The organism is Microcoleus sp. w1-18aA5 (assembly GCF_036701705.1).
Lineage (GTDB): Bacteria > Cyanobacteriota > Cyanobacteriia > Cyanobacteriales > Microcoleaceae > Microcoleus.
The window spans coordinates 1-57,671 of the sequence record NZ_JAUPTE010000030.1; the positions used below are offsets into that span (position 1 = coordinate 1).

Consider the following 57,671-nt stretch of genomic DNA (forward strand, 5'->3'; position numbering starts at 1 on the left):
ATAAGTTTCCCACGATCCCAGACCCATGCAAATACTACCCTTGACAATTTCCCTTTTTCCTTAACTTGTCACCAATGGACTTTAGATGTCACTTTTAATGAAGACCAATGCCGCATTCGGTCGTTAAACAGCCCTCAAAACTTGGCTCTTCTAAGACGAATGGCACTTAATGCCATCAATCAAGAAACGACTCTCCGACGTAGTTTGCGACAAAAAAAGAAACGAGCGGCGATGAATGATGACTATATGATGCAGATTCTCAAGTGCTTGTGTCAAGCCTGATTGAGATGCTCTTACCCTGAGGATAGAATGAGGGCATGGGGCATGGGGCATGGGGCATGGGGCATGGGGCATGGGGCATGGGGATTGGAAGTCCAAAATTAGTATTTATTCCTTCTGCGATACAACTCACAAAATTTATTTGCTATGTACGAACTACCGGACATCCGCTGGATTGTTCACTGCGCTGGGGTTGTAGATATTATCATCGCTTTTGCAAATGCGATCGATGCCCCAGACTGGCAAAAATTGCGATCGCACCTAGCCGGCGAAAGAGATATCTACTCTTCGGAAGTTTGAGGAATCAAACAAACTGTGGTAATTGTCAGTAACAATCCTGAAGTGCATGGCTATTTGCGGGGCAAATCGCAATAAAATCTCATTCACAACTGAAATGCGAACAGATTTTTCATAACTAAAAATTCACTCCTACCTGGGAGTAAAAACTGCACTGGGGTAAGCAATCCGCTTGTGATTGAACTGTTCCCAAACTCGCACAAAAATCTCCGCAATTAGAGACATATCCTCCCGCGTCAAATCCGAATCAATCAACTGATTATCCTGCCAGCGAGCCCTCAAAATCCGATTAACCATATTCAAAGCCTCTTCATGAGTAGCATCCTTGAGCGATCGCAAAGCAGCCTCGCAAGAATCCGCCAGCATCAAAATCCCGGTTTCCCGCGACTGCGGAATCGGCCCATCGTAGCGAAAATCCTCCTCCCTCACTTGGCGACTTGCGATTGTTAACTTTGAATTATCCGCATCTGGCAAAGTAATCTTTAAATCTTCTATTTCTTTGGCAGCAATTTGCTGCGCTTGGTGGTAGAAGTAAGCAATTAACATTGTACCTTGGTGTTCGGGAATAAACGCCTGAATTGCCTTCGGCAATCGATGCTTTCGCGCCATTACCAAACCTTCGGTAACGTGCTTTTTAATAATCTCCGCGCTCCCCCAAGGGTCATTAATTTCATCGTGTTTGTTGCCCCCACCCATTTGATTTTCACAAAATCCGAGCGGATCGTGCATTTTTCCAATATCATGGTATAATGTTCCAGCTCTGACCAGCTCAACATTGCAGCCGAGTTCCCGGGCCGCAGCCTCCGCCAAACTCGCCACAAACAGCGTGTGCTGAAAAGTCCCCGGAGCCTCGGCAGCCAACTTCTTCAACAGCGGGCGGTTGGGATTGGCAAGTTCCGCCAGCCGGATCGGCGTAATCAAGTCAAAAACGTGTTCCAAATAAGGGCTGATGCCGATCGCCACAACGCTCCAAGCCAAACCGGCCAAACTTTGCGCGCCCACAGTACCGAGCACAACGTACCAAATCGCACCGACAGCGGCGCTGGCAATCAAAGTCCCCACCAGATAAACCGTGCCCTGAGTCAACCCAAGAGCCAAGCCCAAAAGAGCCAATTCCTCGCGCGATCGCAGCCGCCCGGCCATAAAAGCGCCCAGCAATCCCCCCGCCCCGCTAGCCACCAAATGAATCAAGTCCACATTTAAGCCAACGGGTAGCAGCGCCGACAGCAGCCCCACCACAGTCACTCCCACTGCCGAACCGTAGAAGCCGCCCGCTAAAATCCCGATCGCCGGCAAACTCGTCCAAGGCAGCCCCAAACTCACTAGCACCGGCGCGCTCAAAGTCAGCAGCAGCAATAGCAAATGATCTCTGCGGCGCAAGCGGTAGTGCCTTTCCACCAGCAGTACGATCGCAATTGCCCCCCCGACTAAACAAACAAAACCCGTCAGCCCCAGCCAATTTACCCCCCGCCGACTTAAACCAAAATAGTCCAGCAACACGAAATCTTGCTGCGAGATCTCTTGTCCTTGGGCAACAATTATCTCGCCCTGATCTACTGCGATCATCACCGGTTTCACCTTTTGCGCCGCTAATTCAGCTAGCTGTTTGGTTTCCTCGCGATCTCTCACCAGATTTGGCTGCAAAATCGCTGTTAAACCCTCCACCGCCAAAGCTTGGGACTCTAACGGCACTTCATCAGCCACTTGCAGCTTCACGGCTTCTTGCAAAATCTCTTTGGGCAACCCCTGCGGGATACCTTGAGCCACCATCCTTTTTGCCGCCCGACTCATACCGGTTTGGGTTTTCTGCCAAGCTACATCCGACCAATCAAACAGCGAAGTATCGTAAATCTGTGGCAGCCCCAAAACCGAAGGTTTTTCCAGCGCCTCCACAGCATTGAGATAGCGCTGGCGAGCAGAGGAAATACTGTCTGTCAGGCTTTGAAAGTCTGCCGCCCGGACCGATCGGCTGTAAGCTTGCAGTTGAGCTATAGCATCTTGCTGAGACTTGTTATCTGTTGCCCCAGCAATTGCCGGGGAATCCAAACTCAATCGCTCGGAAGTTGCCCTTTTGTCACCCGCTTGCGCCAAAATCGAGCGCCACTCCCACTCGGGACAGCCCCGCAAGTAAACCTGAACCGCAAGTGAGAGCGCCGAGGTACTCGCAAACGGAAACGGGCCTACCGCCTCCCGTAGCTCGCTTCCCTGCTGCAAAAATTGTTGCAATTCTTGATGAATTTGTCGATCGACCGCCGAATCCAGCATTAATATCGCTACAGCCCCGGTCCGCGCTGCTTTCCGCTGTTCTTCAGTAGTTTTGTAATCGGGGACGCTAGCAGTAGCAGGAGCCTTAATCGTCTGAGGAGCTTTCGTGCCCACATCCAGTTTCGGCTGGTTGTAGAAGCGGTGGCCCAGAGCGCTGCTTAGGGAAACTACCGCTACCAGCGCCAACATAGGGGAACGAGCTTGATTTTTGAGGCTTGATTTGGAGGTTTTACTTGTAAATTTAGTAGTAAAAGTCTCGGGAAGAAGCCATTTCTGGCGCGACAAACGGCTCAGGAGAGGCCCGCTAGCGCGCTCGGTATCTGCTTTGCTGTAGCCATTTTGCACTTTAGCAATGTGTTGGCGCAGTGAGCGCGCAGCCCCTAGCTGCTCAATCTGCCGCATCAATGAGGAGAGCGTATTCATTTGTGTCGAAGATATATCACTGTTATCCAGCAGCTTTGTCAGAATTTCTGACTATGCATCTTGATTGATTTTATCCGAACTACCCTGGCTGAATATTCAACCCCCCAGACTACTTTGCCTGACTATCGCCATCAGTTGACTTTCCTAACGGTGGCCAACAACGCAAGCAGCTTATTTGCTTCCCTTGTCCATATTGAACGGAACTCGCGCGCGAGGGCTAAAAACCTTGTTTCTCCGTAGATTGTTCGTTTTCCAACCCCATATTCTCGTTTAAACCTGGCTTGTTGGGGCAAGCGCGTCCCATTTAATTTTTCACATTTAATTTTTCACTTTTTAATCTTTAATTGTGGCTCTCCTTCAACTTTCGCTTTTGACTTGTTAATGGCTAATTGCTAATTTCTGGTTTCCCCTTACCGTTAAAAGCTCCAAACTTTATATTTTACGAGGTCTAATGACATAAGGTGCAGCCACCGAGCGGGCTAGCGCTGCGGAATCGAGTCCGGCATCGGGCTTGTAAACTCCGGTCCAAACAGCAAACAGGTTATTTGCTAACTCTACAATTTTTGCATCGCTTCCAGTTCCCCAGAGCGAGGGTTCTCGGCCCTCGGCTAGCTGCAGCGAATTAACTTCAGCCGAAGATACCTGTCGCCATTCTACAGGAATCGCACCAACGCCGTTATAGGCTCCAGACAAAGCTCCTGTCAAAGCGCAGGTTATTTGTCCAGCTATGCCACAGCGGGCAGCGCGCACCACTGACAAGCGAAAGTCTTCTGGGGTGTTCAAAAAGCAGTAGAAAGCTAAGGCAATGGGAATGAAATTTCCAGGGTTGACAATTGACTCGGTTTGTATTTTTTTTTCACCTTCGCCCTGTCTGTCTCGCAAAGCTGTGGCGCTTTTGCACAGATGAGTGGCGGCTGTTTCTAAATCGGCTCCTTTTTCTAGTAGTATTTGCACTTGCAGCAGCAGCTCTGTTAAGGCATTATCTGTTTTCAGGTAGGCAAGTGTTTGCTGGATCGCTGTCGCGGGGTCAAGTCTTTCTTTGAGAGATCGGGCGATCGTATATGCTACTGCTAAAATTGCTGTTTCCCATTCTGGCTGGTTTTCGTTGTGCCAAACCTCTATCGCCAGCATGATTTTTTCTCGCAGCTTGGCTTTATTTTCGTGAAAAAACATCGCGGATGGCAGCGCAGCAACAGCAGCTTCACCAGGGTTAAGCAGGGTTTGAAACTCACTGTTGCCGGGATGGTAGATTTCCGACTTGGCAAATGCTTCCCAAGTATCGCGCCAATCCTTTAAATCTAAACCCCTACACTGAATTAAACTTTGAACACACGCTACCGCAAGTCTCCCGGATGCGGATGAGTCTCTGCGAGTTGGGATTTTACTGTTGACAGAATTCAACGCTAATGTTGCGCCACTTACGGTCAATTGTTGGTGTTTCGTCAGTTGTAAAATCGGCTGCAAGTCTTCTGTTTGGGGGGGAATACCCACGAGTTGCCTCTGGTATTGCAGGCCTATAGAGTCTCCTAAAACTGCCCCTAGGATGGTTCCTTGAAACTTGCTCAACAGGGAATGCCGCATTTGAATTTAACTCAAGTTGTTAGTAATTGGTAATTGGTAATTGGTAATTTAGAATTATTCGTGGTTTCCTTCTTTGCGTAACTTTTGTGATTAATTTGAATTCAACCCAAACATATAAGGGCTGGTTTTCCATCTAAAACCTGCCCTTATCCGATCGCTACAATCGGTAAATTTCTAATTTTTAATCAGGTAACTAACTAGAGCTTGCAGCCCCAGCCGATAACTTTCTGAGCCAAAACCGCTGATTTGCCCGATCGCCACCGCTGCGATAAACGAGTGATGCCGAAAAGCTTCCCGTCGATAAATATTGCTCAGATGAACTTCTACCGCAGGGATATTCACTGCGGCGATCGCGTCTCTAATTGCCACACTCGTATGAGTATAAGCTCCAGCATTAATCAATAAGCCTTGGTGCTGCCCTAACATCGAGTGAATTGCATCCACCAATACCCCTTCATGATTTGACTGCTGAATTGAGACTTGCACCTGGAGGGCTTGCGCTTCTCGTTCTAGCAACTTGTTGATATCATTTAAAGTCGCAGAACCATAAACTCCAGGTTCTCGCTGACCCAATAGATTCAGATTCGGGCCGTGAAGTACCAGGATATTTAACAATTTTAAAATTTCCAGCGCAACAAAAATTATGAGAGTTTTGACATGGGATTTAGAACCAGCCTGCCACCTCAAACGTCAAACCTTAAACCTCAATCTTCTAATTCAGTCCCGACTACCTGCGATTCCTTGGTTGGTTGACAGGAATACGAATCGGTTCAAGTTCCGGTTCAGGATCGGGACTCAGCAGTCCTTCTATCAGCTTGCGAACCCATTCTTTAATTTCTTCCAGCACCTTTTCAATGTCTTCCATTGAACGGATAGCTCCTTTTTTTATAGTCTAGATTGCTAAACCGACGGCTAAATATCTAAAAATAAGCAAGCACGACTTTGAAACCAAAGGTCAAACTTGCTTTCTCGCTTGCTGGTTATTTTGAGCAATGGAGAGATTCAGTATATTGGCCAATCAGTCCTATCTTATTATCATAACGAATCTTTACAGATAATCAAGAGGCAAAAGGAAAATTGCCGAATTATATCAGAGTATAGAGTCTTAAATAAAGCTTAAGCTTACGGTTGACTGTTGACAATTGACCAATCGTAGGATTTTTTCTACGCTTTTGCCAACAATAATTTACGCCGGAGCCGATCGAGCGCCGTACAGCTACTCAGATTCCGAATCCAATCGCGGCCTCTGGCATCGCCAAAACGGTATTCAAAACTTTCTGTGTCGCCGTCGGGGCCCGCTAAACCGACATAAACCAGTCCGACAGGTTTAGCATCTGTGCCGCCTCCAGGCCCGGCGATGCCTGTAATGCTCAATCCCCAATCGGTATTGAGGCTGGCGCGAACTCCCGCAGCCATTTGTTTTGCTACTTGGTGGCTGACAGCCCCAAACTCGGCTAAATCTTGCGGATCAACACCTAATAATCCTTCCTTAACCCGATTGTCGTAAGAAATAATCCCGCCTAAAAAGTAGCTCGAACTGCCGGGAACACCAGTCAGCATCGCCCCCAATCCACCTCCCGTGCAGGATTCAGCCACGCTAAGAGTTTGCCCCGCATCAAGCAACAATTGGCCGACAGTGGAAGCGAGGGTATCGCTATCAGCACCGTAACAGTCTAAGTCGGCAATTTGTCGCAATTGTTGTTCGATCGGCTCAATCAAGTTTTTCGCAGCCACGGACGAATCCGCGCGGGCCGAAATCCGCAGTTTGACTTCGCCGTGATTGGCGTAGGGAGCCACAGTAGGATTAGTTAAATTGAGAAAACTATCTACTTTTTCCGCCAATGCCGACTCAGCAATCCCCCAAAATTTTAATGTGCGGCTGTAAATAGTGGCGCTACACCAGCCGCCATTTTTCAGGTAAGGAACGGCGGTTTCTCGCCACATTAAGTGCATTTCCGCCGGTACGCCGGGAAATGTCATTACTGTCACGTCAGAAACCGGCTGCCAAATAATGCCCGGTGCAGAACCGCTGCGGTTCGGCAGAATATCCGCAGTTTCTGGAATTAAAGCTTGTTTGCGATTGCTGGGACTCATGGTGCGTCCCCGCTGAGCATATTTGTATTCGATATCTGCGATAATTTCCGGCTTTTCGATGAGGGGAACCCCAAAAAAATCGGCGATGGTTTCGACTGTGAGGTCGTCTGGTGTGGGGCCCAGACCTCCGGTGAACAGCAAAAGCTGCGATCGACTGACAGCAATTTCTAACACTTGTTTGATGCGTTCTGGATTGTCCCCCACCACTGTTTGATAGTAGTGAGGGATTCCCAGACTCGCTAATTCTTTGGCTAAAAACTGGGCATTGCTATTAAGAATATCGCCTAACAGCAATTCAGTGCCAACACAAATAATTTCAGCAACCATTATTCGATTTTAGATTTTAGATTTTGGATTTTAGATTGGGGATTGGGGAATTGGGGATTGGGCATTGGGCATTGGGCATTGGGCATTGGTCATTAGTGATTAGTTATTGGTGATTGGTGATTGGTGATTGGTGATTCTTACTAACAACTGTCAACTGTCAACTGACAACTGACAACTGTCAACTGTCAACTGTCAACTGTCAACTGTCAACTGTCAACTGTCAACTGACTATCGAGCGTGTCTCCAAACTTTCCAGCTAGCATATCCCAGTAAACTGGTTGCACCCATAGCGTAAATTACGCCACTGGGAACCGAAAAAGCTAGGGCTAAACTTCCAACCCACAGTGTCAGCGAGTAAATAAATAAAACCGCAAATCGATGGGATAGTCCGGCTTGTAGAAGTCGGTGGTGAAGGTGGCGCTTATCAGCAATAAACGGTGACTTGCCGTTGCGAAGTCGATCGAGAATCACCGCCGACATATCTAAAATCGGTACAGCTAAAATTAAATATGGCAGCAACACAGAAGTAACAGCCGTAGTTTTAACTAACCCAATTACTCCCACTCCAGCGAGAGTAAACCCGATAAAATAAGCCCCGCCATCTCCCATAAAGATTTGAGCCGGATTGAAGTTGTAGCGCAGAAATCCCAAGGCCCCGCCAGCTAAAGCCGCTGCAATCAGGGCCGCCGCCGGTTGGTGCATCGCCAGACTGACAATCAGCATTACAACTGCTGCAATCCCTGAAACTCCGGCAGCTAAACCGTCCAAACCGTCAATCCAGTTGATGGCATTCGCCATGCCGACGAGCCAAATCACGGTAATTGGCAAGCTCAGCCAGCCAATATTAGTCAGTCCCAAGGAGGGAACTGTGAGAAACTCAATTTGTACGCCCGCGTACCAAACGATGCTGGATACGCCAATTTGCATGAGCAAGCGTTTTAAGGCCGAGAGCGAAAATAGGTCGTCTGCTAAACCGATGAGGAAGAATCCGATGCCGCCGAGGGTGACTCCCCAAATTTCGTATTCGTCTTTGGGATTGAGAACTTGTCCGTTAGCATCGATGAAGCCTCCTGAGAGCCAGACAAATAAGAGGGCAATGATAGTGCCGAGAAAGATGGAAACTCCTCCCAAACGGACCATCGGGCGCTTGTGGACTTTTCGCTCGCCTGGCCGATCGACTCGCCCGCTTTTGAGACCAATTTTTTTGACTATTGGCGTACTCCAGAGGACGATGATCGCAGAAACCAGAAAAGCGAGTATGTGGTACAGATACTGGTACGGCATCTGAAATCAATTTTAAATAGTGCGGGGCAATTAGTCTGTCAGGCAGAGTCTACTACATTTCAGATGGCTTATCACAAGGAAACATCTTGAAGAGCGACTGGGGGTTTGGGAGTCGGAGATTTGCCGCAATGGCAGTTGCCCTGGGGCGAATTGTCAGGTTGTTCATTCATAACTCTCGAATTAACGATTTGAAATATAGACTTTTTCGCGAGCCAAAAAGTCTATATTTGGCGAGCGGGCCCAGTTGACCGGTATCTTTCGCAACCGACAAATACCGTTAGTCAAACCAGCCCCGCCCGACAAATATCTGTACTAAAAACCGTATTGGCGATCGATATTTTTGGTGAAAACCGCTTGTCAATATCGCTACCGGCAACTCTCAATCTTTTCCTGCTCTTTTACCCTTTTACCCGTACACTTCCAACTACCAATTTCCCATTGCCGATCAGGAAAATTAAGCTAATGCCGGCACTTTCAAGTACAAGTGGGGATATAAGGGGAAGCGATCGCACAGTGCTGCTACTCGACGCAGGCAGTCGGCTGCGACGCTTTCATCATCTGGATTTAGCAGGCGATCGGCAATAATGTTGCCAATCTCGGTAAATTCTGCTGTTCCCATTCCCCTGGTGGTCATCGCCGGCGAACCGAGTCTCAAACCGCTGGTGACAAAGGGCGATGCCGGATCGAAAGGCACGGTATTTTTATTAGCAGTAATATTCACACCGCTGACTAATTGGTCCGCTCGCTTGCCTGTCATATTTGCCGATCGCAAATCAACTAGCATTAAGTGATTGTCCGTGCCACCGGAAACGAGTTTTAAACCCCGCTGCTGCAACTGTGCAGCTAAAGCGCGCGCATTTTCAATTACTTGACCGGAATAAGTTTTAAATTCAGGCTTTAATGCTTCGCCGAAAGCTACTGCTTTGCCCGCAATGACGTGTTCTAAGGGCCCACCTTGAGTACCCGGGAAAACTGCTTTGTCAAACTTTTTACCTAATTCCGGGTCATTGGTCATAATCAAGCCACCACGGGGGCCACGCAGGGTTTTGTGAGTGGTGGTGGTGACTGCGTGACAGTGGGGGAGGGGGTTGGGGTGATGCCCTGTGGCGACTAACCCGGCGATGTGCGCGATGTCGGCGAGCAGGTAGGCTCCGATTTCGTCGGCGATCGCTCTAAACTTCTCAAAGTCGATAATTCGTGAATATGCTGAATAGCCACAAATGAGCAATTTCGGGCGGTTTTCTTTGGCAAGTGCCAAAATTTCGTCGTAGTCGAGCTGTTCTGTTTCTTGGCTGACGCCGTAGTGAAAAGCTTTGAACCATTTGCCGGATACGTTGACTGGTGAACCGTGGGTCAAGTGGCCGCCGTGGGACAAATCCATGCCCATAATTCCGTCTCCGGGTTCCAGCAAGCTCAAAAATACTGCAAAGTTGGCTTGAGCGCCGGAGTGGGGCTGGACGTTGGCGTGAGCAGCTCCAAATAGCTGTTTGGCGCGGTCGATCGCGATTTGCTCGATGCCGTCAATAAATTCGCAGCCGCCGTAGTACCGTTTCGCTGGCAGTCCTTCGGCGTATTTATTGGTCAGCACTGAGCCTTGAGCTGCCATTACCGCTGCGGAGGTAAAGTTTTCGCTGGCGATGAGTTCTAGGTGGTCTCGCTGCCGCTGGAGCTCTTGCCCGATTAAATCGGCAATTAGCGGATCGGTTTTGGAAAGGAATTCTAAGTTAGTGTCCGTCACAATAATCAACCTCTTGACAGTTTTGGGATTGGGAATTGGGGATCTTATACCGTACTACGGATTTCGCACCATTGACATAAATATTACGTTGTGTTCAGGTTAAGCGGTTTGTCCCCAACTCCTGACATACAATGAAATTACTGGTGTGAAACCTGCCGGAGGTATCAAATGTTAGTCATTTTAATGGAAAATCAGATGCTTGCCCCTCAGTGTGTTTGCCAAAGTTGTTTGCTGGCAGATCGCACTGGGCAACCGCGCTGGAGTGGTGGAGAGCTTCGCTGTGGACATCCAGTTGCTAAACCTACGGAAAATTTGCCCGATCGGTACGAGTGTCAAATGGGCTTCGTCATTGCCAATATTAAATAAGAAAGCCTGCCATTGGTAGTTGAGGCTGCTCCCCGCTGAGTAAAAAGCCAATTCCGGGCGAGTCGGAACACAAACCCTGCTGCTGCGTTATCCTGAGTTTAATGGAATTCATAGTTAATTGATCGACTCAGGAGAGTTCATTATGACTTGGCGCGGATCTACAACTGTTCCAGACCGGATTTTTGCTTCTTTGCCTTATTTGCTTCCGTTGGTTGACGGGCTTGCCTTTGGCAGGTTTCTGTTTACACAGTTTCCTGTCCTGCAACTGTTGTTGATACCGCTAGCTCCATTGATGCAAATTTATAGTTTGCCCTTTGCTAGCTTGATTATCTTCTTTGCTCTGTATTTAGGAGTAGTTAGAAACGAAAACATCAGTCACTTCATTCGTTTTAATGCGATGCAGGCGATTCTTTTAGACATTGTTTTGATGCTGTGTGGTCTGGTTTTGCCGATTTTTTCTAACGGCGTTCAAGTCGCATTTATTGCGGAAACTCTGTATAACATGGTGTTTTTGGGCGCTTTTGCTGCATTTGTCTATGCAGTCGTGCAGTCGCTTTTGGGACGCTATGCAGAGATTCCTCCGCTTTCGGATGCTGTTTATATGCAGGTTCGTTAGTCAGTTGGCAGTTGGCAGTTGTTAGTTGTTAGTTGTTGGCGGTAATTACCAATTAGCCATTACTAATAACTACTGTATTTTCAAGACTGCCGATGCCTTCAATTTCGATGCGGACTCGATCGCCTATTTGTAGCGGCCCTACTCCTTGCGGCGTTCCCGTCAGTATCACATCACCGGGAATTAGGGTCATTACTTGACTGATGTAGGAGACGAGAAAGTCTGGCGAAAATACCATGCGATCGATCTGGGATGACTGTACCGGTCGCTCGCTCTCATTGACAAAAGTCTGCAATTGTGCAGCAGGACTCAGTTCGCGGACAATCCAAGGCCCCAAGGGACAAAAAGTATCGAACCCTTTGGCCCTGGCCCACTGGTTGTCCCGCTTTTGCAAATCTCTGGCTGTTACGTCGTTGGCGATCGTATATCCCCAAATTTTGCTGTGTGCTTGTTCGGGAGTGCAGTTGGTACAATGTTCGCCAATTACCAGGGCTAATTCTCCCTCGTAGTCTACCCTTTCCGACTGCTGCGGATAACGAATCTCTGCACCTGCTGGGATGACGGCACTCGGAGGCTTGAAAAACAGCAGGGGTTCTTCCGGTACTGGGGTTCCCATCTCGGCGGCGTGATCGACATAATTTTTGCCTACGGCTACAATTTTTGAGGGAGAGCACGGGGCGAGAATTTGGTAAGTATCTGGTGAAAGTTCCAAATCGGTTGGTTGTCCTTTTAACCAGGGCGGTGCATCAAATACTTGAACGCTGTGGCCCAGTTGCAGTAAACCGTAGTGGATGTGTCCTTGTGTTGTTTTGACTCGAACGTAGCGCTGGGCCATAGTATTTGAGATTTTAGGTTTTAGATTCTAGATTCTAGATTAAGAGGATATAGGCATTATTGCGGAAAATTAATTTGTTTATGCCCGTTTAAGATTTTCGCTGTGCAATTTTGCAACCACTTTCTGTACAAATGCTCTGCAGCGGTTTATCCCAGCAGTCAACTGGTAGTTGGGCGACCAAGGCAAATTCAAAGATAATGCCGATCGCAACTTTTGATTCCCACTCAGCTAAACTGAGCATTCGATCGTAATAGCCACCGCCGTAGCCCAAGCGATAGCCACGAACATCGCAGCCTACTGCAGGTACGAGCATTAAATCTACTTCTGAGTGGTCTATTTTAGGAGCATCCGGCAGTGGTTCGAGTATGCCATAAGCTCCTGTATGTAAAGCATCTCCAGGCTGCCAGATGTGCCAGGATAGCTCTTTGCCGACACAGCGGGGAAATCCCCATTTGCGGGGAGTTACAAATAGGGGACTTAAATCGGGTTCTTGGCGACAATTGAAGTAGGCGAGGATTGTTTTTGCTTGGGTGAATAGGGACGAGTTTTGCAGGTGATTGCAGATGCGATCGCTCTTTTGTCTCCATTCTTGTGCTGATAGGGATTTGCGGGTGTTGAGGAGCGATTTTCTTAATTCTGTTTTAGTTAATGAAGGTTCAGCAGTATTCATATTTGCGATCGAATCTCTCGTTTGACTTCCAGTCCGACAGGGGTTAAAAACCCCTGTATCACAGCGAAAGTCCTCTAAAAGAGGACTACAATTAATTGCATTTTTATCACATTCTTTAGTCGGTTTTAACCGACTTTAGCTTTGAGGCAGGGGTTTCAACCCCTGTCGGACTGCCGGACTGTCGGAAAGTATCAACAAACTGGATTTGATATTACATATTGTCTCACCACAGGACAAACGCTGAATAGCGTTTCATTCTCCTGTTCTTCTATTTCAACTAACGATCGCCTCCCCAAAGATTGCAGCCCGTTGAATAACTCGGAGGGCGATAAATCGGCATCTTGTAGCAATTGCTCTATTGAAACTGAATTTGCTTCGCGGCTGAGGCGGCTGATGAGGTTTTTTTCTAATTCTGACAAACGATTTATCTGCGGGTGCAATGTTGCTGCCAATTCTTCCCCTAAGAATAGCCTATCATATTTTAAAAATTCTGCAACCCTACCTCGGAATATTTCTTGAATAGTGGTGGCGACTATTTTTAACCACAATGGATTGCCTCGGTAGGCGTTAATTAGGTTTTCCCATGTTTCAGGATTGAGTAAACTTTTTTGTCGAAAAATTTCGGCTGCTGCTGTACCTATGCCTTTGAGTTGCAAGGTGCGAACGGGTGATTTTTCTCCTTTTAAGGCGGTAATTTCTCTGGGTGGTTCCCAACTGTTGAGGATTAAGCAACTGTTGTGGGTTGTTTCTCCGATTTGTCTGAAGAGGATGCTGTAATTTTCGCATTCGGGGCGGTAATTTCCTGCTAATTGTCCGCTGCTGAGAATGGTTTGCACGTCGTCTAGGATAATGAGACAGCGGTTTTTTCGCAGGTATTCCATTAACAGAGAAATTCGCTCTGGGATGCTGGTAGGGAGTTCGATTTCGGGTTTATTTAAGAGAAATTTTAGGAGATTTTTTAGGGTTGTTTCTAAGGGTGGGGAGTGGCGGAGACTTCGCCAGATGACGCATTCAAAGTTATGCTGAATTTTGTGGATGAGGTGGAGGGAAAGTGCGGTTTTGCCGATGCCGCTGAGTCCTGATATTGCTGCGAGGTTGCACTTTTCTTGGACGATCGATTTTTCGAGGGTGGCGAGTTCGGATGTGCGTGAAGCGAAGCTATCGCCATCAGGCGAATCGAACAATGATGAAATATGAGGTGCGTCTGCTAAGTCTAGTCGGGTTTGGGGTTTGGAGGTGTCTGAGGTGGGGGTTGAGGGCGATCGGGTTTGTGGATATTCTGAAAATTGACTATCCTTACAGACATTGACATTACCAATAAAAAAATCGTTTCCCGAATTTGATGAAATGATGAATAATTGTCGTCTCTCCAGTGTCGAGCGTAAATTGGATGGAGTGACTTCTTCATCTAATACATTTGATAAACGCTTCCATAATTTGGAAGCTACATTCCTGACGTGACCTTCGCTACAATGCGATGCTTCTGCGATTTGAGAGTATTTTTGACCTTCCCATACACCCCCCAGGATAGCTTCTTGCAGATCCTCCAAATGTTCTCCCGTCTTAGCGAAAACCAGGTCGTCGGCAAATCTCAAGACTTCTTTAACGTCCATCGGTGAGTTAAGTTTAGGGGTTTAGCCTATTATACCTGCTCTTTTATGACATTTTATGACATGGATGGCAACATTTGACTTTTTTTGAGAGTTAGCGTCTAGTAAAATAACTTACATTTTCTGACTTTTTATGACTGGACATCATTGTAAATATAATGATATTATCCAAAAATAAGCGAGCATTTTCCGCTAATAAACTATAGCACAAGATTGGAGTATTAAGCTCATGGCTGACAAAGCAAAAAGAGAACCTAAGCTAAAATGTCCGCTGTCGCCAGAGCAAAAGGATACGGTCAAAGAGGTTGCTGATGTCATTGATAAGCATAGAAAATTTGTCAGAAAAATAACGGGTTAAAGCTAATAAATAGTTGTTTTTTTCCCTCGTAGAGATATGAGAAATGAGTTGAGTTTGCTTGAAATAATCCGACTATTTTTTGAAATGCTTTTTCAGCTAGTTGACTGACAGTATTGATTAATCGCAGACATTTTACCCTAAAAGGAAAGAAGTATGGACGCACTGGTAGCAGCAATCGCACAAATTTTAGATTACATTCACGCCCAAGGCCCCAACGGGATCGCACAGCTAACAACACTACTCGAAGCTTTCAGGGTTGGAGCAGTTTCTGTTGCGGCTCTGGTTGGCTTGGCTGTTAACGTACCCGTTGTTATTGAAGTTATTGGCCAGTTGATAGCTTTAATCAGTTCTGGTGCTGCTGTTCCTGAAATAGCGACGGCGATGGGGTCGTTGGCGGGTTCACTGGGACTATCTATTGAGGCTCTCATCCAAATATTACAATTTATCGGCGGTTTGATGCTGGCATTTTAAATATATCAAAAGCGATCGCCCTTCCTTAACTGAGGTACGATCGCACTTTCCATTTATCCCCTAGATCGCACTTCGTCAACATCTGCTTCTGAATCTTCCTTAGTAAAAACTACATCCTCATAAATAGCATCAATACCTGTGCGAAAATCTACGCTAGCCAAGTGAATTTCGCTTCCTTGATTATAGGAATACAAAACCCACAACCCTTCAGCATTACGGCGAAAACACTCTACCCGCTCACGTTTTTGGCTAATTAATACATACTCTTGAAGCGTTTCTAATTCTTGATAGTCAGCAAACTTATCGCCCCGATCGAATCCTTCCGTACCATTAGACAACACCTCGACAATTAAACAAGGATATCTTTTAAAAGATTGAAAGGCCTTGTCCCGTTCATCGCACGTTACCATCACGTCAGGATAGTAGTAAATATTCTTAGATTCAATCCTAGCTTTCATGTCGGACATATAGACACGACAGCCACTACCCCGAACATGATTTCTCAACAAGGTAACTAAGTTGACAGTAACAGTTACATGAGCGTCATTTGCACCAGCCATTGCATAGGTTTCGCCCTGAATATACTCGTGTTTGAGCGGACTGAGTTCTTCTAACTTCAGATACTCTTCCGGCGAGATATAATTGTGGGTGCGATCGGCAATCATTGGCTTTCCCAAATTTTAGTCTTCGATGATTTCAGTCGAGGTATTTGTATTATAGCAGTTTTCACTCGGATGAAATACAGGACACAGCAGTAGGGACACGGCACTGCTGCCGACTATTGTCAGTGAATTATCACCCAAATTTATAGAATTTATTAGTGCCAAAAGGCGGACTGGTTTGTGTAGGATAGGTTGCAACCGCCGACTATTATAAATTGAGGTTTCTAACCCGCATTTAGTATTATTCCTAAAAAAAACCGGTTTCTTGAAGAAACCGGGTTGTTCACACTTACGCGGCGTGTTGTCGATACCAATCAATCGTATTTTTCAACCCTTCCTTAAACTTCACCTCCGCAACAAAACCAAACTTTTCCGTAGCCCTTTGCGTATCCAAACAGCGACGTGGCTGACCGTTCGGTTTGTCTGTTTCCCAAACAATTTCTCCCTCAAATCCCATCAATTCGCAAATGGTTTCCACTAAATCGCGAATTTTAACTTCGCTATTTGTTCCCAAATTAACCGGGTCAGATTCACTGTAATCTTGGGTGGCCATCACAATTCCCCGCGCGGCATCTGTGGAATACAAAAACTCGCGGCTAGGGCTGCCGTCGCCCCAAACTGGGAGTGTTTTGTCTCCCCTTTCTTGCGCTTCGTGGACTTTGCGAATTAATGCGGGGATGACGTGGGAACTTTTCGGGTCAAAGTTATCTTCCGGGCCGTATAAATTGACTGGTAGCAAGTAGATACCGTTGAATCCGTACTGCTGGCGGTAGGATTGCAGTTGCACTAATAAGGCTTTTTTCGCTACTCCGTAAGGTGCGTTAGTTACCTCTGGATAGCCGTTCCACAGGTCATCTTCTTTGAAAGGAACTGGGGTGAAGTTGGGATAAGCGCAAATCGTGCCGACGCAGACAAATTTTTCGACTCCTGCTTCGTAGGCGGCGTGGATTAGTTGCACGCCCATCATCAAATTGTCGTAAAATAATTCAGCGGGTTTGAGTTGGTTTAAGCCGATGCCACCGACGTGGGCGGCGAGGTGAACGATGATATCTTGTTGGTCGGCGGCGCGCTTGCAGTTTTCCATGACGCGGAGGTCGCAGTCGCGCGATCGAGTTACAGAAATTTTATCAGCATCGGCCCCTGCTTTCACTAGCTGGTCGATTACCTGACGGCCCAAGAAACCGGCGCCGCCCGTGACTAGAATGCGTTTGCTGCTTAAATCCAAGCTTGTCATAATTTTACCCTCGGGATTTTGAATAAAGGTCGATCGACAATTTCAATTCTAAAATTGTTGCTTTAGCAAAAGAAGCCTCCAGCTACAGGACGCGGTTGCCCACAAATCTGTTTTAGCTGCTGCTGATAGGGACTGGTCCGTGCACACCCGAAAGTTAGATTTATTAGTAGCGAGTCCTCAACTATCATTTTAATGTTTTTATTAGCCCGCACAGCCTAAAATTTTGCGAGCAATTAAGGGGGTTCTTTGAATGCCGATCTCGCTAATAGCTGTAACCATCCTCTGATCAGTTGTGAAGTGTGTGCAGGGGCTATCCCTCGGTGCGCGCCTTTCGCCAAAGGGGTAGACACGGGGCCCTACCCCTACAAATTGTTCGCACTGACGGCTTGGTTTCGCGAGTTAATCAAATCCGTTGCCCGAACCTCGACCTTGCTCGTCTAAAGCTTTCATGTCAGCATCTACCATTAAATGTACTAACTCCTGAAAAGTTACAGAAGGTTCCCACTTTAATTGCTGGCGCGCCTTAGTCGAATCGCCTATCAACAGTTCGACTTCTGCCGGCCGCAAGTAGCGTTCGTCAAACTCCACATATTTTTGCCAATCTAAATTGACGTAAGTAAAAGCCAAATCGAGAAATTCCTTAATAGAATGAGTCTCGTTGGTAGCAATGACATAATCGTCAGGTTTGTCTTGTTGCAGCATCAGCCACATCGCCCGCACGTAGTCTTTAGCATAGCCCCAGTCCCGCTTAGAATCGAGATTGCCCAAGTAAATCTTTTTCTGCTTGCCGGCGACTATTCTGGCCACGGCGCGAGTAATTTTGCGAGTTACAAAAGTTTCGCCACGGCGGGGAGATTCGTGATTGAACAGAATGCCGTTGCAGGCAAAAAGTCCGTAAGATTCGCGATAATTTATTGTTTGCCAGTGCCCGTAAACTTTGGCGCAGGCGTAAGGACTTCTGGGATAAAAAGGAGTTGTTTCCTTTTGCGGAACTTCCTGTACCAAACCAAACATTTCCGAAGAACCTGCTTGATAGAACCGCACTTCTATGCCGGTGCGGTGCTGATAGTCCCGAATTGCTTCTAGCAGCCGCAATACTCCCATCCCTACTGTGTCAACCGTATATTCCGGCGAGTCAAAACTGACTCGAACGTGAGATTGAGCGCCTAAGTTATAAATTTCTACCGGCTGAACTTCTTCCAATATCCGGCGGAGAGTAGTGCCATCCGTCAAGTCGCCGTAGTGTAGAAACAGGCGCGCACCCTCGCTGTGAGGATCGACATAAATGTGGTCAATTCGATCGGTATTGAAACTAGAACTGCGCCGGATAATGCCGTGAACTTCATATCCTTTTTCTAACAGTAATTCGCTCAAGTAGGAGCCGTCTTGACCTGTAATACCTGTTATTAGCGCTCGCTTACGTTGCGTCATCTGATTTTCCTTTGACAGGCTGTGTTAATTCACAATAAATTTTTTGGCAGAGGCTGTTGCTCTCTGCCGTATTCTCAAACTGCTTTATAAAACTTACTCAAACTTCACTTTAGTTACCTAAAGCCAGTTGAAGTTTACTTCCTACGCTGTTGGGTAGTGGGCTATCCCAAGATAAGTAGGCTATCCCCCTTAAGCCAAAGGTTATAGAGTTAAGTTTAACACCTAAACCTAAAGTAGTCTATCTAGAAGAACTGATCTTTCTAGATGAATAAGAGGTAGGTTTATTTAAGTATTTGCCCCTGTAGTTAAGCTCACAATTCTTCGATCGGCATCCCGGAACTGTTTAGTTTTGACAAAGAGTTTGTCGCTGATTGTCAGTAGTCAGCATCAGTGGTCAGTAACAAATAAAACTAACTACCGATTGCTGACTGCGGACAAAAATTAGTATGCGCCGTTATTTTTGGGAAAAATCACAACTCCAATTGTTTTGAAAACAATCCACATATCCATCCAAAGGTTTTTGTCATTTGCGTAATAGAGGTCGATTTGGACTCGGCGGGGATAGGGAATATCGTTGCGACCAGACACTTGCCACAAGCCTGTAATTCCAGGTCTTATGGTGAGAATTTTGTTGATGTGACTGCCGTATCTCGGCAGTTCTTCTTCAACTAAAGGTCTCGGTCCGACGACACTCATATCTCCTTTTAAAACATTCCAAAACTGGGGAAACTCGTCTAAACTGGTCATTCGTAAAAATCTTCCAATCCAGGTAATTCGAGGGTCTTGTTTCAGCTTGAAATTGTCCTCAAACTCTTGACGCAAATGCGGAGAATTTTCCATGATTTCTAGCAATATATCGTCCGCATTTTCCACCATCGTTCTGAATTTAAGACAATAAAACCTTTTACGGTTTTTGCCTACTCGTTCCTGTACGTAAAAAATAGGACCGGGCGAGCTTAAGGCGATTAAGAAAGCCAAAAGCAGGTAAACCGGAGCAAACAGGATCAGAACCGATAAGGAAAACAGGATGTCAAATAACCGCTTGAAAAGTTCTCCGTCGAAGCTCTGTAGAGAACGGCTTATGCGTCTATCTCCTTGCAGGACAGACCCAAAACCGCGTCTTGCGATCGCTCGAATTACCTTGCCGGAGATTAGTTGGCTGTCGGCAGTCATCTTACTCCTTCACTTCACACCACACACAGTCCTGATCATAAAGCCTCAAGACGCTTTGTTCTCTCAATTATGTTTCCAATACTCAATTTTCTGCCTTCAGAAGGCTTCAAAAGGCAGAAGGAAGAAGGAAGAGGGCTTCTGGCGGCCGAAGGAAAAAGGCACAAGGCACTGATGCAGAGGTCTTCTCAAGGCACTTATACAAAGGCAGAAGGAAGATTGTCACGCTATCGGGTTCTGGCACTCTCAAGCCCCAGACTCGGTAAAATCACGGGAGTGAAATTCCTGATAGCAGCGTTCCACAAAAGCTAGATAGCGCTGCCCAAAAACTTTGGGGGCAAACTGTTCAGCGCGCAACCTGCAGATTTCTGGGCGAAATTTGCCTTGCAACTGCTCAAATTCCTTGACAGCTTCGACTAATGCTGATGCGGTTTGGGAGGAAAAAAATAAACCAGTTCCTGTCTCTGGGTGTTGGCGAATGTCGAGCACTGTCTCCAAAGCGCCCCCTGCTGCATAGGAAATTACTGGTGTTCCGCAAGCTTGAGCCTCTACCAAAGCTATGCCAAAATCTTCGCAAGCTGCATAGACAAAGGCTTTCGCCTCTGCCATATACTTTTCAACTATGGAGGCGGGTTGCCAGCCGAGCACTTGCACGTTGGGTTTGGCGATTTGCCGAATCATTTCTAATTCTGGCCCGGTGCCGATGACAATTAGAGTATGCCCGAGTTGATTGAATGCTTGGACGATCGCACTTACGTTTTTGTAACTTACCAACCGACAAACGGTGACGTAAAAGTCTTGTTTTTGCCGCATCAAGGAAAATCGCTCGATATTTACCGGCGGATAAATCACCTGGGCCCGCCGCCGATAGCACCGCCAAATTCGGCGCGCAGTGTGTTGAGAGTTAGCGATGAAATAATCAACGCGATTGGCGGAAATTACGTCCCACTGCCGGAGTCGATGCAACAAATATCGCGTCAGCAGACCCTGGATGCCCCGTCCGGCTTTGCTGCTACGCAAATAGTCAAAAGTTAAGTCCCAAGCGTAGCGCATGGGCGTATGGCAGTAGCAGACGTGCATTTGCTGGGGACTGCTGAGGATGCCTTTGGCAACGGCATGGGATGAGGAGAGGATGATGTCGTATTCTCGCAGATCTAGTTGTTCGATCGCGATCGGCAGAAAGGGCAGATATTTTTGGACACCGCTGCGGGCCTTGGGAAAGTGCTGTAAAAATGTTGTGCCAATCTGTCGGCCGAAAAGATAGCTTTCGGGATTGGCCGATTCAAAGTCGATGAGGGCATAGACATCTGCCTCGTCTACGTGTTTGAGGATTTCCTGTACTACGAGTTCTGAACCGCCAGTAGCTAAGGGCGTCAACCATTCGTGAACTAGGGCGTATTTGAGTTTTTTCACTTGTATTTGTAGCCGCTCAAACGATTTGTTAGCGCCAGTGCTGTCAATATTAGTCTTAGTGAGGGATAACTTACGCAATATCGGGCCATCAACCAGGTTTCTATGTAACTATTTAGCTCAAACCAAGGATTTTGGGAATAAACGGAGTTTTTGTCAAATCAGCCACAGCCAAACTGCACTCTCCGACAGTGATTTCCCCGATTGTTGACAAGAATTACTATTAGGCAGAATATTGAAGGTGATTTGCTGGTGCCTAAATCTTCGGAACGGGCGATCGGCTCAATGTGGTGTAAGGAAAAAATGTCCAAATTTTTGTGGAAGGGACTTTTAGTTAGTCCCGCTGTATTGGCAGCAAGTTTAGTCGTATCTTCGACGGCGCTAGCAGCAGAGAAACAGGTAGAAATTGCCACCATAGCTCAAGCTGATCAATTGCAATTAGCAGGTGCTGCAACCGAGGTGGCAAAGGCTGAAACAGCAAAGGCTGAGACAGGCGAAGCAGCGTCGCTAGCTAGCAACTTGACTGTTGAAACTATTGAGAAAGAAAGTGCGAACCTCTACGAGGGCTTTCCTTCGGATCGCTTGGCTAACGCTAACGAGCCGATTGCCCCAGTTGCCGAACAAGCAAAAGCACCGGAAAACGCAGTTGCAGGGGATTTAAGCGAAACCAAACCCGCAGTCGCGCCCGCAAATTTCAGTGCCGAAGAACCTGTCGCGGAGCAAATTCCCGCAGTCGAGCCCGCAAACTTAAGCGAAACCCAACCCGCCGCTACACCGACTAATTTAAGCGCCCAAGAGCAGATTTCCCAATCGCCAAATCCAAATGCCCAACCTCCAGCACAGTCAAATGTTTTAGAACAAATCAACGAATACAGCACAGAAGGCAGTAGCAGCGAAGATGCGGCCGGCCAAGTAACCTCTGTTTCGCAACTTTCCGACGTTCGGCCCACAGATTGGGCGTTCCAAGCTTTGCAGTCTCTAGTAGAGCGCTACGGGTGCATAGCTGGTTATCCTGACGGCACTTTTCGCGGTAACCGGGCGATGACTCGCTACGAGTTTGCCGCAGGTTTAAATGCGTGTTTGGATAAAGTTAGTGAGCTGATTCAAGGCGGTTCCAGAAATCTGGCGACGCGAGAAGATTTGGCTTCTGTGCAAAGGTTGCAAGAAGAATTTGCGGCGGAATTGGCAACTTTACGTGGCCGCGTCGATGCTTTGGAAGCGCGCGCCTCTGAATTAGAAGCAAATCAGTTTTCGACTACGACTAAACTCAACGGCGAAGTGATATTTGGTTTGGCGGGTATCGCCAGGGGAGAGGATGCTGAAGGTAACGATGCCGATAAAGCGACGGCTTTTGGCAGCAGGGTTCGTATCAATTTCGACACGAGTTTCTCTGGAGAAGATTTGCTGAGAACTCGACTGCAAGTTTTGAATCTGGGTTCGTTTTCTACTAATAATACGAAAACCGCTGAAGGGGAATTGCGGTTTAATGCTGGGCCTTTTGGCGAGGCTAGCAATACCGTAGGTTTAGATGCGCTGCTTTACCAATTCCCTATCGGCAAAAGCACTACTGTAATTCTAGAAGCCAACGCCGGCGCTGCTGATGATTTTACCAACACTGTCAACCCTTACTTTGACGGAGACGGCAGCTACGGCGCTCTTTCTAACTTCGGTACTCGCAACCCAATTTACTATTTGACTGGTGGTTCTGGCATCGCTCTGCGGCATCAGTTTGGGGAAAAACTGGAACTGAGTTTGGGATATTTGGCCGGCAATGCTGCGGACCCGACGCGGGGAAATGGTTTGTTTAACGGCTCTTACGGCGGTTTGGCTCAGTTGACTTTCAAACCGAGCGAGAGCATGGCTTTAGGTTTAACTTACGTTAACTCCTACAACTTTGTTACCGGTACAGGCAGCAATGCTTCTAATTTCCCGGCGCGTCTCGGTTCCTTCGGGTTCGACAGCGATAGCACTCTCCCAGTTTCTAGCAATTCCTACGGCGCGCAAGCTTCGTGGCAGTTGAACCGGAGATTTGCAATTGGCGGTTGGGCGGGTTACACCAACCAGCGCATTTTATCCAACTTGGCTACTCCTACGGGTTCTGTGCAGCGGGGCGATCAAAAAATCTGGAACTGGGCAGTTACTTTGGCTTTTCCTGATTTGTTGAAAGAAGGAAATGTGGCGGGGATTGTGGTAGGTATGGAGCCGCGGGTGACGAGTTCTACTAATCGGACTTTGCCGGAAGATAAGGATACTTCGCTGCACGTTGAAGGTTTTTATCAGTTTAAGTTGAGCGATAATATTGCTATCACTCCTGGTTTGATTTGGCTGACTGCTCCCGACCACAATAAGAATAATTCTGATTTGGTGATTGGGGTTGTCAGAACCACGTTTACTTTCTAAGAGCGGGCCTTGGGGATTTTAGATTTTAGATTTTAGATTTTAGATTGGCGGTTTTAATCTAAAATCTAAAATCGCCAATCTACAATCGGTGGGGGCTTGGGTTTAAGGTTTAAACAGAAACGACCAGCTTTAGCTAAAGCTGGTCTGCACAAATAGTTAAATCCGTTGTGTTCCCACAGTGTTTTTCTCACAGTGAGGAAACCCAAGTTGCACGTTTCTTTGCAAAGGGTTCTAAAAGAAATATCATCTCTCTTAAGGGGTACTTTATCAACAAAATGTAAAGTTTTGTAATAAAACTTTACATTACAGGCGAATATAAATTGTGATATCGTTTCCGGTTGCATCGGAATGATTTAACAGCAGAGGGCGCAGAGAACGCAGAGGGAGAGAATACAGAGATGAATAATTCCGATGCTACCGGATTTGATATTAGGGGGCGATCGCACTCCCAGTCACTTTGTATAATCAACCCTAGGTTCAAAAATCCGGTTTCTGCGTAGGTTTATCGGTTCCAAACAGGTTATTTGAGGTAAAAACGAAGTTTCGATTGCCGATCGACCCTTTTACTCACTTTATATAAATTATGCCGGAGCTTGCTGCGGTCTACCCCAGACAATCCGCTCCTGCTTGTATACAACCATACCCGGTTTTGCGCCTTTGGGCTTGTATACATATTTCGGTTCTGTATAAACCACCGGGACTTGTTCGCTGTGGCGGGCGCGACTGTAGTAAGCAGTCATGTCGGCGGCAAATTGCAAATCGGTTTCTTCAGCCACAGTACCGGGTTCCAGACGCAGCAAAGCGTGACTTCCGGGAATCTCTAGGGTGTGGAACCACAAGTCGTAGTCGTTGGCGGTGCGAAAAGTGAGTTGGTCGTTTTGGCGGTTGTTGCGCCCGATTAATAATTCAAAGCCGCTGGGGCTTTGGTAGCGGTGAAATTCGATCGCAGCATTTTTGTCGGTACTGCGGTAATCTGGTACATCTAGATATTTTTGTTGGATCAGTTCTTCGCGGATTTCGGCGAGGGTTTGCAAATCTTGGGTGTTGCGGTAGGTTTCCAATACTGAAAGTGCGACTTCAACTTGTTCTAAATAGTCGATTTCTTCCTGTACGGCGGCTAACAAAGGTTCTACTGCAATGCGGGCTCTTTTAAGTTTTTGGTGTTTTTTGTAGAGGGCTTGAGCGTTTTGAACGGCGTTTTTTTCCGGGTTTAGGGAAATGACAACTGGTTTTTCGGTTTCAAAGTCGGGGAGAGAAATTGATTTCATTCCCGGTTCCCAATGCTGCAAAGAAGCCATCAGCAAGTCGGCTTGGGATTTGTGGGTGTCGGCGTCTGCAGATTGCTGCAATCGTTCTTTAAATGTGTTGGCTTTGAGGCGCAGTTTGGCTAGGACGTTGTTGAGTTTTTGGGTAAGCTGATGCCGCAGTTGGGCGAATACTTCTTGATTGATTTGGCCTGTGTAGTAGCTGTTAAGTATTTCTTGAACCGAAGAAGGAAGTTCGGCAACGGATACTGTAACGGATTTAACGGATGTCAGGAAGGAAGAATTAGAGGGCGCCGAGTACGGGGGCATCGCCCGTACATTTTGATTTTCTGGTGTCGGCCAATCGATGACTGTGTAGCCTTCGGGGGTAAAACTCGGGTGAAATTTCGAGTTTTCTAGGCATTGCAGCCAGTATAGCCAGCGCTGGAATAGTTGCTGCCAGTCGTCGGGATTGAGGCTGTCGGTGGATTGTTCGGGGTCTAAAGAAGCCGATCGAATCATTGCCAAAACTAAGGCTTTACTCATCCCTCGGTAATTCTTCAACAGATTGCCCTTTAATTGCCCAGGAACCAGGCTAATTCGTGATTGCCAGCGGTTTTGAGATTCGCTCAAACTCGGCACTGCATCGGTCAACGACGGGGGCATTTCGTAGGGTTGCCCGGTTTGGATGGGACGGACGGTGGACTGTTTGGCGCTGACTTGGTGGGCGCAGGTGACAACGAGGTTGTCTTGGGCGGTGAGGATGACGTTGCTGTACTTGCCCATGATTTCGGCGTACAGGTGCCAGAGGGCTGGTTCTCCGGGACGTTTGGCGAATTGCAAGTCGATGACTCTTTCCCAGGATGAAACAGGGGCGATGGAAACTAAGGCTAAACCGCTGAGTTGGTGCCGCAGTTGTTCGCTGAAGGTGAAGGTATCGGGAATGCGGGGCGGGGGGTCGCCGACGCAGATGCGGGCGGCCACAGGATGCCAGGAAAGGTCAATCCAGCCGCGCCCTTTCATGGTACGCAGCGCCAGGGACACGGTAAATCGATCGCGCTGGTAGACTTGTTCTAAGCGCGCTGGCAGCCATTGGGCTCGCAGTTCGCTGCAAGCTGCGGTTAAAGTTGTAAAGTCTACGGGTTGCACGGTGGCCTCTTTGCGATCGAACTATCTATTTCTATGCTGACAGATATCGGTCACATTTTACTAACTAATATCAAATTATTGTTTACTCTTGGGTTCGCATCCTTCGCTATGAAAGCCCTTCAATAATCCCGTTAACAAATAACAAATAACAAATAACTAATAGACATCTCCTAAAAATCAGGTTTTGAACAGGCATCCTGCCTGTTCCACAATAATTATGGGAGATATCTAATAACAACTAACTAATAACTTCCCGAATCAATTGCAAATGTTTGTCCAAAGGTGCGATCGTATTGGCGGCGATCGCCCCGCTAGCAGCAACAGCGGGCAAACCAATTCCCGGAAATGTCGAATCTCCGCAGCAAAACAGCCCCGCTAAAGGCGTTGTCGGCCCGGGAAACAAGCCGTTACCAGCCCGAATTCCGGGCCCGTAGGAACCGCGATGGCGGCGCAAAAACCGTTCGTGGGTGAGGGGTGTCCCAACTAAGGTGACTTCTGCGCGCGATCGAATATTGGGGATAATTCTCTCTAAGGCTTCCCACATTACCTCGGCGCGCGCTTGTTTTTGCCGCTTGTACTCTCCGCTGCTGCGATTGAGCTTTTGCCACAAATCGTAAGGCTCGTTTCCGGGGGTATATGCGTGAATGACGTGCTTTCCGGGAGGCGCGAGGTGGGGGTCGAGGAGGGAGGGAATCGAGACGAGAACGACGTTCTGAGGGGCAGAAACGCCCATTTCCCAGTCTTTGACGAAGATGTAGTGACAAGCCAAGTCCGATCGCACTCCGGCAGCATCAATTCCCAGATGCAGGTGCATGAAGCTGTCGCACTCTGGCGTCGCCTGCCGCTGCTGCCGAAACCTTTGCGGGATTGAGGTTTCAGGCAACAGTTTCAGGGTATCCCAAACGGATGCGTTGGAGACGACGGCTTTGTGCGATCGAATTATTTTGCCTGATCGCAGCCGCACGCCCGCAGCCCGGTTGTTTTCCACCAAAACTTCTGCAACGTGGGAATTTAGCAGCAACTGCCCTCCGTGGCGCTCTAAACCGCGTACCAGGGCATTTACCAGAGCTCCACTACCGCCGATCGGATAGTCCAAAACTGCATTGGGACGATACCAGTCGGCGAACATGAAAGCGACTTCGGCTGCGATCGTTCCGTCGGCGGGAAGTCCAGACAGCAGGAAACACAACAAATTCAGCCAATTTCGGACAAACGGATCTTTGACGTTTTTGTCCATAATTTTGCTGAAAGGGCCTGCAAGTGCGATCGCGTCGCCAGCACTTTTCAGGAAAGCCGGCGCAAATTTGCCGAGGGTAAAAACAGCGCCCAAATCGAAGCGCAAAGCCAGGGAGGGCAAGGCTGTGGCAGCTTTGGCGTAGGGTTCCATGATGCCCTGGAGTTGCCGCCATTCGGCGACTGCTTCCGCGCCGCGCAGTTGTGCGAGCACTTCGCCAAATTGACTCGCACCAACGGATGTGTCGAAATCGCCTTCTGGCAAACAGCAACCCCAGGTATCGTAGGTGATGCAGGGGAGTTTTTCGCCGATCGCATCCAAAACTTGCCGCAGGGGATTGGCAGACGGGCTGTAGGATAATCCTGAGTACAGGGAGGGCCCGGAGTCGAAGCTAAATCCGTCGCGTTCAAAACCGTGTGCGGCGCCGCCCGCGATCGAATGGCTTTCGCAAACCACAACCTCAAAGCCATAGCGGGCCAGCATTGCAGCGCACGTCAAGCCGCCAATCCCGCTGCCGATGACGATGATTTCTGTGTCTGTGGGGGCGATCGCAACCATGTTTTTCTCCGCTACTTCAGCTAATATTATCAATGTCTTGCAGCTTTAGGACTTACGCCTTTAACAGATGCGATCCACCCTAGCCCTCCAAAACACAAGGGGGAAGAAGCAAGGACTTGACTGTAGGCTCGATCCCCCCTAGCCCCCCTTAATAAGGGGGGGACAAGAAGCAGTCAAAGTTCTTGTTAAAAACGGCAGGCTTAGAAGCATTCAAAGTCCCCCTTATTAAGGGGGATTTAGGGGGATCTAGACTCAGCCACCACCCTTAAAATACCAATCTGTATATTATTAAATGGAAAATCTATCTATTCTAGAACAAGCTGCCCAATCTAATTCTAAACCATTTCCCGAAGCTGTAGTCGCCGCCCTCCTCGAAGCTGAGAAAAACGCGAAAAAAAATAAAATTCGCTATTCTTTCGAGCAATTAATCGGCAACTGGCAACTCTGCTTTATCACTGGCACCAAAAAGACTCGACAAAAAGCGGGGATTGTTTTGGGGGCGGGACGTTACATCCCTCAGTGGATTGCAAAAATTCAAATTGCTTATTCGGCAGAACCTGTTGCTGAAGGGGAAGAGAATAGCGAAACCGGCAGGGTGGAGAATTCGGTGCAAGTTGGGGCGATCGTACTAACTCTTTCCGGGCCGACTAAGTTTTTGGTTAATAAAAATATTTTAGCTTTTGATTTTACCAGAATTACGGTGAAATTGTTGGGTAAAACTGTGTATCAAGGATTTATTCGCGGTGGAGAAGCGCGGGAGGCGGAATTTTTTAGTTTGAGTGTGGGGAAGCAGGCATTTTTTGCATATTTTCTGGTAGAAGATGGGATAATTGCGGCTAGGGGAAGGGGCGGCGGATTGGCTTTGTGGGGGAGAGTTTAGAGGAATTAAGGAGGCGATCGAGTAATTGTTTTTGATAGCACTCAGGTATTGGCGAATTCCCAGGGGATTGTTGACCCGAAATACAGTCGAGATTTCCTGCATATGAACCCAGAAGGCTATGCGGCACTCAACTAAGATATAGCAATCCTCGCATCATTTGTGAATTTCTTACTCCCTCCCCGCGAGTTCGGGGAGGGTTGGGGTGGGGTGAAAAATTTACGACTCCGGCAAGGATTGCTGTAGTAGGTTGCAGCTAAGCAAGAAGAGCATTGAATAAATAGCCGATACTGATTATGCCAAGAGTCATTAGGCTGATGAAAAGAGCTAAAAGTTGAGGGCGAAGAACTTTTTTCAGAATGACCATCTCAGGTAATGAAAGAGCGGTAACAGCCATTGTGAAGGCTAACACAGTTCCGAGGGGCATTCCTTTGTTAACCAGTGCTTCAGTAATCGGCATCACACCAGCAATATTCGCATAGAGTGGCACACCTAAAATAACCGCAATAGGAACGGCTAAGGGGTTGTCACGTCCTGCTATCTGGGTGACTAAAGTAGTCGGAACATAACCATGAATTCCTGCACCGATCGCAATTCCTATGACCACATAAAGCCAAACGGATTGCACAATTTGACTAGATTGAAACCATCCCTGTTCAAATCGCTGGTTCCAAGTGAGCTGATTAGATTCAAATTCATCTGTTTGAGCCTCTAGTAATCGGGATTTTTGAATTTCCCAAACAAAGGGTTCCACCCATTTTTCTAATTTTAGTAATCCGATCGTATATCCAGCCACGATCGCCAATCCAACGCCGAAGCCGATATAAAGAAGCGTAACCTTCAACCCAAATAATCCCCAGATCAACACCACCGCCACCTCATTGACCATTGGTGCTGAGATCAGATAGGAAAATGTGACTCCTAAAGGAACACCTGCTTCCAAAAATCCGATAAAAAGAGGAACCGCCGAACAGGAGCAAAACGGTGTAATAATGCCCACAAGAGCCGCCAGGATATTCCCGCCGAAGGTGCGCTTGCCTTCTAACCAATGCCGGACTTTTTCGGGTTCTAAAAAGCTTTGAAATGTACCAACAATAAAACTGATTACAATCAGCAATGTTAAAACTTTAGGTACATCGTAAAGGAAAAAATGTAAACTGGCTCCGAGGTGAGATTTTATAGATAAACCCAAGAGGCGAGTCACAATCTGAGTAGCTAACCAGTCGAACGGATAAAACGGATCGAACATGGTTTTTCTCCAATTATTAGAGTTGTAAGAGTCTCTGAATTTCTGCGCTCGTGATCACTTTTCCTTTGCTGACGACTTTCCCGTTGATGGTCAATGCTGGAGTAGACATAACACCGCGTTTAGCAATTTCGATCGGGTCGGTGATGTGCAGGATTTCAGCTTCTAAATTCAAAGCGGCGATCGCCTCCTTGGCATTAGCTTCCAACTGCTGACATTTTTTACAACCCGCTCCTAATATTTCCATCTCCATCGCCTTCATAGCATGGCTCCTTTTTTACTTATGTAATTTTGTTCAGTTATAGGCTCAGGTAGAGCTAAGTTTTACAGTCAAGATGCTCTTTGAGCGCGCGCTGCTTCTGGTTATTTTTCAAGAACGAGGCATTGATAAGTTGGGTCGGACTGCTCTAATTTGGTTTGACCTTGCTCGACCAAAGGCACTAGCTCATCATGCAGCGATCGCAATTGTCGAATGTTGTCCTCAATTGCCTGAACTTTCTTGTTTAGTCTGTCATCGACGACTTTACAGGCGAGTAATTGCCCATCTTCCAACGCTATAATTTCCTTAATTTCCTCAAGACTTCGCCCTAAAGACTTGGCACTAGAAATAAAGGCAAGTCGTTCCATATCCTGCCGGCTAAAGAGGCGATCGCCCGCTTCAGTCCACTGGGGAGATGGGTTCAATCCAATACGCCCATAAAAATATAGAATAGAGTTTGTGGATTGAGTCCTAAACGACGAGAGACTTCGCCCACTTGGAACATTGATATTATCTCCCTTGCAACCTATTAAACTAATCATATACCCTATCTTAAGGTATAGGGTATAGGGTGAGAAGTTAAGATTTGTTGAAGCTACTGGATTTCAGGGGGCGACCAGCGACTCCAAACCAATATGAATCAATGCTTGTAGGACTCAGGCGGGGTAAAAAAGATATTAGCTTATTGACAACTGACTTTTTTCGCTCAAAAATAAACCTTAATTCAGCCTCCCGATTATGGTAAAAAATAACGGTCTTATTATTTCAACAATATCGCGATTAAAATCGCTGCCTCAATTCTACCAAAATACCGCCAACAATACTTGAATAAATCGCAAGTGATGAAATTAAAATTATTAGTATGACTCTGCTGGCAAAAGCAAGTAAAAATAGAAACGTTAGCAGCGACACTACCTTTACCAATTCAGCAGAATAGTCGCTGTCGCCATATACAATGCTTTTTGAAATTGACGCCTGTTAAGTATGGTTCTGGTTTCTTTACCCTGATTAAATAAATTATTAGTCAACGCATACCCAAGGGAAAAGAATTAATTATTGCTTTAGATAGAACCGCTTGGCAAGACAATAATATTTTGATGGTCAGTGCGATTTATCAAAAACGCGCTTTCCCTCTCTTGGGAATTTTACTCTCGAAAAAAGAAGCCAGTAATTTGAGGGAACAACAAATCGTCTTGCGCCCTGTAATTAAACTATTTAAAGCTGATCAAATAGTGATTGTGGGAGACCGAGAATTCCATAGCGTAGACCTGGCACAGTGGATAGACCGTCAAGGAGTGAAGTTCGTGTTAAGGTCAAAAAAGGACACGAACTTTCGCCTGCGTAGACGAAAGTTTAATTCTTGCTCAAGCGTTCAGATAGCCCCCGGTCAAGGAGAATTTTTCTCGGAAATTAACATTCCCCAAAAAAAGGTTTGGCCGATTGAACTTGGCCGTATATTGACGAAGGAAATATAAAAATAAATAAGAAAAAGAATCTTGGTATCTGCTGAATAATTTAGGAGTTTTAGAAACGCCTGTGAAAGCTTATAAACAACGCTGGGGAATTGAAGCGAGGTTTAAGGATTGTCAAACTGGTGATTATAACGAGAGAAGCTTCTCAAGCTTCACAGGATGAATTAGTACGTTTACTCTTGTTGATTGCCATCGGAATAACCACTGCTGGGTTACAAGGCGAACAAATAAGTCTTTTGGGAAAATTTTCTTATATTTATCGGCAAAAAGAAGCAGGGATAACTAAACGAAGACATAGCAATTTTGGGGTATATTTTTACGGTCACAATGGGATAGTCGCCTTTCATGAGTGTGAGGAATTGGTAGAGGAATTGGTCACTTCTGTTCGCAATAAGCGCAGATTTTATTAAGGGAACTTAAAACTTATAACCCTTATCCAGCAAGCTTTATAGCCCCATTCTCGCCCCCTGAACTACTGGATGCAATATTATCAGTATTAAAGGTAGAGAAATCATCTGTACTGTGGCAGTTTGAGCCCCTGGATATTGTAAGAAAAATTAAGTTTACACAAATACTTCTAAAAATATGCCAAGAATGATTGTATTAACTATTTCTAGGGTGGGGATGTATGGCAGTATCGCATCAACCAATTTGGACCCTATCACCAGAAGATGTATATCAATCCTTTGAAATCAGCGACAAGGGGTTATCTGATGAGCAAGCTTTCGATCGACTCGTAAAATTTGGCACGAATGAGTTGCCAGAACCGGCTCATCGCCCTCTGTGGCTGAGATTTACCGATCAGTTAAGGCACTTTATGGCCCTGCTGCTATGGGTGGCAGGGATTTTGGCATTCATTTCGGGAACCCCTCAATTAGGTTGGGCAATCTGGGCGGTGATCGGGATTAATGCTGTATTCAGTTTTTGGCAAGAGTTTCAAGCAGAGCAAGCATTAGCGGCCTTAAAGAACGTGTTACCGATGCAGGTTAAAGTGTATCGGAATGGGGAACTAAAGCAGATTCCGGCAAAGGAACTGGTGCGTGGAGATGTGATGCAATTGGAAGAGGGCGATCGCGTCTCTGCGGATGCTCGGTTAGTCACAGATCAAAGCCTGTATTTGGATATTTCTGTAATGACTGGCGAATCGCTTCCTGTTGCCCGTAACGCTCATCCGGTGCGGGTGCGCGAAGCTGCATCAATCCGCGCTGGCAAAACAATACCAGCGGGCGAACATCCCTTACAAGAAAAGGTCAATCTGGCGGAAATCCCAAATTTGGTGCTCGCAGGCTCGACGGTTTCGTCAGGGAGGGGCGTTGCTGTGGTGTATGCCACGGGAGCACACACCGAGTTTGGTCACGTAGCCCATCTCACCGCCGTGGTGAAACGGGAACCCAGCACTTTGGAAGTGCAGGTTGCTGATATTGTGCGGATCATCACTGCGATCGCCCTTGGTATGGGAGTTCTAGTATTTCTGCTGACATACCTGCTGGTGGGCATGGAGCTCAAAGAGAGCTTTATTTTTGGGATCGGCATCATTGTGGCGCTAGTCCCAGAGGGGTTACTGCCGACGGTTACTTTGTCATTGGCGATCGGGGTGCGGCGAATGGTGCGCCGTAATGCTTTGGTGCGTCGTCTTTCGGCTGTGGAAACCCTGAGCGCTACAACGGTGATCTGCACCGACAAAACCGGAACGTTGACTAAAAACGAAATGACGGTGCATTATCTCTGGCTTCCCTGGGAATCTTCGGAGAACAGCCCAAATCCTGCCAGCCAAGAGTCGGCTGTCTCACCACCTCTTAACGGCAAACAGAAATCCCATCCATCGATGACGGCGACTCTGATTGAAGTGACGGGCGCTGGATACGATCCTACGGCTGGTGAGGTTCAGATTCCCGCGAATTTTGAAGAATCCTGGAAAGTCAATTTGCTGCTCACCGGGGCGGCACTTTGCTCGAATGCACGGTTGATTCACCTGACAGCGCCTAGCCGTTGGCAAGAGATTGGCGATCCAACAGAAGCGGCTCTGCTGGTGGCTGCTGCCAAAGCCGGATTGAATCTGGAAACTTTGCAAAAACAGCTTCCCCGCTTGCGGGAGGTGCCTTTTGATTCTCGTCGCCGGATGATGACGGTGGTGTTGGACTGGCGATCGTCCGCGCTATGGAACAGCGATTTGCCGAACCTGGCTTTTACCAAGGGGGCACCGCTGGAAGTGTTGCGACACTGCACATCTATTTTGCGGAATGGAACTCTCTCCGAACTCACTCAATCCGACTCGAATGAAATAGTTGCGGCTAACGATGATTTAGCCCAGCAGGGCTTTCGGGTTTTGGGGGTGGCGGCGCGCCGTGGGGGGAGTGAAATGTTGGATTTGCGATCGCAAGATTTAGAGCAAAACTTGATTTTTATTGGTCTGGTGGCGATGTTTGACCCGCCCCGTCCAGAGGTAAGAGACGCTCTTGCTCAGTGCCATCAGGCAGGAATTAAGGTGACGATGGTGACGGGTGACTATGGACTGACTGCTGAGGCGATCGCCCGCAAAATTGGATTAGTTACCGATTCTGTACGGGTGGTAACGGGTGAAGGCATGGGGCATCTGTCGGATGCTCAATTGCAACAAATTCTTAAATATCGATCGGGGCTAGTGTTTGCTCGGATGTCTCCTGAGCATAAGCTGCGACTGGTGGAAGCGTATAAAACGATCGGGGATGTAGTTGCGGTGACGGGGGATGGAGTCAATGATGCACCAGCATTAAGGGCTGCCCATATTGGCATCGCGATGGGGATGAATGGCACCGATGTGGCACGAGAAGCCGCCGATATTGTCCTTACCGACGACAACTTTGCGACGATCGTCGTCGCGATCGAGGAGGGGCGAGCCGTGCATCAAAACATCCGCAAATTTATGACCTACATCCTGGCATCCAACCTGCCGGAATTAGTACCATTTCTGTTCATGGTGGCGTTGAAGATTCCTCCTGCACTGGTGATCATGCAGATTCTTGCTATTGATTTAGGAACTGACATAGTGCCTGCATTGGCATTGGGCGCAGAACGGGCAGAAGCCGGAACCATGCAGCAGCCCCCCCGGAAAAAATCGCAACCGCTTCTCGATCGGTCTCTGCTGTTGCGCGCCTATGGCTTCTTGGGATTGCTGGAAGCTGCCCTAGCGATGGCAGCATTTTTTGTGGTGTGGTGGAGTTACGGTTATGACTTGGCAGAATTACAAGCAGCAACGCCAAGCATTCTGTCTCGTTCAGCAGATGCCGCTACGATCGCCATCTATACTCAAGCCATTACTATGACTCTGGCATCGGTTGTGGCTTGTCAAACGGGCAATGTCTTTGCTTGCCGATCGGAACGTGGATCAATTTTGCGACTTGGATTCTTTTCTAATCCACAAATCTGGCTCGGAATTCTCATTGAATGGATTTTAGTAGTGCTAGTCATCAATAACGAATTGTTGAGCCGCATCTTTTCGACAGCACCTTTAGCACCCTGGCAATGGCTGCTATTGCTGGTGTGTCCACCGATCGTTTTAGGAGCAGAAGAACTACGAAAAGTCGTGTTTCCTGGGAAATTGACTCCGAAGCAGAGCCATAAAGGTAATTAGGTTGAATTTTGTGAACACTTGCTACTCCTAATTGCTGACGATCGCATTTACGGATACAGATACATCTGAAAATGCGATCGGGTTAACTGTTCCGCCTGTTAGTAACTACCGCGCATCCCCAATTAAAATAAACGGCGACCAATAAAACGGATGCCGCTGGATTTGACTCAACTTAGCTTGCCGCAAAGCTTCATTTTTACTCATGCCTTTATTGATATTTTGATAAAATGCAACCATCAATTCTTGAGTAGCTGAATCATCAACATTCCACAAACTCGCCATCACCGCTTGTGCGCCCGCACGCTCAAATATATATGCAACTCCCGATATTTCTTCACCGTTAGAATTTGCTTGCATAGCAGTTTGACACGCACTTAAGGTGAGGAGTCTGGTGTTTTGCAATCCTAATAACGCCGCATCGCGAATATTGAATTGGCTGTCAGCAAATAGCAGTGTATTTTCCTCCATCCCCAGTTTTTGACAGCCTCCCTGTTGGAAACAGCCGTGAGTTGCTAGGTGTAAAAAGGGAAAGCGGGGTGCTTGAGTTTTGAATTGATCGAGGGTGGCGGTATTGCCGATATAGCTGGAACTTCCCGGTAATAATTGAGCGATATTTCTAACTTCTGCTTCGGAACCGGGTAGATTTTGCGGATTTTGGGTGACGGGATTTCCTAATGCTAAGATGCCGCCTTGTAATGTCGAATCGGGAATTGACCTGGTAGAAATGCGGGTGAGATAGTTGACGGGATATTTCTGGATGAGGAATTCATCGGTTTGTTCGTCATAGAGCGTTTCAAAGGGGATGTATCGCAGTTTTCCCGTAGCGATGATGCTCAATTGTTTGGGTAAGAATGCCTTAATTTGGTCTTCTACGGGACGAATCAGGATTTCGTAGAGTTTGCTGCCAGTTACGGTGAAGTTAGTGTCGCCAGTATTTTGCAGTTGTTCGCGGTATTGAGTGAGGAGTTTGTCAAATTCTGCGGGATTAATAGTAATTTTTTTTACACTTAAACTGTCTTTTGTCAAGACAAATAGGGCGATGGTATTGGGGACATTCCCGATATTTGTGAGCAAAACTGGTTGAATGACAACGGTTCCGGGTGAGATACTTGCTTTTAGTTGGGCGATGTCTTTGAGTTTGGTTTCAAATAGTTCGGCGACTTCTGGGAAACTGCGGGAGATTTCTTCTGCTTGACGGTTGACTTCTGCTTCTAATTCCCGCATTTGTCGGGAGAGATTTTCTGAGAATTTGTCTTTGAGTTGGCCGCGGAGGAATTGCAGTTGTTGATTTTTTTGATTCCACTCGTCAATGGCTTTTTGTGCTTGGGGGTTGGCAACTTTGGCGTCAATTAAGCGGGTGTAGTCGGCGAGATCGGCTGTGGTGGCGATGTTGACCCATTGAAAAGCGCGATCGGCTTGGTTTTGGTCGATGAGGAGGGATGTGAGGGCGATCGGAGTTAAGTTATTAGCTTGTAAAAACTTTTGGCGATTTTCTCGCTGTAAACCACTCCGCATTTCTAAAGTAATCTTGATAGAGTCCTCCAAGTTTTTGATGGCATCAGTAGGTTTATTTATATCTCGGTAGGCTAAACCAATATTAGTTAAAGTAACAGCTTCGCCAGGGCGATCGCCAACTTGCCGCCTAATTTCCAAAGCTTGGTTATAGGATTTCAATGCCTTGTTTGGTTGTTTCATGTTTTGGTAGGCTAAACCGATATTATTCAAAGTAGTAGCTTCCCCAGAGCGATCACCCCCTTCCTGCATAATTGGCAAAGCTTCGTTAAGGTATTCCAATGCCTCTTCTGGTTTGCCAATGTTATTATAGGCTAAACCCATATTAGTTAAAGTAGCAGCTTGCCCTGGGCGATCGCTCACTTCCTGCCTAATTTTTAGAGCTTGCTTAAGATATTCCAATGCCTCTTTTGATTGTTCAAGTTTGTCGTAGGCTAAACCCATATTATTCAAAGTAGTAGCTTCCCCAGAGCGATCGCCCCCTTCCTGCCAAATTGCTAAAGCTTGCTTAAAGTTGTCCAATGCCTTTTCTGATTTTCCAATTCTGTAGTGGACCCAACCAATACCATTCAAAGCAACAGCTTCTACAAATCGAGCGTGTACTTCCTGTGAAATTGACAAAGCTTGGTTATAGTATTTCAATGCCTCTTCTGGTTTTCCAATGCTGTCATAGACCCAACCAATCTGAGTCAAAGTAAAAGCTTCCGCAGAGCGATCGCCCACTTCCTGCCAAATTGGCAAAGTTTGGTTATAGTATTTCAATGCTTCTTGTGGTTGTCCTGTGTTCTGGTAATATGAACCAATATTAGTCAAAGTTCTAGCTTCCCCAGAGCGATCGCGCACTTCCTGCCAAATTGGCAAAGCTTGCTTAAGGTATTCCCATGCCTCTGTTAATTTTCCAAGTTTGTCGTAGGCTAAACCAATATTAGTCAAAGTCAAAACTTCCCCATAGCGATCCCGCACTTCTCGCGAAATTGGCAAAGCTTGGTTAAAGTATTTTAATGCTTCTTTTGGTTGTCCAATGTTGTTGTAGACCATACCAATCCTATTGAGGACTGATACTTCCGTTTTTAGATCGTTCAATTGTCGTACAATGCTTAAAATCTGCTGCCATGTTTCTATTGCCGGTTGCGATTTTCCTTGCTGTTGCTGTTCCATTGCTTGCCGTATCAGTTTCTCTACTTCTTGACTCTGTGCATTTGGACTTTGCGCCCTACTAGGTTGCAGCATCGGTGGTACAGTCAGAGGAGTTAAACAGATACCCAAAACCAAAATATTGCTAATAATTCGTTTCATTTTTTTTGATTCACCGAATGCGATTAAATAGGAGAGGCATCAGAAGTCTCATTACATATAATCCTGAAAATCTTCTAATGGTTCATCAAAGTCATCAGATATGGTAATCACCTTGCAGTCGCTCCCAAACAACGGTGGACGGTGCTGTCTTAAACCCCTAACACAATCAATAAGGAGTTACTAAAATAGTCACCGTCTTTTTCTGCGGCTCGAATTTCATTTCATCAACTACAAATTGCCGATCTTTTGCAACTGCCAAAATTGCCCGCAATTGCCCCCGATTCACAACAGGCGACCTCAATTTTACCTCAGCTTGACCTTTGACAGCATCTATCAGACGAAAATCGCCGATCGGAATACCGTTCCATTTCGCTTGAGTATTTGTATCTACTGAGTTTTCGCCCCGAATAAACTGCACCCCATTAGTTCGATAAACCACCGCATTATTGGGAAATACTATTTTATCAATTTGACTCAAGGGGAGCGATCGCTTTTCCCTCGATCCCTGTATCCATAATTTTTGCCCTTTCTCATCAATCTCTACAACTCTACCATCTCTTTTTTCGCCCCCTTTCATCACAATTTCCGCTTGCGTCGGCAACGCTACGGGTATGGGCCCGCTGGCGTTAGCCTGTGCTTGTACGGATGGCAAATTGCGTTTCTGGACTTCCTGACTGGTAGCATTAACTCGTGCAGCCATACTCGCCGTTACTGTAAAAAGTGCTACAACTAGAAAAGAAACTGTTCTGTGTTTCATACTTCCCTAAACTCCTTTCAAGGGTAAGCGTTAACCCGCTACCATTATAAACGCATACTTCAGTCCCTTGAGGGTAAATCCGTGCTCCCAACTCCAGAATCTACCCCCGAATCGAATATTTTAGGCAACTTGGCCAGTGTTTTTGGCTTGCTTGGTGCTGCCCTGTTTTTCACGGGCTGGATTTATCGCTGGTCTTATTTTTCCTTCTTTCAGCTAGAGGTAACGACTCTCGATTTACCCGTCGAATCTTTTTTTATGGTGCCGCTTCAGGTGTTTTTCGCGGGCGGAAAAAGCATATTCAAAAGTGTGATCGCCCTTCTGCTGACAGCCCTGGCGATTTACCTCAGCTTGTGGCTGGTTAATAGTATAAACAAGACAGTTCCTGCTAAAATCAATGGCATAATTACAGGGTCGCTTTCCTATCCTTACGGCAGAAGATTCAAGTGGATTTACCGCATCCTGAACTCTTGGCAACAATTTAATGTCAATAGATATAACTCGATCAAATTATTGCGATCGCTCGTTGACGAAATTATCATCGTCGGTTGGGTATTGCTAGTGTTGTTTTGGTCAGCATACCACCAAGGTATTGCCGATGCCCGACGCGATGCCGGGGAAAATTCGTCTTTACCCGCAGTTGCCTTAATCGCCAAGCAAGACAACATTTCTTTGGGCAGAAAACTCGACGATCCAACACTCCGACTAGACCCCAAAGGATTTAAGGCGATCGGCGATGCAGGTCTATTTGCAGATTTGAGCAAAAGAGATTATACTGATATCAATAATCCCAAAGACCCTAGAGTTTGGCGGTTGCTTTTGGAGAGAGGGAACTGGATTTATCTGTTTCCGGCTTTAACAAATGAACAGCAAAAAGACCCTAACGCTCGCCCGCCCGTGATTGCCATTCAACAAAGTCAATCCGGCGATCAATTATTAATTGTAAGTCCCCAACCTTCTCAACCTTCTAAATAAAGTCGGGGCTGGTTGATTCGATGCCAAAATAGTCTCGATGCTAATCGTTAGACAGTTAAATTAACTTATAGCGTGCGTCAGCCATTGATTATTTCGATTTCAACAGGTTTTTCCACTCCGGCGGGGAACCTTACGCATTTCCTAAGCAACTCCATAGCCAGTATATGGACGCTTGTAAGGTGGATGCAACCCTAAAATAATATCCTCTTTGGGTACTCCCATCTCGACTAATTCTTGCCCAAGATCGGCTTCTGTCATATTGCGTTGAATCCAAATTTTACCATCCTTGATATCTACGTGAATGAAACAGTTATAAATCCGCTTGTATCCCTCCCAACCAACGTCTAAAATTTGGTAATGATCTTGTTCGGTATCGAACACAAGCTGACATTCAACATCCAATTCTGAATTTTGCTCTGGTGTGGCATGAGTGGTTAGCAACTGGCGGATAAATTGGCGGTACTCTTCTATTCTTTCCATTCGATGATTACCTCCTGCATCGGTTCGTAGACGATTAACTTCACTTGATACTGTCTGACAGCTTCCTGAGTGAATCGTTCTTGAAAAAAGGATTCAAATATATCGAGAGGAATTGCCAGATATAGAGTTCTGTCTGGTTCGGTCATTTGCAATCCTAAGCGGTAGTTCAAAAACTGTCCTAACGCTGAATGAAAGTCTGTCACCGCTGATGGATTCAAAAAACTTTTGATTTCAACAGCAATCTTTTGTCCAGCCTTTTCAGCGGCAAAGACTTTCTCTGCTGCTAAATCGACCTCAAACTTCACCTGATCTATCTTGAGGATCAGCGGATCTGCCGTAATTACCCACTTCTCCTTCAAGAGAGCTTGTTTAACAGCATCATGGAATCGGTCTTTGGCAGCCATCGCTTTTTTACAGTATCTAGGTATTATGATAGCAGCGAGCCTTCAATATCCTGCTTAAATATTCTCTGCACTCTTGGGTCCCACTCTGCTGGGACGAGAGTTTTTGTAGTTTGATTTCTTACTGGCATTCCAGGAGCGCTTCGCCACATACGAGTAAGAAGTCAAAAGCGATTTCAATTGCTGAGGGACTACAATTGTCACCGTCCACAAGTGTTTATTGATTAGGTGCGATCGCACATAACAACTTCAAACACACCCCCTGGAATAAACCGACACAAAGCCCTCCGCCGATCGTCCGCATCTTGCCGATTGACAAAACGCGCGATCGTACAGTGCTCCGCATTCGGTAAAATTCGGACGACCGCCCAAGAATTGCGATCGCCCCCCTTTAACTTTTCAGGTGTTTTCCCTCGCGAATTTGAGTTGAGTTCGATCGCGGGGCGATCGGCGATCGTCGGAGAATTTGCTTTTCTGAGAGTGTTGAGGTAGCGGGCGATCGTACTACCTTTGAGATTCGCCCCGACGCGCAGAATCAGAAACACCGCAAAGCTTTCGATCTCTGGCCCAGTCATGCGCGCGCGATCGGCCTCAAAATCCTCATCAGAGTAGCTGCGGATACCCGACAGCAGTTGCGTAATGCCAAAATCATTCAAAGCTTGTTGATAGCCGCGGTTATATTCGCTGCCGTCGCTCACAGGCTTTACCATAGTAGTTGTCTCCTTTTATGTGGATTGTCTCCTTGTATTTGGGGAACCATTAGCCAGCGCGGACCCTGCAAAAGTTCAGCGCTGGCTTTTGACTCTCTAAGAATATAGCGCATAATGCAGCACATTGCAACATATTGCCGCATATTTTACCAAATTGTCTAAAATACTCGACAATGACGATCGGCTTAAATAAGAAACAATTAACCTCTAATGTCTAAACGCATATCAACCTCCATCGGAGAAGGAATCTATGACCTACTTCAAGAGTGGGCAAATGAGGAACGCCGTTCAATCAGCGGCTTGTCAGCATTCATTTTGGAACAAGCGGTGAGGGAACGCCAAAAACAAATGCAAAAACAGTCCCCACCATCCGATGAGAAGCAGGAGAAAAGTTGAGTGGACGCATCAAAGCCAAAGAAACCGGGTTTTTTGCGGTTTTTGCCGGCTGTAACGAAGTATTTGGCAAAAAAAAACCGGTTTCTGACCACCCCTGCGTCCAGAAATATATGAAATTTATCGGCATAGACTTAGGTTGGAGCTCAGCAGCAAGCGGTTTGTGCTGTTTAAATTGGCAAAATAACCAATTAGAATTAACAGAGTGCGATCGCCCCCACTGACAAGACTAAAGCATTTCGACATAAAGCCAGAGGTTTGAAACATACATTTTCGCCCCTCGGCGTACCCCCTACATCTCTCGCCCAAACATTACATCACCCGTTTCCCGCCGGTATTCGCACAGTGAAAATAGACCCTTTTCCCTCTTCGCTTTCTACCAAAATCTCCCCGCCCATCATCTGACAGTAGTGGCGGCTAAGTGTCAGCCCCAATCCGGCGCCGTCGTAAGGTCGCGTTGATGAACAGTCAGCTTGCACAAAAGCTTCAAACAATTTGTGCTGTTGTTCTTGCGACATTCCAATTCCGCTATCTTTAACAGATAAACAAATCCAATCCGACTCTTGAACATTCAGCAGGGGACAAGCGATCGCCGCAGAATGAGTTTCATCGGCAGCCATTGAATAGTCAATCGCCGATCGCCCTGCTGTATTCAATTTGCCACTGCCTTCAATGCGCCTGACACTCAGTTTCACTCTGCCGTTTTTGGTGAACTTCGCAGCATTACTCAGCAGGTGCATCAAAATCTGCCGGACTTTTTTGAAATCTGCGTGCATTATGCCCACAGTTTGATCGCACTCAATCTCCAAAACATTGCCATTTTTCTCTACTAACGGTTTCGCGGCACTCGCAACATTGTCAACCAGGGATTCGATGCCAAACTCCTGGATTTCGAGTTTCATACCCCCCGCTTCAATTTTTGACAAATCAAGGATATCGTTAATCAAAGATAGTAGGTGCGTGCCGGCTTTCTGAATCTTGTGCAAGTCGGGTACAAACTCATCAAATCCCGCATCCTGGGCATCTTCTGAAAGTAGTTGACTGTAGCCAATAATCGCATTTAAAGGCGTCCGCAATTCGTGGCTCATATTTGCTAAAAACTGGCTTTTAGCTGTGTTAGCCGCGACGGCGACTTCCTTAGCTTGTTCTAATTCTTTTGTATGTCCCGAAACGCGCTCGATTAGGTGATTGAGAGAGGCAGCCAGAGATCCGATTTCGCCTTGTCCGGTGACGGGTACTCGCAAGTCAAAATTAGACTCAGCGGCTACTTGTTGGGCCACCTGAGTGACGCTGATCACAGGTTTGGCGATCGCCCGACTCGTCCGGTAAGCCACCATTCCAGCCACCACTACCGACAGCAGCATACTAATAATAATTATGGCTTTTTCCATTCCTTGAGCGTCTTCCATCACTTCACCGCCTTGGCCTTCTTGCTGCTGGGCAATATCGAGGATTTTGCTCAATTCCTCAAGGCTGCTGTTGAGCTGTTTTACACCTTCTCCGCTTTCGATGGCGAGCAATTTTCTGGCAGACTCTATCTCCGGAGGCGATAGTTGCGATTGCTGGATTGTCTGCAAGGTTGACTGGAGAGTATCGGCGTATGTTTCTAATTTTTTTGTGCAATCTTGCAGCAAAAACTTGAGAAGTTCCGGTTTTGCTGCCAGCCAAGCGGGTTGGCTGTCGGCAAACTTTTCTATACGCAACCGCAGATTTTTCGCCTTAACAATACTCTTAACCAACTGCTCTTCTTGCTGTTTGAGCTTGGTCGAATTATCTACAAAAGAATCTAGCTGTGAACCCTGCAATTGGGCCGCCAGCGCTGCATCTTTAAAATTGCCGAGCAATTGCGCTTGTAGATGAGCATCATTGAATTGCTTTAATCCTTGTCCTTGGTAGTAATCGGCAATCACCAGTCCGCTCAGCGAGCCAAGAAAGCCGATTCCTATTGCCAGTAAATACCCGTAGCCAATTTTTTGATGGATAGGCAAACCGCCAATTTTAGATGGCCAACTTTTGCTGACTTTTAAGGATAATTTTTCTACAAAATCATGGTTGGATTTTTTTTTCTTCACGGTTTCTATAGAAGCCACTTCTCCGGAAATAAAAACTGGCATCTGTTTATCTAAAGTGGTATTTTTTGGGTTAACATTTCGCGTTTTCACGTTTGTTTTCGGCGGGTTAAATGGTTCTAAGTCTGGATTCAATTCCCCCTGGTCTTCCCAAACGGCAACCGAGAAACTTGCTTCGTGTCCTGTTTTTTTTAGCAAGTTAATTTTTGACATATGCAACCCCTGTATTCTGTTAAAATCTATCACGATCTTAAGTTCTCCAAACGGAAAAGCTTGTCTATTTGACGGTAGACATCTGCGAAAAAGCATCTGAAACTCTGGTCGAGTCAGAGGAGAAACTTAAATTCGGTTGATGTCTAAGAGATAATTAGGCTGTTGAGGACTGTTGCCAAATTACTTTTTCGACTCGTAAAAGTCTGCAGCAGGCAAAAAAAATAAAACTTTATCCCCGCAGTGAATTATCCCTGCGTGGAATGTTACAGGCAGAAAATTCTCTCAGACCTGTTTTGCCTGTGAGTAGCCCAAAGCTGATATTGTCTGTTGACAATGCACCCGATTCCTTCGCTTTGGACTTTGGCTGCCAGCAATGCGACGATTGCTTGACGGTTTTTGTTGAGCATCCGACAACTTCATAGCACAGAATGTCACAAATGCAGCAGCCGATCGAACTTTTGCACCCTGGCGATCGACTTTTGGCATCGTTGCCCCGCAAAGACAAGTCTGAGGCGAAGTGTCGTTAGTAGAGTATAACTGTAGGGCTTGCGAAAAGAAACCCGCTTTCTGCAGGTCAACTGTTGGCGATTGCGAGTTCTGGAGTTGCGGTGGTCAATTCGATCGCCAGTGCTAGCTTACCGTCTCTACCCAAAGCTTCATCGGCCAAGTGTACCATCCAGCGATTCGGCTTGGCTTGGGGTCTGGCGGCAAGCACAACCGCCCAAGCTTCCTGTTCTTTGCCACGCCCCAACAGCGCAGCACAAACAATCAAAGCTGTGGCAGTTGAACGGCTGATCCCACTTTGGCAGCAGATGAGCAAACTGCCTCCCTGCGACGACATTTTGAGGGCGAAGTCAATAATTTTCAGTACATCCTCAAGGCTAGGCAAGATTTGATCTGGGTCGTCAACGGGGGTGTCGAGGTCGTTAAACTCCAGGCACATTCGGTTCGGGATTTGATGAAAAGTTTTGGGTTCGGGAACACCTGGACTGCCGATCGAGATCAGGTATTTAATCTCGCGCCCCGCAGCGCGATCGACAATGTATTCACTGGCTTCTACTTCCGAAGTAATCAGGATTTTCGGCAGTTTTTCACCCCATAAATCTGGGGAAACAGAGGGTTCAAAATCAACTGTTTCTGCCTCAGTCCTGACATCCGCCAAGTATTGAGCGGCCAGCGCACGAACGTCAGCAAATTCGCGATTTAAAGCTGTTTCCAGAGCCAAAATAGCAGCCGTTGAGCCAATTTGACCGAGGGATTTAACAGCCTTTTGGCGCACTCCAGAATTTTCGTCCCCCAGCAACCGCACCAAACCTGCCACAGCTTCCTCTGTCCCAATTTCCCCCAAAGCAGCACCAACTCTCCACCGCACATAAGATTCGGTGTCGCCAATTGCGCTCGCCAGTCCCGCGACCACCATTTTGGGCAATTTAGCATCTCCCTCTGTATTGATGTTCCCTAGGGCAACCGCCGCCCTGCCACGCACGAAAATATCTCGATCCGAGAGCGACCCGATTACCGCCACCATAGCCACCTCGCTGCTGATTTCTCCCAAGGCAGAAACTGCACTGCCGCGCACGTCTGAGTCGTCATGGTTGAGGGCTTGCACCAGCCCAGCCACAGCCGTTTCCGTGCCAATTTGTCCCAAGGCCTCGGCGGCCCTCAAAGAAACTGCATAGGAGTCTGGATCGTCGTGAAGCAATTCTATTAAGCCGGGTACGGCCTCACAATCGCCGATTTTCCCCAAAGCCGCCGCAGCCCTAGCGCGGACGATGTGATTTTCGTCTCTGAGGGCATTCAGCAGGCCGGAAACTACCTCGGAGACACCTATTTTTCCACAGTTGACGGCCGCCCGCCAGCGCACCTCGGAGTCTTGGTGTTTGAGGGCTTTCAGCAGCGCGGGGACGGCTGTTTTCCGGTTAATTTTGCCCAAAGCCCAAACAGCCCAGGCGCGCACCCTAGACTCTGGGTGTTTGATGGCTTTGAGCAGTGCTACAGCGGCTGGTTTCGAGTCAATTTCTCCTAAAGCCCAAGCGGCCCAAGCTTGGATTTGGGAATCTTTGGATTCGAGCGATCGGGCTAATTCAATTACTGCTGCTTCGGAGCCTATTTTCCCGATCGCCCGAATCCCATCAAGGCGCACTGCACTTTCTTTGTGGTTCAATGCAGCCACCAGCATCGGAATTGCCATATCGGAACTTGTGAGGGCAAGCAGTTGAATTTTGAGCAGCGGCGAAGTGGGGATTTTGTCGATTAATTTTATGGTGGCTGTTTGAAATTCTGGCTTTACCGTTCCTGCTAGCTTAGAGCCGAGTTTTAAATTTACTTTTAGAGCTAATTTTACTGCCCGCAAAGCTAGACTTTGCTGTTCTACTTGTGGCAATATAGTCGCCAAGGTGTGCATCCCTTGTTTTTGTTTCAAATATTTTTGATAGAATTGAGCATCGCTGAGCTCGGGTAGCTGTTGGATGAGGCTTGCTGCTGAGGTCACTGATTTATCCTAATATTTTGGCGAGCGGTTGAGATTGCTCTTTTAAACTGTCTTTAAAAAATATGGCGTTTACAAAACGCTACTTCTAAAAAAAAGCTTGCACCCACTTCTAAAATATGTCTTCTTCTACTATTTTTGCAACTCCCCAATTATTAATTATCGGGTTTGTTTGGGGGATCGGCTTGACAAGGAGTAGCGCTTGCTGCTTAGCATTGCTGGGTTTTTAACTGACCTAGCTCTGCTATATCATTTTATACTCACATCTTGCACCATTGTCAGGAACAGGCATCTTGCCTGTTCCACAAGAAATTTCACCCTTTGTGGAACAGGCATCTTGCCTGTTAATCACAGCTTATTGAGAATGGTGCAACATCTTATTTTATACCAACTGGGTTTGAAATAGCGATCGACGCGGTTGACCAAAAGCATCCAGGATACAGGCCCCCGGATTCATTCCAACGCGCAGACTCAGGACCCAGAAATAAAAAACCTGTATCGGATGAAACTTGCCCCCCGAATTTATCCGTGGGGTCAATACTTCAATCTAAAATCTAAAATCTAAAATCTAAAATCGATTGACCCCAGCCAACCGAAAATAGATTGATGGCGGGACAATCTCTCAACGAGCATAGGGCCCTTTTTTCAAAACCTTAGCCAAAGCGTTATCGTTATCTCGCAAACCTTCGTAAAAAAACATCACTTCTCCTTGAATGCCGCAAGAGCGGTTGTAAGCAATTACTTGCAACAACAGTTCGGGAGTTATGCTATATTTGCTGCCTCGATTCGTCAACAAAATACCGGGCGACACGCACTTTACTTGCTGCCCGCTAAGTTGTCCCGACATCATTTTATCGACCAATTGTTTGTAAGCATTAAAATCGCGACGATAAAACTGCGGGTGAAGCAGATCCACCAAATTTTTGTCAACCCAAGCTTTAGAATCTTGCAAATATTCCACCAGCCCCCAGTCATAAGGACTCGGCGACATCGATAGCAACAAATCAGGATTAATAGCTTTCACTTCTCGGTGTAAACGAGCTACAAACTCAGTAATAATATTAGCACGCCACTGTAGCCAATGTTGTTCTTTACAATCCGACGGCGCTGCTTTACCGCACTCTTCTAGATAGCGTTTAACCGTTTTTTTGTCGTAACCGCCTTCTACCGGAAACGCAATGCGATCGTCTCCTTGAACGCCGTTTACCGGATAATTCTTAGCAACTTCCAGCATCAACCCCAGCACAAATTCTTGCACTTCCGGGTCAAGAGAATTCATCCAGTCAAAGTTATTTTTCTTCAGTAAATTGCCGCTGAAATCACGGGCGATCCACTCAGGTTTTTTCGCCAGCAAATGACCGCCCTTGCGATTGTAAGAACTCACAAATCCGTATTCAAAACAAGGAATCACTTTTAAACCAACTCTCTTGGCCTCAACACATATTTCTGCTAAGGGGTCGCGACCTTGATAGCGCGAGTCAATTTCCACCCCAAATTTTTCTCGCATAATTTGAGAAGGATAAGCCGTATAACCCTGGCTCCAAATTATAGGAAAAACGGTATTAAATCCCGTATCGGCGAGAAAGTCCATTGCCTCAGCAATTCGCTCTTTTGATGTGAGAACTTTGGAGTCTGTGCTGGTTATCCAAACGCCGCGAATTCCACCAGGATTGTTAGTCGCAAACGAACTGGGCAGCGTTGCTGGATTTGGTGCAGAAAATCCAGTCGTCGCCAACCGCTGTTGGAGGGAAGAGGCAAAACTGCGAATTGCTGATTGGAAAGGTGTGAAAAATCCCATTTATTTATTTAATCTTTTTTTGTGTAAGATGGGTACTGCACCCGCTACGTTATTGATTGGTAGCACCCGGTATTATTTATGGATAAGATGCGCCGAAGAAGCGCCTATTATTATTTATTGATTAGGTGCGGAGTACGCACCCTACATTCATTGGTAGCACCCGATATTATTTATGGATAAGGGGCGCAGTACACGCCCCAAAATTGTACTATCCAGCAACAGCAGACAACTGCTGGCTCAAAGCTGCTTTCAAAAGTTCCGCCTTATCAGTTTCCTCCCAAGGCAAATCTAAATCAGTGCGTCCGAAGTGACCGTAAGCCGCCACATCTTGATAGAAACGGCCGCCTCTTTCAGCAGGCAAATTCTGCAAATTAAATGCCTGAATGATTCCCGCAGGACGCAGTTCAAAATGCTGCTTCACAACTTCCAAAAGGCGATCGTCATCAACTTTCCCAGTGCCAAAAGTTTCGATCATCATGCTAACAGGCCGCGCAACGCCGATCGCATAACTCAACTGCACTTCGCACTTTTCGGCCAAACCAGCCGCTACGATATTTTTAGCAACGTAGCGACAAGCATAAGCCGCGCTGCGGTCTACCTTGGTGGGGTCTTTCCCAGAAAAAGCGCCGCCGCCGTGGCGGGAATAGCCGCCGTAGGTATCCACAATAATTTTGCGGCCCGTCAAACCCGAATCTCCTTGAGGCCCGCCGACCACAAATTTGCCGGTAGGGTTGACAAGGAAGCGAGTTTCTGAATCCGGCTTCACGCTAATATCGGCAAACACAGGTTGGACGATAGCAGTCCAAAGGTCTTCTTTGATTTTGGCTTGAACTGCGGCCGTTTCTGTGATGTCGCCGATCGTTTCCGTGTGCTGCGTAGAAATTAAAATCGTATCTATGCCAACGGGTTTTCCGTCCTCGTAAATCACCGTAACTTGGCTTTTGCCGTCGGGACGCAGGTAAGATAACTGACCGGTTTTGCGGACTGCGGCCAGTTGACGGCAAATCCGGTGCGCTAAACTAATCGGCAGAGGCATCATTTCCGGCGTTTCGTTGCAAGCAAAACCGAACATCAAACCTTGGTCGCCAGCGCCGATGGCGTCTAATTCCTCTTCACTCGATTGTTCCCGGCTTTCGTGGGCTGTATTCACCCCTTGAGCAATATCGGGAGACTGAGAATCAAGAGCCACCAACACAGAGCAACTATTGGCCGAAAAGCCGTTGTCAGCGTGGATGTAGCCAATATCGGCTATTTTTTTCCGGGCTAATTCTATGTAATTTACCTGAGCTTTAGTGGTAATTTCGCCAGTCAGCAGCATTAAGCCGGTGTTGACGACAACTTCCGCTGCGACGCGGCTTTTAGGGTCTTCAGTCAGTAAGGCATCTAAAATCGTATCTGAAATTTGATCGCAGATTTTATCGGGATGGCCTTCAGTGACCGATTCAGAGGTAAACAGGTAGCGACGTGACAATGATTATTTCTCCTTTGATGGGGGCTCTTCCTGCGCGACATTGACGACCGACGAGTTATTTTTCCGGTAAATGCCAAGAATGAGCGCGTCTGGGCTACCGTCGAATTTTTGTCGGTCTGCAGAGCCGTGTTGAAGCAGGGTTTGAGACTGGGTAAAGTGACACTACTATAGCAAAGTCAGTTCCGGGAAGTCCCTAAAAACTTAGATTTTGTAGGATTGTCGATCGATCTTGGACACCGCTCGTCTACCCCCTAACCAGACAAAGGTAAGATACAGTCAGGGTATCGCCTTGCACAATGACTATGGCTGGACTCCAAAAATCACCAAACTTGATCCAAACAGTTGCCGACCTAGAATTTCCCGGCGGCCCCATACCGCTTGACTCTCGATTTTATATTGAGCGCTCAGGGGCCGAAGCCCTGGCCTGTGCAGAAATTAGCAAACCCGGAGGCCTTGTTCGCATTAAAGCTCCCAAAAAAATGGGCAAAAGTTCGCTGATGCTGCGGATAATTCACGCGGCAGTCGATCGTGGATACCGCACAGTAATTGTAGACTTTCAGCAAGCCGACGCAGTGGTTTTTGCTAGTTTAGATAAATTTTTACGCTGGCTTTGTGTCAATGTCACTCGGCAACTCAAACTCGAACCAAATATTGATGAATTCTGGGATGAAGATATGGGCAGCAAGGTAAGCTGCACCATTTACTTTGAAAACTATTTGCTCGAACTAATTGATAGTCCCATTGTCTTGGTGATTAACGAAATAAATCGCATATTTGAACGCACTAACATTGCTCAAGATTTTCTGTCGATGATCCGTTTTTGGTATGAACAAGCTCGCGCTAGCACAACTTGGCAAAAACTCCGCATTGTTGTCATTCATTCGACAGAGATTTATATTGCTTTGAGGCTTAATCAATCTCCATTCAATGTAGGAATGCCGATTAAACTCTCAGAATTTACTGCTGAACAAGTTCAAGATTTGGCGTGCAGACACGGACTGAACTGGAGCAATAGCCATCCGATCGAGCAATTAATGAACATGGTAGGCGGGCATCCTTATTTAGTGCATTTAGCGCTGTATCACCTGGCAATTTTGCAACAAAATCGCCTCTCCGTCGATCGGGATGAACCAGGGAATGAACTCGGGCTAGCCGAGTTGGCAGAATTGTTAACAGCAGCTCATACTCACAGCGGGATTTATAGCGACTACTTGCAAAATCAGTCGATCGCCATTCAACAGCAGCCAGAACTCGCCTCCGCCTTCCAACAGGTTGTCGATGCTAAAAATAGTGTTAACCTCGAACCTTTGATGGCTTATCAGTTAGACAGCATGGGACTTGTCGAGTTAGAGGGAAATAACTGTAGTTTGTCTTGCGAATTATATCGCTTGTATTTTCAAGGGCAAAAGTTGTGTGAGGACAAGTTGTCTGTGGTTCGTTTTGAGGAGTTGCAGCAAGAAAATCAAAGGCTGCAAGCTTTGGTGAATGTGGACCAACTTACTCAAATTGGCAACAGACGGCATTTTGATAGTTGCTTGCGAATGGAATGGAAACACATGGCTCGCGAGGGGTCTCCCATATCTTTAATTTTGTGCGACCTCGATCATTTCAAAATATATAATGATACCTACGGACATCAAGCAGGAGATGAGTGTTTGCGATCGGTAGCTCAGACAATTCGCCGATCGCTCCAGCGTCCTGCTGATGTAGCTGCTCGCTACGGGGGCGAGGAATTTGCTGTGATTTTACCTGAAACTGATGCGTCGGCGGCTGTGGTTGTTGCCGAACAAATTAGAGCGAAAGTGAAAGCTTTGAATATTGTTTTTAACCCCGATTGTGTTGACGGTCTACCTAATTCTGTAGTAACGATTAGTTTGGGAATTGCCAGCGTTATTCCAAGTGAGGAAAATGATGCGATAACGCTGCTACTGGCGGCTGATGAGGCTCTTTATGAGTCGAAAAGGCAGGGGCGCGATCGGCTCACTATGAGTAAGCTTTTAAATTTTCGATTTGCTGGTGTTAATTAGGTAATTCGGAGAAAATATAATTCGTTTTTACACATACAAAGTCCGCCCGCGCGGACTCTGAAAAAAACGATACTTAAGAACTGGATTTGAGGTTAATAGCGGGGGACGCTGCGATCGACCACCATTGAGTAAGCATCGATACCGCCAACGATATTTTTAACGTTAGTAAATCCTTGAGCCGCTAACCAGTGGCACATTTGAGCCGATCGCACTCCGTGATGGCACAGAACTAGGGTTTCTTTGTCGCGATCGAGTCTAGCGTCAATTTCACCAGACCATTCGGCAAACTCACTCAACGGAAAAGCTACAAATCCCGGCAGCGCCGCGAGTTCAATTTCGTGAGGTTCTCGCACGTCTACAAGCTGCAATTTCTCAGCATTGGTTTCTGCTAATTGACGAGCTAATTCTTCGACTGTAATTTGAGCAAAAATTTCTGACATTTGATTATAAAAAAGTAGTCAGTTGGCAGTTGGCAGTTGGCAGTTGGCAGTTGGCAGTTGGCGATTGGCAGTAGCTAATAGCTGTGGAATAACAAATAACAACTAACAAATAACAACTAACAACTGACAACTGACAACTAACAACTGACAAATTAATTGGGGGGCGAAGGCGGTGAAATTAGCTCCACAGGAGGGGTAGGTGCAGGGCGCCCGTCCAACTGGCTCACGTTGTCCCTGGGGTCAAGACAAGTGGCGATTAACCGGTCAGTGGGAAAGTCGAGCCTGCCGCTCAAACCGACTACGCATTCAGAAAACTGTTGTGGCAATAAACTACGGCGGCATCCATCGAGCACTACCAGGGGATCTGCAGGTTGAGTTCGACTTTTGCCGTTAATATTCACTACGCAAGTAGCCAATTCCTTGGGACGCCTCACCCGCCGACAGCTAGAGAGCGCTTCGACACCCGAAATATTGGTTTTGCGGTTGATTTGGAGGGCGCATTTAGATATGTCCCGGGGGTGGAGCGCGTCAGCACAAGCGGCGGCGGCTGCCTCTGCCCCCACTCCGGCTTCGATTAGTTCCAGGGCGCAGACGCGATAGGGATTCCTAGAGCGAGGGATTCTAATAGTGATGGCTGATGCTGGTGAGATTGGCAGTGCTGTTGCCAACAAACCGAGTGCTGCTAGCTGCGTGCCGAGAGCTAATATCCAGCGCGCGGTAGGGTTTGAGCCTGTCGGTGCTGGCTTTGGGGAAGATGTGCGGGAAAAATTGCGGTTGTGCATGGCAGATCGAGTAGTGAGTTTTTTTGGCTGATTGGGGCGATCGATCGATCGGCTTTTCCTTCAGAATTTACCTCACATTATGGCTCGCGCTGCGGTCGATCGTTTTTTTATCGATCTTTATTTGAATTTTGACCGTTACCAACATATAATATAGAGTCTGCATAAAATTGCATACAGATATTAGAGAGGAAAATAAATGTCTCGATATCGAGGCCCCCGATTGAGAATCGTCCGTCGCCTGAAAGAGTTGCCGGGTCTAACCCGCAAAACCCCCAGACGAGATTATCCGCCTGGACAGCACGGTCAAAACCGCAAAAAGCTCTCTGAGTATGCGGTTCGTTTGCAAGAAAAGCAAAAACTCCGTTTCAATTACGGTGTGACGGAACGCCAACTGCTCCGTTACGTCCGCAAAGCCCGCCGTGTCACGGGCTCCACAGGTCAAGTGTTACTGCAATTTTTGGAAATGCGCTTGGACAATACTGTGTTTCGGATGGGAATGGCTCCAACCATTCCGTCCGCTAGACAATTGGTAAATCACGGTCACATAACTGTCAATGACCGTGAAGTCAATATCGCCAGCTATCAGTGCAAGCCTGGTGATGTGGTTGCGGTGAAAAATAGAGAGCGCTCTCGCACAATGGTAGAAGCTAATCTCAAAGACCCAGGCTTGGCTCACTTGCCGAATCACTTGGAATTTGATAAGCAAAAACTGGTTGGCAAAGTTAACGGCGTTATCGAACGCGAGTGGATTGCTCTACAGATTAACGAACTGCTAGTGGTGGAATACTACTCACGGCAAGCTTAATTTATTAGTCATCAGTCGTTGGTCATTAGTCATCAGTTGGTTGCTAGCAGAATAATTAATAATTGGGTATGAACCCAGTTATTGATTAATTGCTACTGAATAATGAGGACTAAGGACTGATCACTAAAAATTAATAATTTTCAACATTCCCACCCCCTAAAAAGGGATGGGATTTTTTGAAGGTTTCGCTTGTTAACTTCTTTAAGTTGCCATTTGCTCAGACGACACCTGCCTGATGGCATTAAATGATGTCCCAGGCTCAAATTAATCCCTTAAAAAGTTTCTTCTCCGGTTGGTTCTTGGTGGACGAGACCTCGCTTTTGAAGGCGATAATTCGCTACAACGGGGTAAACAACACCGCGTATCCGATTGATCGCGCCTACTGGACGATGAACTGCTAAGCCGTTCCAGGGAGAATATCTCAGGTTTTCGTTGAAATCAGATTGTTTTTCATAATCAATAATCTGATGCTTGACGGTGAGACGACCTACTCTCAAGAAGGGTGATTCTTTTTCCTTCCAGACATTGATGCCATCGTCGATCGGCATTTTTAGGCTGGTTTGGAACTGAATGCCAAAATCCCACCAGTATTGGGCATCAGGTTTCGCCAAGGCTTGAATTAGATCGTCCCGGTAATAATTGTCTGGTTGTTTGGGATCTAAACCCAAGGCTTTAGCGCGATCGACAAAAGGAATTTTAGGAATTCCCGGTCGAGATTGTTCTGGAATTATCTCGTGCGGTGGTTTGCATGAAACCGGAGTAAACCCATACTTAATTACCGCAGGATATTCGACAGGAACTAGACCAGGCTGGGAGGGATCGAAACCGGGATTAAGACCCAAAGCAGAGGGTGAACCGCTCCAATATTTGGCTGTTAGCAAACTCTTCGGAGTCCGGCTACCCGTAAGCGTTGAGACCGCTAGAAAGTGTCTGGGATGTCGGATTAGCCACTTTTTCAATGTCTCTGGTGATTCAACAAGAGCCGAAAAAAAGCCGTAGTAATCTTTGATGGTTTGGCTCACAAATATTTCTGAATTGTGAACAATGATGTCCTGGGTTTTTGACTCGTGGCTTTGCGCGAGTCGTTCCCCTTCCACCCCCATCACTTTCAGTGAGATTGAGCGCGAATCTTTTTGGTGATCAGGGTATACTTTGGTAGCCCCGTTAGCAAATCGCAACCAAACAGGATATTCTTTGGGTTTTGCTAGCAAACCTTGCTTAAGGGAAATCGCATTTAGTTGCGAAGAAGTTAACGAAGCGCGTTTGCCCAATTCCCGTTTAATCGCTTCCTCATCAAAGTCAAAAATTTCCAGAGTTCCTTTAACGCAAGCATGAGTTTTGGCGTGAGTATCTCGCAGCGCCCGCTCCTTATTGCCGTAAAGATTATCCATCCGAAGCTTGGCCTGCTCAACCAAAAGATCGTAATATTTGCGTTCGTCTTGTTCGGGATATTCGGTAAATAACTTCTTGTTCATAACATAACCTTCGGTTAATCGCTAAAAAAGGTTCTACACAAACCGTTGCATCTGTTAAACAGTATAACTGCTGGTGCAATTGCTCCCGAATTGCCGTAGGCGATCGTTTGCGAAAAAATCGGCTTTTTATTCCTCATTTTTGAGGGCGCAGGTGTCTTTGCGCCCCCACTACCTTGAGTCTTAGTTGTCAGCTACAACTTAAAGCTCGAAGGAGACTTTGTATTTGGGATCGCTTGGAGGAACATTACGATTCACTAAATCAGAGACTGTTTTGGTATTTTGGATAATTTCCCAACCAACCTCAGAAAAAGTTTCCTTATTGAAGACTTTAGGCGATAACAAAGGATTAGTTAAAGCCTGGGAGAAAGCATCAATGCCAATTATCCGTGCTACTAAAGGCGGAATTGCTGAATTTTTCCGGACATCTTCAGCATACAATCCGACAAATAGTTCAATCTTATCAACATGACCGTACAAATCTTTTAATTTCTGTTGAGCGTATTCGTCACCCGTAATTTGATTGAAATCACTCACCCTGGGATAACCACACATTTCGCGGTAATCGTTATAACTGGCTAACTGTGCCTGCCGTCCGAGTTTAACAGATGCTAGTTCGGTAGCATCAATAAATGTATAGGGTGTTCCTGCAATCTTAAAATCAGGTGTGTTAAACAAACCAATTCTAGTGCCTGGTTGGGAACAAGTTTCTTCCATCAATGCACCCAACCCTTTATCGATTAACATCTGATTATTCCAGAGGGAATCGTACATGGACTTTTCTTTGCCGTCATAGATAAAGGTTTCAGGAACCGCACTATGCCAGCGATAGACAAAACTAAACTCAATCGCCATCCAATTTTCTCGATACCAACTTTCCTTGGTAAAAGCTTCAGGATCGGCAAAGAACCTAAAATTATAGGGCGTAATGTGGAAAATGTACTCTTCCATAATGATATTGAGAACAATCACCATGAGAATATTTCTCGCGGTTTGGAAGAGCCTCTCATCGTCCCATTCCGGATAGCTTTTGGACAAAATGTCACAAATTCGATTATGCTCCCTGATACATAAAGTGTTGAGCATGACATAGCCAACTTGGACGTTTGCCCGTTCAACTCCCATTGCAAATAGCTTGCTTTTCTTTTCGGGCGGTTGTCTTTTCTCATCATTAAGGGGTGCATGAAGACCTTCAAATTGAGAATCGACAATACCCTGCTCAGGATCGGCATAATAAAAGAGGGGATACTCTTCTTCTACGCCATCTTTTCGCTTGAGTTTTTGGGTTTTAAATTTACCGTCTTTGAAAGCTCTGAGCATATTTGTTTGTTTGCGGGTCAACCCGTAAACATTGCACATATCAATCTGATGGTTGGAGGTATTTTTGAAACGGTTTTGCTGATCGATCCGGAGAAAACTATCTGTAAACCACTGCACCCAATAGGGAAATAGCAGAGTCGATTTTTCTGAATAAATGGTTTTTCCGTCTCTTTTTTGGAATAAGGTCTTTAATTTATCGAGTGGTGGTAAATTCCCTTCTTTGTTAAATTCTGGGTCGGGAGGTAAATGTCGCCCAGTATAAGTCTTGTCTGTAAGTGAATCCCAAGAGATGTAGGTATCAGTTTTCTTGGGAATATCTGTCCCTGGAATTTTGGGATCTAAGCCCATTAAGCTATAGGGAAGCGGGCGAGTCGGAAGTTTGTAAATGATGCTATTGAGAAAAAATTTGTTTAGTTTACGTTTCAGAGGCTCGTAACTTTGAACTAAGTTCCAAATTGGTTTGAAATGAGTCAACGTATATGCTAAAGCTTTGTTGCTAAATCCATCTTTAGATGTATCTCTTTTCATAATTGCTTTGCCTTTCGATTGTTGTAGATTAGATCGTCTTCTTATGTTCGGTTCTGAGAGATTGATAAAGTTTGATTATTTTTCTATATTCTCAATTACTTTGGAGAGAATTTTTTGCAGATTCTTAGGTCGATAGTCTTGGCGTTTTCTCCATCGATTGATCGTGCTTTCGTGAATATCCTCAATAGCATCGCCCACCTCGCGGAACTTGATTCCTGCCAATTGGAAGAACCCAGGATTGTTTTTAAAATCAATCTCATAATTGGGATTGATACCTGTGGGAATGGCACTTATATCGAATTCAAGCCCCAATCCAAGGTTACGGGTTGAATCGATCATCCATTGTAAGGCGGCATCTGATAAACCGCTGTATTCTTTCGTTCCACCGCCGATGCAGATATGCGAGCCGGGAAACCAAACTTGAATAACCCGCTGGTTCTCAACATCAGGATTTTTTTTCATAGGCGTAACATCAAAGATTTCGCGAACTTCGTCGATCGCCACGGCGTGCAACGCATTTTGAATTAACTTATTTAAAGTGGTGTCGTGGAATCGGTACCTTTTCTTGAG

Annotated in this window: 49 protein-coding genes and 1 pseudogene (1 of these 50 running past the window's edge); 15 read left to right on the forward strand and 35 right to left on the reverse strand. The window is 46.5% G+C overall.

Annotation, left to right across the window (positions count from 1 at the left end; all coding sequences use genetic code 11):
- Nucleotides 1–75: 75 nt before the first annotated feature.
- A pseudogene (locus Q5691_RS13140) lies at nt 76–282 on the forward strand (transposase); the annotation flags it as partial.
- Nucleotides 283–426: 144 nt separating this feature from the next.
- Complete coding sequence (locus Q5691_RS13145; RefSeq protein WP_333210606.1) at nt 427–579, forward strand: hypothetical protein; 153 nt, start codon at nt 427–429, stop codon at nt 577–579.
- 129 nt (nt 580–708) lie between these two features.
- Here the strand turns inward: Q5691_RS13145 and Q5691_RS13150 are convergent, their stop codons facing one another.
- The 7 genes from Q5691_RS13150 to glyA form a co-directional block, all read right to left on the reverse strand.
- Nucleotides 709–3,264, reverse strand: a complete 2,556-nt coding sequence (locus Q5691_RS13150) for an HDIG domain-containing metalloprotein (protein WP_333309199.1) — start codon at nt 3,262–3,264, stop codon at nt 709–711.
- Between the two features lie 432 nt (nt 3,265–3,696).
- A complete protein-coding gene (locus Q5691_RS13155) occupies nt 3,697–4,845 on the reverse strand; it encodes an ADP-ribosylglycohydrolase family protein (protein ID WP_333210602.1) in 1,149 nt (382 codons plus the stop codon).
- Nucleotides 4,846–5,019: 174 nt separating this feature from the next.
- Nucleotides 5,020–5,460: a type II 3-dehydroquinate dehydratase gene (gene aroQ / locus Q5691_RS13160; RefSeq protein WP_138920973.1), complete on the reverse strand. Its 441-nt coding sequence runs from the start codon at nt 5,458–5,460 to the stop codon at nt 5,020–5,022.
- A 112-nt stretch (nt 5,461–5,572) separates the two neighbouring features.
- Nucleotides 5,573–5,710, reverse strand: a complete 138-nt coding sequence (locus tag Q5691_RS13165; RefSeq protein WP_333081027.1) for a hypothetical protein — start codon at nt 5,708–5,710, stop codon at nt 5,573–5,575.
- A 299-nt stretch (nt 5,711–6,009) separates the two neighbouring features.
- On the reverse strand, nt 6,010–7,266 hold the full coding sequence (locus tag Q5691_RS13170; RefSeq protein WP_333309201.1) for a competence/damage-inducible protein A: 1,257 nt from the start codon (nt 7,264–7,266) through the stop codon (nt 6,010–6,012).
- 228 nt (nt 7,267–7,494) lie between these two features.
- Nucleotides 7,495–8,550, reverse strand: a complete 1,056-nt coding sequence (locus tag Q5691_RS13175; RefSeq protein ID WP_333210598.1) for an MraY family glycosyltransferase — start codon at nt 8,548–8,550, stop codon at nt 7,495–7,497.
- Between the two features lie 454 nt (nt 8,551–9,004).
- Nucleotides 9,005–10,288: a serine hydroxymethyltransferase gene (gene glyA, locus Q5691_RS13180; protein ID WP_333081031.1), complete on the reverse strand. Its 1,284-nt coding sequence runs from the start codon at nt 10,286–10,288 to the stop codon at nt 9,005–9,007.
- A gap of 168 nt (nt 10,289–10,456) precedes the next feature.
- On the opposite strand from glyA, the gene Q5691_RS13185 reads away from it, so the two are divergent.
- Nucleotides 10,457–10,654 carry a hypothetical protein gene (locus Q5691_RS13185; protein WP_006631916.1) on the forward strand — a complete coding sequence of 66 codons (198 nt, stop codon included), beginning with the start codon at nt 10,457–10,459 and terminating at the stop codon, nt 10,652–10,654.
- A 142-nt stretch (nt 10,655–10,796) separates the two neighbouring features.
- Nucleotides 10,797–11,270: a Tic20 family protein gene (locus tag Q5691_RS13190; RefSeq protein WP_333077581.1), complete on the forward strand. Its 474-nt coding sequence runs from the start codon at nt 10,797–10,799 to the stop codon at nt 11,268–11,270.
- Between the two features lie 52 nt (nt 11,271–11,322).
- Here Q5691_RS13190 and Q5691_RS13195 read toward each other — a convergent pair whose 3' ends face one another.
- The 3 genes from Q5691_RS13195 to Q5691_RS13205 all read right to left on the reverse strand — a co-directional run bounded on the left by Q5691_RS13195 (nt 11,323) and on the right by Q5691_RS13205 (nt 14,385).
- Nucleotides 11,323–12,102: a fumarylacetoacetate hydrolase family protein gene (locus tag Q5691_RS13195; protein WP_333309204.1), complete on the reverse strand. Its 780-nt coding sequence runs from the start codon at nt 12,100–12,102 to the stop codon at nt 11,323–11,325.
- 88 nt (nt 12,103–12,190) lie between these two features.
- Nucleotides 12,191–12,772, reverse strand: a complete 582-nt coding sequence (locus tag Q5691_RS13200; RefSeq protein WP_333345142.1) for a 5-formyltetrahydrofolate cyclo-ligase — start codon at nt 12,770–12,772, stop codon at nt 12,191–12,193.
- A 191-nt stretch (nt 12,773–12,963) separates the two neighbouring features.
- Nucleotides 12,964–14,385, reverse strand: a complete 1,422-nt coding sequence (locus tag Q5691_RS13205) for an ATP-binding protein (protein WP_333345144.1) — start codon at nt 14,383–14,385, stop codon at nt 12,964–12,966.
- 226 nt (nt 14,386–14,611) lie between these two features.
- Between Q5691_RS13205 and Q5691_RS13210 the strand changes: the two genes are divergently transcribed.
- Nucleotides 14,612–14,740 (forward strand): hypothetical protein, encoded by a 129-nt coding sequence (locus Q5691_RS13210; protein WP_333345146.1) that lies wholly within the window; start codon nt 14,612–14,614, stop codon nt 14,738–14,740.
- Between the two features lie 153 nt (nt 14,741–14,893).
- Entirely contained in the window at nt 14,894–15,211 is a 318-nt protein-coding gene (locus Q5691_RS13215) for a hypothetical protein (RefSeq protein WP_333345148.1), read from the forward strand.
- Nucleotides 15,212–15,264: 53 nt separating this feature from the next.
- On the opposite strand, the gene Q5691_RS13220 is transcribed toward Q5691_RS13215, so the two are convergent.
- The 5 genes from Q5691_RS13220 to Q5691_RS13240 all read right to left on the reverse strand — a co-directional run bounded on the left by Q5691_RS13220 (nt 15,265) and on the right by Q5691_RS13240 (nt 21,121).
- On the reverse strand, nt 15,265–15,876 hold the full coding sequence (locus tag Q5691_RS13220; RefSeq protein WP_333345182.1) for a Uma2 family endonuclease: 612 nt from the start codon (nt 15,874–15,876) through the stop codon (nt 15,265–15,267).
- Nucleotides 15,877–16,162: 286 nt separating this feature from the next.
- Nucleotides 16,163–17,107, reverse strand: a complete 945-nt coding sequence (locus Q5691_RS13225) for a GDP-L-fucose synthase (protein ID WP_333345150.1) — start codon at nt 17,105–17,107, stop codon at nt 16,163–16,165.
- Between the two features lie 399 nt (nt 17,108–17,506).
- A complete protein-coding gene (gene gmd, locus Q5691_RS13230; protein ID WP_333309211.1) occupies nt 17,507–18,538 on the reverse strand; it encodes a GDP-mannose 4,6-dehydratase in 1,032 nt (343 codons plus the stop codon).
- 441 nt (nt 18,539–18,979) lie between these two features.
- Nucleotides 18,980–19,711, reverse strand: a complete 732-nt coding sequence (locus Q5691_RS13235; protein WP_333213176.1) for a sugar transferase — start codon at nt 19,709–19,711, stop codon at nt 18,980–18,982.
- 243 nt (nt 19,712–19,954) lie between these two features.
- On the reverse strand, nt 19,955–21,121 hold the full coding sequence (locus tag Q5691_RS13240) for a glycosyltransferase (RefSeq protein WP_333213177.1): 1,167 nt from the start codon (nt 21,119–21,121) through the stop codon (nt 19,955–19,957).
- Between the two features lie 300 nt (nt 21,122–21,421).
- Between Q5691_RS13240 and Q5691_RS13245 the strand changes: the two genes are divergently transcribed.
- Nucleotides 21,422–23,518, forward strand: coding sequence for an iron uptake porin (locus Q5691_RS13245; protein ID WP_333345184.1), 2,097 nt, complete (start codon nt 21,422–21,424; stop codon nt 23,516–23,518).
- Between the two features lie 581 nt (nt 23,519–24,099).
- On the opposite strand, the gene Q5691_RS13250 is transcribed toward Q5691_RS13245, so the two are convergent.
- The gene (locus Q5691_RS13250) at nt 24,100–25,911 is read right to left on the reverse strand and encodes an NFACT RNA binding domain-containing protein (protein WP_333345152.1); all 1,812 of its coding nucleotides are present in this window, start codon (nt 25,909–25,911) and stop codon (nt 24,100–24,102) included.
- Nucleotides 25,912–26,149: 238 nt separating this feature from the next.
- The gene (locus Q5691_RS13255) at nt 26,150–27,703 is read right to left on the reverse strand and encodes an NAD(P)/FAD-dependent oxidoreductase (protein ID WP_333345186.1); all 1,554 of its coding nucleotides are present in this window, start codon (nt 27,701–27,703) and stop codon (nt 26,150–26,152) included.
- Between the two features lie 292 nt (nt 27,704–27,995).
- Here Q5691_RS13255 and Q5691_RS13260 point away from each other — a divergent pair, with 292 nt between their 5' ends.
- Nucleotides 27,996–28,583, forward strand: coding sequence for a hypothetical protein (locus Q5691_RS13260; protein ID WP_333345154.1), 588 nt, complete (start codon nt 27,996–27,998; stop codon nt 28,581–28,583).
- A gap of 253 nt (nt 28,584–28,836) precedes the next feature.
- Here Q5691_RS13260 and Q5691_RS13265 read toward each other — a convergent pair whose 3' ends face one another.
- The 3 genes from Q5691_RS13265 to Q5691_RS13275 all read right to left on the reverse strand — a co-directional run bounded on the left by Q5691_RS13265 (nt 28,837) and on the right by Q5691_RS13275 (nt 30,510).
- The gene (locus Q5691_RS13265) at nt 28,837–29,829 is read right to left on the reverse strand and encodes a permease (protein WP_333345155.1); all 993 of its coding nucleotides are present in this window, start codon (nt 29,827–29,829) and stop codon (nt 28,837–28,839) included.
- A gap of 16 nt (nt 29,830–29,845) precedes the next feature.
- Nucleotides 29,846–30,088 carry a thioredoxin family protein gene (locus tag Q5691_RS13270; RefSeq protein ID WP_333345157.1) on the reverse strand — a complete coding sequence of 81 codons (243 nt, stop codon included), beginning with the start codon at nt 30,086–30,088 and terminating at the stop codon, nt 29,846–29,848.
- Nucleotides 30,089–30,189: 101 nt separating this feature from the next.
- Nucleotides 30,190–30,510: a MerR family DNA-binding protein gene (locus Q5691_RS13275; RefSeq protein ID WP_333311267.1), complete on the reverse strand. Its 321-nt coding sequence runs from the start codon at nt 30,508–30,510 to the stop codon at nt 30,190–30,192.
- Between the two features lie 672 nt (nt 30,511–31,182).
- On the opposite strand from Q5691_RS13275, the gene Q5691_RS27680 reads away from it, so the two are divergent.
- On the forward strand, nt 31,183–31,560 hold the full coding sequence (locus Q5691_RS27680; RefSeq protein ID WP_445305828.1) for a transposase: 378 nt from the start codon (nt 31,183–31,185) through the stop codon (nt 31,558–31,560).
- A 625-nt stretch (nt 31,561–32,185) separates the two neighbouring features.
- The gene (locus tag Q5691_RS13280) at nt 32,186–35,167 is read left to right on the forward strand and encodes a cation-transporting P-type ATPase (RefSeq protein WP_333345159.1); all 2,982 of its coding nucleotides are present in this window, start codon (nt 32,186–32,188) and stop codon (nt 35,165–35,167) included.
- Between the two features lie 105 nt (nt 35,168–35,272).
- Here the strand turns inward: Q5691_RS13280 and Q5691_RS13285 are convergent, their stop codons facing one another.
- Complete coding sequence (locus Q5691_RS13285) at nt 35,273–37,975, reverse strand: CHAT domain-containing tetratricopeptide repeat protein (RefSeq protein WP_333213183.1); 2,703 nt, start codon at nt 37,973–37,975, stop codon at nt 35,273–35,275.
- 166 nt (nt 37,976–38,141) lie between these two features.
- On the reverse strand, nt 38,142–38,732 hold the full coding sequence (locus tag Q5691_RS13290) for a hypothetical protein (protein ID WP_333213184.1): 591 nt from the start codon (nt 38,730–38,732) through the stop codon (nt 38,142–38,144).
- A gap of 81 nt (nt 38,733–38,813) precedes the next feature.
- Here Q5691_RS13290 and Q5691_RS13295 point away from each other — a divergent pair, with 81 nt between their 5' ends.
- Nucleotides 38,814–39,704 (forward strand): hypothetical protein, encoded by an 891-nt coding sequence (locus Q5691_RS13295; RefSeq protein WP_333213185.1) that lies wholly within the window; start codon nt 38,814–38,816, stop codon nt 39,702–39,704.
- 141 nt (nt 39,705–39,845) lie between these two features.
- Here Q5691_RS13295 and Q5691_RS13300 read toward each other — a convergent pair whose 3' ends face one another.
- The 3 genes from Q5691_RS13300 to Q5691_RS13310 form a co-directional block, all read right to left on the reverse strand.
- Nucleotides 39,846–40,184, reverse strand: a complete 339-nt coding sequence (locus tag Q5691_RS13300; protein WP_333213186.1) for a XisI protein — start codon at nt 40,182–40,184, stop codon at nt 39,846–39,848.
- Complete coding sequence (locus tag Q5691_RS13305) at nt 40,172–40,588, reverse strand: XisH family protein (RefSeq protein ID WP_333213187.1); 417 nt, start codon at nt 40,586–40,588, stop codon at nt 40,172–40,174. Before Q5691_RS13305 ends, Q5691_RS13300 begins: the two co-directional genes overlap by 13 nt.
- Nucleotides 40,589–40,809: 221 nt before the next feature.
- Entirely contained in the window at nt 40,810–41,295 is a 486-nt protein-coding gene (locus Q5691_RS13310; protein ID WP_333213188.1) for a hypothetical protein, read from the reverse strand.
- A gap of 210 nt (nt 41,296–41,505) precedes the next feature.
- On the opposite strand from Q5691_RS13310, the gene Q5691_RS13315 reads away from it, so the two are divergent.
- On the forward strand, nt 41,506–41,691 hold the full coding sequence (locus Q5691_RS13315) for a ribbon-helix-helix domain-containing protein (protein WP_333108585.1): 186 nt from the start codon (nt 41,506–41,508) through the stop codon (nt 41,689–41,691).
- Nucleotides 41,688–41,912 carry a hypothetical protein gene (locus Q5691_RS13320; protein ID WP_333213189.1) on the forward strand — a complete coding sequence of 75 codons (225 nt, stop codon included), beginning with the start codon at nt 41,688–41,690 and terminating at the stop codon, nt 41,910–41,912. The genes Q5691_RS13315 and Q5691_RS13320 overlap by 4 nt, the downstream gene beginning before the upstream one ends.
- Before the next feature lie 93 nt (nt 41,913–42,005).
- On the opposite strand, the gene Q5691_RS13325 is transcribed toward Q5691_RS13320, so the two are convergent.
- From Q5691_RS13325 to metK, 5 genes are all read right to left on the reverse strand, one after another.
- Entirely contained in the window at nt 42,006–43,970 is a 1,965-nt protein-coding gene (locus tag Q5691_RS13325) for an ATP-binding protein (RefSeq protein ID WP_333213190.1), read from the reverse strand.
- 282 nt (nt 43,971–44,252) lie between these two features.
- Nucleotides 44,253–44,456 (reverse strand): hypothetical protein, encoded by a 204-nt coding sequence (locus tag Q5691_RS13330; protein WP_333311275.1) that lies wholly within the window; start codon nt 44,454–44,456, stop codon nt 44,253–44,255.
- 88 nt (nt 44,457–44,544) lie between these two features.
- Nucleotides 44,545–46,461: a HEAT repeat domain-containing protein gene (locus Q5691_RS13335; protein WP_333345162.1), complete on the reverse strand. Its 1,917-nt coding sequence runs from the start codon at nt 46,459–46,461 to the stop codon at nt 44,545–44,547.
- A 619-nt stretch (nt 46,462–47,080) separates the two neighbouring features.
- Entirely contained in the window at nt 47,081–48,256 is a 1,176-nt protein-coding gene (locus tag Q5691_RS13340) for a family 10 glycosylhydrolase (RefSeq protein WP_333345164.1), read from the reverse strand.
- A 208-nt stretch (nt 48,257–48,464) separates the two neighbouring features.
- On the reverse strand, nt 48,465–49,727 hold the full coding sequence (gene metK / locus Q5691_RS13345; protein WP_333345166.1) for a methionine adenosyltransferase: 1,263 nt from the start codon (nt 49,725–49,727) through the stop codon (nt 48,465–48,467).
- Between the two features lie 302 nt (nt 49,728–50,029).
- Between metK and Q5691_RS13350 the strand changes: the two genes are divergently transcribed.
- Nucleotides 50,030–51,754, forward strand: a complete 1,725-nt coding sequence (locus tag Q5691_RS13350; protein ID WP_333345168.1) for an AAA-like domain-containing protein — start codon at nt 50,030–50,032, stop codon at nt 51,752–51,754.
- A gap of 92 nt (nt 51,755–51,846) precedes the next feature.
- Here Q5691_RS13350 and Q5691_RS13355 read toward each other — a convergent pair whose 3' ends face one another.
- Nucleotides 51,847–52,194 (reverse strand): rhodanese-like domain-containing protein, encoded by a 348-nt coding sequence (locus Q5691_RS13355; protein ID WP_333213195.1) that lies wholly within the window; start codon nt 52,192–52,194, stop codon nt 51,847–51,849.
- A gap of 152 nt (nt 52,195–52,346) precedes the next feature.
- Entirely contained in the window at nt 52,347–52,976 is a 630-nt protein-coding gene (locus tag Q5691_RS13360) for a hypothetical protein (RefSeq protein ID WP_333213196.1), read from the reverse strand.
- A 196-nt stretch (nt 52,977–53,172) separates the two neighbouring features.
- On the opposite strand from Q5691_RS13360, the gene rpsD reads away from it, so the two are divergent.
- Nucleotides 53,173–53,781 carry a 30S ribosomal protein S4 gene (gene rpsD / locus Q5691_RS13365; protein ID WP_172190738.1) on the forward strand — a complete coding sequence of 203 codons (609 nt, stop codon included), beginning with the start codon at nt 53,173–53,175 and terminating at the stop codon, nt 53,779–53,781.
- Nucleotides 53,782–54,053: 272 nt separating this feature from the next.
- On the opposite strand, the gene Q5691_RS13370 is transcribed toward rpsD, so the two are convergent.
- The 3 genes from Q5691_RS13370 to Q5691_RS13380 all read right to left on the reverse strand — a co-directional run.
- Nucleotides 54,054–55,256 carry a catalase gene (locus tag Q5691_RS13370; RefSeq protein ID WP_333345171.1) on the reverse strand — a complete coding sequence of 401 codons (1,203 nt, stop codon included), beginning with the start codon at nt 55,254–55,256 and terminating at the stop codon, nt 54,054–54,056.
- Nucleotides 55,257–55,454: 198 nt separating this feature from the next.
- Nucleotides 55,455–57,101, reverse strand: coding sequence for a peroxidase family protein (locus tag Q5691_RS13375; RefSeq protein ID WP_333345172.1), 1,647 nt, complete (start codon nt 57,099–57,101; stop codon nt 55,455–55,457).
- A 75-nt stretch (nt 57,102–57,176) separates the two neighbouring features.
- Nucleotides 57,177–57,671 carry the final stretch of a DUF2235 domain-containing protein gene (locus Q5691_RS13380; RefSeq protein ID WP_333345174.1) on the reverse strand. It continues 528 nt past the right edge of the window, so only the last 495 of its 1,023 coding nucleotides appear in the window; the start codon falls outside the window, past its right edge; the stop codon is at nt 57,177–57,179.

Excerpts from the sequence above, each read along its gene's own strand:
- Q5691_RS13145 (WP_333210606.1), top strand. The coding sequence starts at position 427 with ATGTACGAACTACCGGACATCCGCTGGATTGTTCACTGCGCTGGGGTT.
- Q5691_RS13150 (WP_333309199.1), bottom strand. The coding sequence starts at position 3,264 with ATGAATACGCTCTCCTCATTGATGCGGCAGATTGAGCAGCTAGGGGCT.
- Q5691_RS13155 (WP_333210602.1), bottom strand. The coding sequence starts at position 4,845 with ATGCGGCATTCCCTGTTGAGCAAGTTTCAAGGAACCATCCTAGGGGCA.
- Q5691_RS13165 (WP_333081027.1), bottom strand. The coding sequence starts at position 5,710 with ATGGAAGACATTGAAAAGGTGCTGGAAGAAATTAAAGAATGGGTTCGC.
- Q5691_RS13170 (WP_333309201.1), bottom strand. The coding sequence starts at position 7,266 with ATGGTTGCTGAAATTATTTGTGTTGGCACTGAATTGCTGTTAGGCGAT.
- Q5691_RS13175 (WP_333210598.1), bottom strand. The coding sequence starts at position 8,550 with ATGCCGTACCAGTATCTGTACCACATACTCGCTTTTCTGGTTTCTGCG.
- Q5691_RS13185 (WP_006631916.1), top strand. The coding sequence starts at position 10,457 with ATGTTAGTCATTTTAATGGAAAATCAGATGCTTGCCCCTCAGTGTGTT.
- Q5691_RS13190 (WP_333077581.1), top strand. The coding sequence starts at position 10,797 with ATGACTTGGCGCGGATCTACAACTGTTCCAGACCGGATTTTTGCTTCT.
- Q5691_RS13195 (WP_333309204.1), bottom strand. The coding sequence starts at position 12,102 with ATGGCCCAGCGCTACGTTCGAGTCAAAACAACACAAGGACACATCCAC.
- Q5691_RS13200 (WP_333345142.1), bottom strand. The coding sequence starts at position 12,772 with ATGAATACTGCTGAACCTTCATTAACTAAAACAGAATTAAGAAAATCG.
- Q5691_RS13205 (WP_333345144.1), bottom strand. The coding sequence starts at position 14,385 with ATGGACGTTAAAGAAGTCTTGAGATTTGCCGACGACCTGGTTTTCGCT.
- Q5691_RS13210 (WP_333345146.1), top strand. The coding sequence starts at position 14,612 with ATGGCTGACAAAGCAAAAAGAGAACCTAAGCTAAAATGTCCGCTGTCG.
- Q5691_RS13215 (WP_333345148.1), top strand. The coding sequence starts at position 14,894 with ATGGACGCACTGGTAGCAGCAATCGCACAAATTTTAGATTACATTCAC.
- Q5691_RS13220 (WP_333345182.1), bottom strand. The coding sequence starts at position 15,876 with ATGATTGCCGATCGCACCCACAATTATATCTCGCCGGAAGAGTATCTG.
- Q5691_RS13225 (WP_333345150.1), bottom strand. The coding sequence starts at position 17,107 with ATGACAAGCTTGGATTTAAGCAGCAAACGCATTCTAGTCACGGGCGGC.
- gmd (WP_333309211.1), bottom strand. The coding sequence starts at position 18,538 with ATGACGCAACGTAAGCGAGCGCTAATAACAGGTATTACAGGTCAAGAC.
- Q5691_RS13235 (WP_333213176.1), bottom strand. The coding sequence starts at position 19,711 with ATGACTGCCGACAGCCAACTAATCTCCGGCAAGGTAATTCGAGCGATC.
- Q5691_RS13245 (WP_333345184.1), top strand. The coding sequence starts at position 21,422 with ATGTCCAAATTTTTGTGGAAGGGACTTTTAGTTAGTCCCGCTGTATTG.
- Q5691_RS13255 (WP_333345186.1), bottom strand. The coding sequence starts at position 27,703 with ATGGTTGCGATCGCCCCCACAGACACAGAAATCATCGTCATCGGCAGC.
- Q5691_RS13260 (WP_333345154.1), top strand. The coding sequence starts at position 27,996 with ATGGAAAATCTATCTATTCTAGAACAAGCTGCCCAATCTAATTCTAAA.
- Q5691_RS13265 (WP_333345155.1), bottom strand. The coding sequence starts at position 29,829 with ATGTTCGATCCGTTTTATCCGTTCGACTGGTTAGCTACTCAGATTGTG.
- Q5691_RS13270 (WP_333345157.1), bottom strand. The coding sequence starts at position 30,088 with ATGAAGGCGATGGAGATGGAAATATTAGGAGCGGGTTGTAAAAAATGT.
- Q5691_RS27680 (WP_445305828.1), top strand. The coding sequence starts at position 31,183 with ATGGTCAGTGCGATTTATCAAAAACGCGCTTTCCCTCTCTTGGGAATT.
- Q5691_RS13280 (WP_333345159.1), top strand. The coding sequence starts at position 32,186 with ATGGCAGTATCGCATCAACCAATTTGGACCCTATCACCAGAAGATGTA.
- Q5691_RS13285 (WP_333213183.1), bottom strand. The coding sequence starts at position 37,975 with ATGAAACGAATTATTAGCAATATTTTGGTTTTGGGTATCTGTTTAACT.
- Q5691_RS13290 (WP_333213184.1), bottom strand. The coding sequence starts at position 38,732 with ATGAAACACAGAACAGTTTCTTTTCTAGTTGTAGCACTTTTTACAGTA.
- Q5691_RS13300 (WP_333213186.1), bottom strand. The coding sequence starts at position 40,184 with ATGGAAAGAATAGAAGAGTACCGCCAATTTATCCGCCAGTTGCTAACC.
- Q5691_RS13305 (WP_333213187.1), bottom strand. The coding sequence starts at position 40,588 with ATGGCTGCCAAAGACCGATTCCATGATGCTGTTAAACAAGCTCTCTTG.
- Q5691_RS13310 (WP_333213188.1), bottom strand. The coding sequence starts at position 41,295 with ATGGTAAAGCCTGTGAGCGACGGCAGCGAATATAACCGCGGCTATCAA.
- Q5691_RS13315 (WP_333108585.1), top strand. The coding sequence starts at position 41,506 with ATGTCTAAACGCATATCAACCTCCATCGGAGAAGGAATCTATGACCTA.
- Q5691_RS13325 (WP_333213190.1), bottom strand. The coding sequence starts at position 43,970 with ATGTCAAAAATTAACTTGCTAAAAAAAACAGGACACGAAGCAAGTTTC.
- Q5691_RS13330 (WP_333311275.1), bottom strand. The coding sequence starts at position 44,456 with ATGCCAAAAGTCGATCGCCAGGGTGCAAAAGTTCGATCGGCTGCTGCA.
- Q5691_RS13340 (WP_333345164.1), bottom strand. The coding sequence starts at position 48,256 with ATGGGATTTTTCACACCTTTCCAATCAGCAATTCGCAGTTTTGCCTCT.
- Q5691_RS13350 (WP_333345168.1), top strand. The coding sequence starts at position 50,030 with ATGGCTGGACTCCAAAAATCACCAAACTTGATCCAAACAGTTGCCGAC.
- Q5691_RS13355 (WP_333213195.1), bottom strand. The coding sequence starts at position 52,194 with ATGTCAGAAATTTTTGCTCAAATTACAGTCGAAGAATTAGCTCGTCAA.
- Q5691_RS13360 (WP_333213196.1), bottom strand. The coding sequence starts at position 52,976 with ATGCACAACCGCAATTTTTCCCGCACATCTTCCCCAAAGCCAGCACCG.
- rpsD (WP_172190738.1), top strand. The coding sequence starts at position 53,173 with ATGTCTCGATATCGAGGCCCCCGATTGAGAATCGTCCGTCGCCTGAAA.
- Q5691_RS13370 (WP_333345171.1), bottom strand. The coding sequence starts at position 55,256 with ATGAACAAGAAGTTATTTACCGAATATCCCGAACAAGACGAACGCAAA.
- Q5691_RS13375 (WP_333345172.1), bottom strand. The coding sequence starts at position 57,101 with ATGAAAAGAGATACATCTAAAGATGGATTTAGCAACAAAGCTTTAGCA.